Origin of the sequence: Rhizobium sp. NLR16a (genome assembly GCF_017948245.1) — a bacterium.
Lineage (GTDB): Bacteria > Pseudomonadota > Alphaproteobacteria > Rhizobiales > Rhizobiaceae > Rhizobium.
Window position 1 is genome coordinate 1,861,896 of the sequence record NZ_CP072865.1, and the last position, 53,345, is coordinate 1,915,240.

Genomic DNA, 53,345 nt, shown 5'->3' on the forward strand with positions numbered 1-53,345 from the left:
CGAGAATTTCGATCCCGTTCTTTCCCGGCATGACCGGCTCAGCTATCACGACTATCCCTCCAATACCGAGCTGGTGAAATCCTATGTCGAGCGGCTGAAGCGGGCCGAAGGGCTGGTGCTGGTCACGCCGGTCTGGAATTTCGGCTTCCCGGCGATATTGAAGGGATATTTCGATCGCGTCTGGCTTCCCGGTGTCTCCTTTGAACTGGTCGACGGCAAGGTGGAATCGCGGCTGCGCCATATCAGGAAGCTTGCCGCCGTGCTGACTTATGGCGCGACGCCGTTCCGCGCCTTCGTGGCTGGCAACCCGCCGAGGAAGATCGTCAAGCGCGTGCTGCGAGCGCAGATCAACCCGCTGCGGCCGGTCACCTTTCTTGCCCATTACGACATGAATAATTGTACCGAGGAAACGCGGACACGGTTTCTGCAGAAGGTGAAGAGCGCGATGGAGCGCTTCTGAGCATGCGGAAGGACTGTCCGCCGAAACACCTGGTTCAGGCAGGGATATCCGATGAAGAAGGTTTTTAACCCGATCTCCGTCCGCCGCCCATTCGGGCATTACAATCACGGGCTGCTGGTGCCGCCGGGCGCCTCCCTGCTCGTGACCTCGGGCCAGCTCGGCATCGGCCCCGACGAGGCGGTACCGGAGGATATCGGCGCACAGGCGGAACTCTGCTTTGAAGCCATCAAGGCAATTCTCGCCGAGGCCGAGATGAGTTTTGCCGACGTTATCCGCATCTCCGCCTTCGTGACGAAGCGAGAGGATTTCCCAGCCTACATGGCCGTGCGGGATCGTTACACGCTCGATCCGAAGCCGGCCTCAACACTGATCATCGTCGGCGGCTTCACCCGCCCGGAATTCCTCGTGGAAGTCGAAGTCACGGCCGCCAAGGTGTTTTGCTGAAGCGAGCCGAACGCCTGCGTCCCCGTCAGTCGCTGCTTCAGTTGCCTGCGCCCGATTGCTAAAGCGCGTCGCGCTCGTAACGCGGCGTCCAGCCGCGCGCCATGCCGCGGCTCATCACCCGTTCGGCCAGCGCCAGTTGCCGGCGCAGATGCTTGCAGTCATCGAGCAGCGAGCGGATCGCCGCCTTGGCATCATCGTCATGCCAGGCGAGCACAGCTTCCACTTCCCAAGCATCATCGGATTCCAACTGATCAAGCTTGGCCTGACGGGATTTCAAGCTCGGCTGCATCAGTTTAGCGCCAGCGGCAATTGGACCGGACGCGGCAAGGGCGGCAGCGGTCGGCTGAGTTCCACCTTTTTCTGCCAAGCGGCGCGGCGCTGCTGGTCCCGCTCGCGGGCCGCCCGGGAGGCTTCGACGAGGGCAAGGGCGTTGGCGATCACCTGTTCGGTATGTGTCATGACCATCTCCAATGTTCATGTTCTGTTCTAATTTAGACCTTCGCTCGAGGAAGTCAAGCGCGACGACGAGCTTGTCATGAAAACGGAAGGAGAAACGGGAGCTAGGATGCGGCCGCTGGTCAGTCGGCGGCTTCTATGACGGCGATGCCCGCCTCCTGCGCCGCCCTGATGAAGACGGCGCGCACATGATCCGGCGGGAGATCGCCGGTAATCGCATCCAGGCAGGCTTTGACCGCTTCGAAATATTCTTCGCCGTCATCCACCGGCCAGTCACGGAGCAGCGTGCGCGCGGCATCCCACACAGAGTTGATAACGGCATAATGCCCAAGCCCCATTGAGGCCAAGCCGACCGGTCGAAAATTTGCCGTCTGTCTCACTTTGCTACAGCTTTTCCTAATTTCGGCGAGCTAACCGATAATATGCAATTAGCATGCCGTTGGCAGCGGCCTTCGATCCTTGGCACCATGACCGTGACAGACATATCTCTCACGGCGGGATCCGGCAGGCGACGCTTGAAACAGGAAACGTCTGAAGCTTCTCGAGGGGGTTCCGGAAATCTGGCTATCAGCATTAAACGACCGATTATGGTAAATATCAGACAGAACCCACCACGCCTACTCATTAAAACCGCCGACATCCATGCATATTCTACTGAATGTGCAGCAACACGTTGCCTTTCCGGAAGCAACGCCTTGCAACGATCTGCCATTGCTTGTCCCGAAGGTGGACGGGAATGCTTCCTGATCGTACAATGCCACTACCTGCACGCGGCGGATCTGGGAGAACACGCGATGCCTATCTTCATGGACCGGCACTACCTCAAAGGAACCTCGGCCGCCGAGGTTGCCCAGGCGCATCGCATGGATATCGACATTCAGGATCAATACGGCGTCAAGTTTCTGACGTATTGGTTCGACGAGCGGCGCGGGACGGCCTTCTGTCTGGTGGATGCGCCCGATGTCGAAACCGTCCACTGCGTACATCGCGAGGCGCACGGTTTCGTCGCCAATGAGGTCGTCGAGGTGGCTCTGTCGGCCGTCGAGGCCTTTCTCGGTCGCATTAATGACCCCGATCCGGCGCCCGGCCAATCCGCGCCGCAGATGGATCCTGGCCACCGGGCGATCCTCTTTACCGATATTGTCGGCTCGACCGAGATGACGGCGCGCCTCGGCGACCGCATGGGGACAGAGTTGGTCAGGGCTCATGACGCGATCGTGCGCCGGTGCCTCGGCAAAAATTCCGGCCGCGAGGTGAAGCACACCGGCGACGGCATCATGGCGGCCTTCGCGGCGACGACCGCGGCCGTCGACTGCGCCATGGCGATCCAGCAGGAATTCCAGCATTACAACGGCAGCAAGGCCGAGCCGATCCATGTTCGCATCGGGCTCGATTGCGGTGAGCCGGTCGAGGACAGCAACGATCTCTTCGGCTCCACGGTGCAGCTCGCAGCCCGCCTCTGCGCGGCCGCAGCCAGCGACCAGATCCTCGTGTCCGAGAATGTATTCCGGGAATATGGCGCTGGCGACCTCTTTGCCCACGCGACGCGCCGGCGCATCAAGGGATTTTCGAAGCCCATGCTGGTCTTCCGCTGCGATTGGGCGGCTGCCGGCCCTGGCTGACCGGAGATTCGCGACCGGACGCGCCGCTTATGACGTAGCGGCACGCCGGCTCAGATCGTTACGAACAGACTTGGCTCTTCAAGCATTGCCGACGTTTCGATCGCCCATCCCCTCGAATTTGGGACCGCTGTCGAGCATGCCCGACATCTTCAGAAAACGGCGAAAATTCTCGCGCGCAGCGCTGAGCGGAAAATGCCCCTTGGCGGTATCCCTGCACGCCTTCAGCAGCGTGTCATATGCCAGACCTCGCTTGTCCTGCGGCCACTCATCCAGAAGTTCGAAGATTTCGTCGAGACACGTGATCTCGGCGACGAAATGCTGACGATGAAGAAAAACCGGCTCGAACCGAGCTTCCGACATAGTAACCTCCCATTTATATTACTTTTTTATGCGATAATACTACTGAAAATCGTCGATTTGTTCAAGACAAAATCGGGAATCATTCGCTTGCCAACACTGCGGACTTACTTCCATAATCGCAGAATAGTCCGAGAAAATTACCCCTGAATTTCCCATGGAGCGAAGAGCGGTCCCTTCATCATCGAAGCCATTTCCTATCAGATGAGCGTGATTGCCCTCTCCGGTTCTCGCATCTGTTTGTGCCGGCATGATAGATTGCCGAGACCAACCTCAGGAGAAGCTCAGATGACCCGATTCCTCACCTTGTTCGCGACCAGCGCGATGATCGGCGCGTCCACGCTCGCGGCTTCCTGTACCTCGCCCGCGAGGCTGGATCGGGAGGATTATCAATATCAGCTGGATACTTCGAGGAATCCGGCCTGTGCGGGCGGTTTCAGACCCGGCAATGCTCGCTCGTGCAGCTACTGAAAAGTCCGCTTATGGCAATGGGAGGTTTGGCGCATCAGGAGCCGCGATAACCGTTGCAGAGCGGTCGATCGGCTGCATAGCCAAGAGAAACATTGGAAACACCGTGGATCCTACGCTGAACAGAGATTTCCTTGAACTCCACTCACTGCCGCTGGACACTGTCGCTGCGATTATCGACCGAGCCGGCCAGCTTGCGAAGCATTGGGCGGGCCGCACCATGCCGCAATCCCTGCATGGCAAACGGGTGAGCCTTATCGTCGATGACACGGGATGGCGCAATACGGCCGCCTTTGACCTCGGTGTGAAGGCCATGGGCGGCGTCTGCGTGCAACCGCAAATCAGCTTCAACGCCCGCGAGACCACCGCCGACCTTGCGGACTATCTCGACAATTGGTTTGACCTTCTCGTCGTCAGGACGAAGGAACTTGCTACCCTGCAAGAGCTCGCGGCGGTCATGGATGCGCCTGTCATCAATGCCCGGACAAGACTAAATCATCCGTGTGAGACGCTCGGCGATCTCGCCTACATCAAGAGCGTCAGGGGATCGCTGCAAGGCCTGAAGGTTGTCGGGATCGCGCCAGATGCCAACATTCTTCGTTCCTGGGTCGAGGCAGCGAAATCCATGCCCATCCGCGTCGTCCAAGTCTATCCGGAGCGCTGGCACGTAGCCGATCCCCATCTCCTGAATCCGAATTTCGAAATCAGCCGAGATATCAGTCATGCCCTCGATGCGGACGTCGTCATCACGGACTCGTGGCCGAAAGACGCGGCGGAAAGCGAGCTGACGGAATATCAGGTGACGGCAACGCTCCTCGACAAAGGACGGCGTGACACGATCTTCTTGCCCTGCCCGCCCGTCGCAAGGGGACAGGAAGTAACGGCCGACGCGATGTTGCACCCTGCCTGCCAAAGCCGTCCCGCAAAAGCATTCCTGCTTCACGCCCAGAATGCGCTGATGGAGTGGGTTTTGTCTTGACCGTTGGTCCCAGCCACTGGCAGGCCGTGGCTACGAAACAAAGACTAACAATCATCCGACAGCCCAAACAGACCTGCGCAAAGGCCTCGGCGGCGCCACGAGTTTTCGCAGCCCATAAATTGTGTCGTTTTCGCATCACTTTCCGTACGGTTGTAGATTCCCTCTTGGCAACGGCGAATTGCTTCGCTACAAAACGCTACCGCTTCAGATCGAACAAAAGGGAGGCGTTGAATGACATCAGCAATCATCGAAGCCTTCCCGTGTGGTATGTCCCGACGATAGGTCATATCCATTCGCGCCCCGCCTCAAGCGCGCGCGACATGCGGTTTTCTCTTCCCTCAGCCCGATTGATCTGACGGCATTACTTCGTCTTCCGCGCGGGCTGTGCCTTTCAACTCTCGATTTTGAGGACCGGTTTCCGATACGGGCCGGGCTGGTAAAAATGACTCGCAAGAAGCTCGATTTCCGCGCCGATGCCTATCGTCACGTGCTCGGCTTTGTTCTTCATCATTGGAGCCACCGTGCTGTTTTGGTGGGCGTTATCATCGTGTTGGTTGCCGCCAGCACGCTGGCCGAGGTCATGGTGCCGGTATTTTCCGGCCGCATCGTCGACGCCATTGCCGGCGGCAACGCGGCCGACGGCGCACTCAGCGCCTTTGCCGTCGTCGTCGTTCTCGGCTTTATCAGCGTGGCACTGCGCTGGTTCATCTTCAATGGCATCATCCGGCTGACGTTGCGCATCATGGCGGATGTGGTCAATAACGGTTTCCACAAGGTGCAGCGGTTCTCGACCGACTGGCACGCCAACAGCTTCGCCGGTTCGACGGTGCGCAAGATCACCCGCGGCATGTGGGCGCTCGACTCGCTCAATGATCTGCTGCTTGTCGCGCTGCTGCCGTCCATCGTCATGCTGGTGGGCGCCAGTATCGTGCTCGGCAGCTACTGGCCGGTCATGGGCCTGATCGTGGCTCTCGGATCGCTGGTCTATATCGGCGTCACCGTGGCGCTTTCCATGGGCTTCGTATCGCCGGCGGCTAGGCTTGCCAATGCCTGGGACACCAGGCTCGGCGGCGCGCTGGCGGATGCGATCAGCTGCAATTCGGTGGTCAAGGCCTTCGGCGCTGAAGCCCGCGAAGAAGCCCGCTTGCGCCATGTGCTGGGCAAATGGGACAGCCGCACGCGGCGGACATGGAAGCGCGGCACCTTGAGCGGCACGATCCAGGGCTTCATGATGGTATCCATGCAGGCCGGCATTCTGGGAACGGGGCTGATCATGTGGCGGCAGGGGCTGGCGAGCCCCGGCGACGTCACCTTCGTGCTGGCCATGTTCTTCGTTCTGCAGGGCTATCTGCGCAATGTCGGCCAGGATATCCGCAATCTGCAGCGTGCCGTCAACGACATGGAGGAACTGGTGCTGCTCGACAGGATGCCGCTCGGCATCGAGGACAAGCCGCACGCCAAGCCGATTGCGATCGGCGCGGGCGAGATCGTATTCGATTACGTCACCTTCCAGTATGGCGCGCATCCCGACCCGCTCTACGAGGACTTCTCGGTCACCATTCGGCCGGGCGAGCGTGTGGGGCTGGTGGGGCATTCGGGCTCGGGCAAAACCACCTTCGTCAAGCTCATCCAGCGCCTCTATGACGTGAACTCGGGCGCCATCCGGATCGACGGGCAGGACATCGCCGAGGTCACACAATCGAGCCTGCGCGGCCAGATCGCGATCGTGCAGCAGGAGCCGATCCTGTTCCACCGGACGCTGGCGGAAAATATCGCCTATTCCAGGCCGAACGCCTCGCGGCGGGAGATCGAGCAGGCGGCGAAACAGGCCAATGCCCACGGCTTCATCATGGACCTTCCGAAGGGCTATGAGACGATGGTGGGCGAACGCGGGGTCAAGCTGTCGGGCGGCGAGCGGCAGCGTGTCGCCATCGCCCGCGCCTTCCTGGCCGATGCCCCGATCCTGATCCTCGACGAGGCGACGTCGAGTCTCGACAGCGAAAGCGAAGTGCAGATCCAGCAAGCCATGGAACGCCTGATGGACGGCCGCACCACGCTTGTGATCGCGCATCGGCTCTCCACGGTGCGGGCGCTGGACCGGCTGCTGGTGTTCGACAAGGGCAGAATCGTCGAGGAAGGTGATCACCAGGCGCTGATCCGGCTCAATGGTGGCATCTATCGCCGGCTGTTCGAGCGGCAGGCGCTGGAACTGACCAAGGGGTTGGTGGCGTAAACTGCCTTCTCCTTCGTCATGTGCCTCAGTTGTCGGCTTGGCGCCGATGGCTGCCCCTCTCCCCGTTCCAACGGGGAGAGGGAACGTGCCAAACGCGGCGTCGAGGTCGTGAGATGCCGATGCAGAAGGCTCGATGCTCCGCAGTGAAGCCTGGTCGGTGGATGAGGCTCACGACAGGGCGAAGATCCTGACCTCCCTGCCGATGCCCTGAAGCTCCGCCATTCGTGAGGCCGATGTGACGCCGCTGTCGCGCAGGATCTCCGAGACATTGGCATCTTCGACGATCGCCTCGGTCGTCATGATCACATTCGGGTCGGCAAGGCCCTGGACGCGGGAGGCGATATTAACCGTCTGACCGAAATAGTCCTGCCTGTCGTTGAGGTTGACGGCGAGGCATGGCCCCTCATGGATGCCGATCTTCAGCAGGAGGTCTTCGCTGCCGTGTTCGGCATTCAGCCGCCGCATCGCCTCGCGCATCCTCAGCGCCGCCGCCACCGCCCGGTCCGGGCTCGGAAAGGTCGCCATCACGGCATCACCGATCGTCTTGACAACCGCTCCGGCCTCGGTGGCGACGATCTCGTGAAGAACCCTGAAGTGCGCCCGCACCAGATCGAAAGCGGCAAGATCGCCGACGCGCTCATAGAGAGCGGTCGAGCCCCTGAGATCGGTGAACAGGAACGTCAGGCTGGTGATCTTCAGGCGCTGGTCGACATCGAGCGTATCGGTCCGGTAGATGTCACGAAAACTCTGGTTCGTCAGCAGGCGCTTGGCCGTCAGAAACTCCCGCCTGCGGCCCAGGAGGTCGTGCAGGTCATCGCCGGCAATACAGACATTCGGGACCACCCGGCGATCGGTGTGATTTTCGAGCGTGAGCCGCAGCGAGCCGGGACGCAGCGTCACGGTTTCGTTCAGCGCATGCCCGCGACTGATGACCATCGAGAGGTTCTGGCGCTCGTCGGTCGGCTCCCCCTGCACATCGACGAACTGCGCCGAATGGGTCACCGCATCGAAGATGATCACGAATTGCGCCGGCAGCTGAAGCGACACGAAGGCCTTCTCGCCCGGGGCCAGCTCGATCAGTTCCAGCAGGATGCGGTCGAACCTGGCTTCCAGATCCTCCGGCAGGTCTACGCCGGAGCTGAAGAAAATCTGGCGGTAATATTCGAGCGGCGGCAGCCGGTCGGGTTCGTGCGCGGCAATCCGGCGCACCCGCGGACTGACCGTGAAGGTGACCTCGACCATCTCGTCAAGGGTCGGCTCGTATCCGGCGGCGCAAAGGGCGCAATGATAGCTGTCCTGGTTGACCCCTTTGAGGGTTGCGCCGCTGTCGAGGACGCCGCCGCAGCCCGGGCATAGCACATTCCAGGTCATCTCGAATGCGCCGATGCGGGCCGCATGCAGAAAGGCGGCGATGGTCTTCTCTTCGTCAAGATGGTGCTTGGCGGCGAAAGCGAGCGCATTGACGCGGTTGAGATCCCGATCGGCGCCGTGCTTGACGACATTTTCGATGCACTCGACCGTCTGCGGGTCAGCGGCCTGTCGCAGGCTGGCAAAAAGCACGTCCATTTCACTCATCGGACAAGTCTCTGTACTGACAATACGGCTGATGACGTCAGGCCAGGGATGATAACACGGGACGTTCCCAATAGAAATCAACGGGGCCCGGGATCCCGCGCAGGACCAACCGCGGGCGCCCGGGAACCCCCGATCACATCCTATTTCTGCAGCGTCGAGATCTGCGTCGTGTCGTACCGCTCCCTCAGTTCAGCGATGGCGCCCGCATCCGGAGGGCTGATTTGTTCGACAAGTTTTGCGAGCTCCTCGAAATAGTGTTCGTGTCCGGGCGGCGAGACCGTCATGATCATCCTTGCCGCCTTGCCGCTGGCATTGCCGATATTGTGGGGAACGCCTGGCGGGATGAAGACATAGGTGCCGGGTTTCGCCGTGATCTTCCGGCCGCCGACCTCCCATTCGCATTCGCCTTCAAGAACAAAGAAGGTTTCCTCCTGGACGCGGTGAACATGAAGCCCGGTGAAGAAACCCGGCGGCAACGTCCAGTCGAACATAGAAGTATGCCTGGTGTCTTCCCCCGCCACAAGGAACCTCAACGGCTTGCCGGCCAGGCTCAGTTCCTTGCCCTCACCCGGCATTCGAACAACGGCTTTCGCATTCATTTCACTCTCCTCCACTTTCCGAAAACATGCGGCCTTTTCAGCCGCTTCAACGATGCCGCCTTCCCGCCTCGAAGTCGCAAAGGTCTTGCGAAATTGTTGCAAAATTTCTGCGAATGATATTTCCTCGACACATGGCTGCGATGCACAAGTTCGGCTCGTTTTGCCTCGACGCGGATGCCGAAATCCTGTTTTGCCGAGCAGAGCCGCTGGGGTTGGGGCGACGCGCCGTGGCGCTCTTGCGGGCGCTTCTGGAACGGGCGGGAACGCCCGTCGGCAAGGAGGCGCTGATCGAAGCCGCATGGCCCGGTCTCGCCATCGAGGACAGCAATCTTACCGTTCAGATGGCGGCCATACGCCGGGCTCTTTCTACGGGCGGAGGGCCGGACTGGATCGAAACCCTGCCGCGGCGGGGCTACCGCTATATCGGGCCGGCGGTCACCAGCGAAAGTTTGCCCGCCATCGCGGCCCAGCCGACACTGCCCGTGTCTGCCCTTCCATCCAGACCGTCCGTTGCCGTGCTTCGCTTCTCGAATTCGAATGGCGACGAGGAAGACGAATATTTCGCGGACGGTGTCGTTGAGGACATAGCGGCGGGGCTCTCCCGGGTGAACTGGCTGTTCGTGGTCGCGCCGAAATCGAGCTTCACCTACGACCCCCAAGCTCTCGGCGTGAAACAGATCGGCCAGGAGCTCGGCGCGCGTTATCTTCTGCAAGGCAGCGTGCGCAGGTCCGGCGGTCGTGTGCGGCTATCGGCGCAGATGATCGAGGCCGAAACGGGAAACCTGCTGTGGACGGAACGCTTCGACCGCCCGCTCGCCGACATTTTCGATCTGCAGGACGAAATCGCCCTCAACGTCGTCAGCGCCATCGAGCCGCGCCTGCGCCGGGCGGAACTGGAGCGCGTCAAGCGCAAGCGGCCCGAAAACCTCGACGCCTACGACCTCGTTTTGCAGGCCCAGCCCGACGTCTATTGCGGCATGCCGACCGAGGCAGCAGGGGCATTGGCGCTGTTGGAGCGGGCGCTTGCACTCGAACCCCGCTATGCGCTGGCCCATGCCTTCGCGGCCATGTGCCATCACTGCCTCTTCCTGCGCGCCGGCTTGCTTGAAGACCATCGTCTGGCATCGGTCCGGCATGCGCGGGCGGCCATTCTCTACGGCCAGGACGATGCGCTTGCCCTGACATTTGCAGGTTTTTCCATCGGCATGGACGAACATGATCGTGACGCCGCCTTCGCCGCGGCCGAGGCGGCGCTCGCCGTCAGCCCATCTTCGGCGATCACCTATATCGTCGGCGGCGTGATGTTCGGCTGGGCTGGAAAGGCTGATCGCGCCATCGAATGGGGCGAGCGGGCTCTGCGTCTCAGCCCTTTCGATCCCTGGGCGTGGTCGGCTTTCCATGCGCTGGTGCTCGGTCACTTCCAACTGGGACAATATGAAGAGGCCGTCACAGCTGCCTACAGGGCGGTTCAACACAATCCGCGCCACAGCATTTCGCACATGCTCCTGACGGCCTCGCTTGCAAAACTCGGACGTCTCAGCGACGCCAGAAGTGCGGCGGCTCGCGTTCTGGAACTGCAGCCTGCTTTTCGCTACGGCATGCAATTTTCCGGCGTCGACTGCGACCCGGCCTTGGCGGCGTCTCTCGGCGCTGCGCTTGATATCGCGGGGCTGCCGGGATAGCGGGAGCTTCGCTTAAAATAACTGAGAGAATAACGCAGAAAAAGCGAGCTTCACCGCCCCCACTTCCGCTACGATCACGCGTTTCGGCCTCTCGGGCCTGGTCGCAAAGGAGAAACGATGGATCGTCTCGTCGGCGCGGATGAAGGGGCTCGCTCGGCAGATCCGGCTGACGAGGCCGGGCGTGCGGAGGGTCTTGCGCGGGACGTTACCGCGATCAAAATCGGCGACTGCCTGCTCGGTTACAAGGCCGTGCAGCGCCGCATGCGAGGCGGCCGCTGGAACCATTTCCGCGGAAGGATGCGCGAGATCGAAAAATTGATCCGCCATCGTCATGGCGACATCGTACCCGAGGCGGATGACGCCTTCATTTATGTCGAGGTGATCGCCGGTCTCGCCTTTGTCGAGTTCGGGGAAGACTTTGTCGAGGTGGTTCTCGGCTGGGCGGCGCGATGGCTGCCCTGGGCTGAGAAAGCCGCGATCGAGGTGATCATCTATGAGCGCACGAAACTGCGCTTTTCTCCCCTGACCGCCGACGCGCTCGGTCACGCCCTGCATCAGAGCTTTGCCGAACGCAGCGCGCTCGACATTCGCACCATCGGCGCCTTCGACGTGCCGAAGGCGAAAAGAGCGAGGCTGCAAAAGGAAAAGCGGCGCCAGCGCGACCGAAACCGAAAGGAAGAGCGGCGGCGGGCCGCCGGCGCCGTGTCGAGGGCCGATTATCTCGACAATTCGCTCAGCGCAGCTCGCCCCTGGGAGGCCTTCGGCATCAGCCGCCGCACCTGGGAGCGCCGCGGCAAACCGATGCCGGAGCCAATGCCGGACGTCGCGCCGATTTCGCTGGCTGCCTAGCTCAGCGGCTTTTTAGTCTGTCAGCGGGGCGGCCCGAACCAGGTGTTCATCGCGGCGTCGAGGCCATCCTGAGACCCCTCGCCCACCCAGGCCACATAACCGTCCGGCCGGATCAGCACCGCGGTCGGGGCTGCGACCGCCCCCACCGCCGGCAACTCCCATGGCCCGTCATAGCGCGCATCGACCAAAGGCACGCGGCCTGACCATGGCCCGCTGTCGAGGCTGCCGCGCGGTCCGAGGTTCAACAACACCGGCCTCGCGTTTTTCAACAGGGTAAAGAGACGCAATGGGCCGTCCGGCGTGACCAGGTCGAGGTCGGGCATGCGGCGGCCGAGCAGCGGATGCCCCTCGCCGAGGTCGTAGCGGATGCCGAGCCCGGACATTTCGGCGGCGATCTTCTTGCGCGCCTCCTCCAGGCCAAGCAGTTCCAGCACGACCTCTCTGAGAGCCTCGGTGCGATCATCGGTCCGCTGCAATGCGACCTGCGCCATCGTCGTGCGCAGCACGCGGGCGGCAACCGGATGACGCTCGGCGTGATAGGTGTCGAGCAAGGCCCCAGGCGATACGCCCTTCACCACCGGGGCGAGCTTCCAGCCGAGGTTCACGGCATCCTGCACACCGGTATTGAGCCCCTGCCCGCCGACCGGCGAATGCACATGGGCGGCATCACCTGCCAGCAGCACCCTGCCCCTGCGGTAGACCTCCGCCTGGCGCGACATGTCGGTGAACCTGGAAATCCACCTCAGGCCGTGGATGCCATAATCGGTTCCGCAGGCGGCGATGAGCGCTTGCCTGAGATCGTCAAGCGTCGGCTCGCCTGCGCCGCCGGCCGTCTGTTCCGTCACCATGATGTTGATCGGACCTTCGCCGGCAAACACCACCTTGCCATCGCGGATTTGATATTCCTCGCGGCCGAAGGCATGCATGCCGAGCGCCGTGCGGTGGACACCGAGCGGCGGCTCCTCCTCCATCTCAGCCTCGGCGAGAATATTGCTGGTCGTCGCATCCCATCCCGGAAAGGCAATGCCGGCCAGCTTGCGAACCAGGCTGCGGCCGCCATCGCAGCCGACGAGATAGCCCGCTCGCAGCGACGACCCATCGGAGAGGTCGAGGGTGACGCCGGCCTCATCCTCCCGGAAAGTGGCCAGTTCGCGGCCGCGATAGATCGTCACCGGCAACTCGCCGACCCAGTCGGCCAGAATGCGCTCGATATGCTTCTGCCGCAGCGCCAGCCCGTAATTGTGCCGCGTCGGGAAATCACTGATATCGAGCCGGCTAACCGCAAATCCTGTGACCTGGGCGATCTGCCCTTCCTTGAGGAACCGGTCGACGATGCCACGCTGGTCGAGGACCTCGAGCGTGCGCGAACTCAGACCGCCGGCCCGCGAACCGACGATCTCCTGATTCTCGCGCCGTTCGACGACGGCGACGTCGACGCCCGCGAGGGCCAATTCGCCCGCCAGCATCAGCCCGGTCGGCCCTCCGCCTGATATCACGACCGCATATTCTCTCATCGGCGAACTCCTCGGTTTCGAAGTGGGCGCAGCATCTCGGAGGGCCAGACCGATTCGGCCCGACCGCATCCGGGCACCAATTCGATGGCGTGCGCGATCCCGGCCCGCCCTGCGCCGTTGGCGGTCGTGCGTTCTTCCATTTGGCAGAAAGGTCAAATTGCGGGATCAAACATCCCGACGCAGTTAGGACAGAGTTTCCCCCGATCAAGCGTGTTCCTGCGCCCGCTGCCGAAGCCACGCACAGAGCCGCCTGGGTGCGAGGCGGGTGTCATCCACGCGCATCAAGGCGAAATGCCATGCCGGCCCCGTCAGCACGTGTGAGAAAGGTGCGACGAGAAGTCCCTTGTCCAAAAGCGGCCGAAACAGAGACGGTGACAACAGCGCCACGCCAGCACCTGCCACCGCCGCGTTGGCGTCCAGCTCAAGCGTGGGATAATCGACCGGAGCAAACCGCAGAGACCGCGGCGCCGTGCCTTGGGCGCCGTTGAACCAGGCATCCCAATCCGGATGCGGCAAAAGCTCGAAATCGGCCAGAGCATCCGGAGTGTCCAGGACCCTCGTTCCAAGCAGGAACGGCGCCAGCATCGGCGTTGCTTCTACGGGCGTGAGCCGATATTCCTCCAGCCCGTCCCACCCGCCGCGCCCCGTCCGTATGGCGACATCAAAGGCGGCTGGATCGCGAATATCGGCAGAGACGTCGACTTCGATGGGGGAAATTGCTGCCGATGGATAACGCGACAGCCGCGGGGCGAGCCAGCGCGACGCGAATGTCGGAGGTGCGGTCACTCGCAGCGGCGGCGTGGCAGCCTGAAACTCATCGAGTGCCCCGGCAATGCCATCCAGAGCCTGGCGAACGCGACCCGCCAGCACAACGGCCTCACGTGTCGGGACAATGCGGCGCCCGGCTCGATGAAAGAGCGGCTTGCCGAGTTCTGCCTCCATTGTGCGTATGCGGAGACTGACGGCAGCAGGTGTGAGGCACAGGCGCTCGGCCGCGCGGGCGAAGCTGCCAGCGGACACGCATGCTTCCAATATTCGCAAGGACTGCAAAGGCGGCCGCATGGTCTCTTCGTTCAGTTCTTCTTGTGATGCTCACAAGCAAAGCGCGTTTTGAAGGCAGCGCGCCCGCAGATAGGATTTCGCGTCAACCATAGGTGAAGCCAAATGTCCCTGCAATCTCGCCACTTGTTCACACTCTTCATGACCCTTCATCCGGCGGTGGAGCTCGGGCAGACGCCTGCCGGAAGCCGCCGCATATTTGCCGTCTCGGGCGGAACGTTTCAGGGTGAGCGCCTGAAAGGGCAAGTATCGCCGCTGATCGGCTCCGACCTCCTGCTCGGGCGAGCAGACGGCACATTCCAGCAGGATGTGAGACTTCTGCTCCTGGCCGACGACGGCGCGCCGATCTTGATGACCTATCGCGGCGTCAGACGCTCCTCGCCTGAAGTCGACATGCGTCTCGCCCGCGGCGAAGCGGTCGACACCTCAGAATACTATCTGCGGACAACGCCCTATTTCGAGACGGCGGCGCCGCAATACGCCTGGCTCAACCAGATCGTTGCCGTCGCCAAAGGCGGGCGGTGTCCAGGTGGCGTTGAGTATGAAGTGTTCGAAATTCTCTAGTGCGCCTGATCGAGGACGCAAGCCAGAGAGATGATCGCCAGATCCGTCAGTCGGTTCAGCCGCGCTCCAGCCCGACCTGCTCCTACCGGTTCCTCCCCTGTTTTGTGCATGCTGCTTGCAGAACTTCTCCCCTGTCGCAGGTTGTTCCCCCTATAACTATAGGCTCTCTACTGGTGGGAAGGACTTGCGACAGAATTTCCGCCTTGCCTTCCAAAGCCATGTTCGTTGCCGCTTGCTGGCCTTTGCGGTGCAACGAATTCTTTTCAACACGACCTGACCGGGTGCGCGCCGGATCGGCAGAAGCTTTGCCGGTCATCATTTGTTCTCGCAAGGGGCCAGTCGATTTACCCCAGCTGCCTTACTGCGGAGCCACACCTTTTTGCTGAATCGTCGCGGCGGCAGGTGGTTCGGAGGGATCTCCGGGATGGCCATAGATTGTGTACAGGGCGCCCGCCAAAATGCCCAACACGAGGAGAGCCAGTACGTACAGCATCATTCCGCGGATCGCCGTTTTCGGTGTTTTGTCCATCAGGGGACCTCCAAGATAACTCCGGGGTCAAAGTCGATGCGGACGCGTTTGGTTCCGAGAATGAAAGTCTGCGGCCGCCCGTCGGCGTCTGCGCCGAAGGCGTTGCAGATCACAAATCCTAGTTCTGACCTTCAGCCCTTGGAAATCCCTCCAATTCAAGGGAAGATCACCCGCTCTAACCCCGGGGGTTCTCATGGACAATCACGAGCCGTTTCTGCGCGAGGCAATTGCGCTCTCGAAATCCGCGATGGCAAACGGCGACGAACCGTTTGGCTCGGTCCTGGTCAAGGATGGCGAAATCATCTTGCGCGCCGAAAACAGCGTCTTCACCGGCCACGATATGACAAACCACGCCGAGATGAACCTGGTCAAACTGGCGGCGCAGCACTACGACCCCGCTTTTCTCGCCGACTGCACGGTCTACACCAGCACTGAGCCCTGCGCGATGTGCTCCGGGGCGATCTACTGGTCGGGTATCGGACGCATGGTGTTTGCGTGCTCCGAAACGCGGCTTGGCGAGATTGCCGGGATCGGGTTGAACGTGCCCAGCCGGGCGGTGTTGCAGACCGGCGCGCGTGCCGTCACGGTGGTCGGCCCGACGAACCTCGAAGACGAAGCCGCCGAAGTCCACCAGGAATTCTGGCCGAAGCATCTGGGCAAGGTTTAGGCTCAGGACGCATTGATCAGAGCCATAGGATGACGGCGACTGCGATGCAGATGGCCGAAGAGAAGGTGTGGGCGCATCTAACGCAGCGGTGAGCGATGCGCAGCCAGTCCTTGAGCCTCACGAATGCTCTCAGCAAAGATATCACTCGTCGCAGCCTCCTTTTGAGGGTGTTCGTGGGCGAGATGCGTGAACTCGGCGGAGAACGAGCGACCGGCAAATCGAGACCCGCGCCGCCATAGTGCCGCCATAGAATTCAACCCAATCATGATCGGACAACAAGCGGATACGAAGAATGAGATTGTTGGTTCTCCTTGCTGCGGCCCTATTTCTGATAGCGGTGCAGGCCCAAGCCCAAGTTTACGCGCCGTATGATGGATACGATGAATACGACGGCTACGGTTATGATGACCCTTACAGCCCCTATCCCCCTCCTCCATACTACGAGCCAGAACCTGGCTATCGGGAGCCCTTTCCAGAACCTCGGGAGCCCTCGACGCGCGTCGGAAGAGGAACCATCGTCATCGCCACGCGTGAGCACACCCTAATCTACACGACGTCAGGGGGTGAGCAGTTTGCCTACCCCATCGCCGTCGGCCGCGAAGGCAAACAATGGTACGGGACAACGCGTGTCGTGTCGAAACGACTGCATCCCGAATGGCGGCCAACAGCCGGCATGCGCCAGAAGAACCCCAGGCTCCCGGCGGTGGTCAAACCCGGGCCCGCAAACCCGCTTGGAACCCGGGCGATCTACCTTGCCGACGGACTGCTCCGCATCCACGGTACCAACGACCCCTCCTCCATCGGCACCAATGCATCAAGCGGATGCTTCCGGATGTATCGCGAGGATGTCGAGGAGCTTTATGATATGGTCCAGCCGGGGACCCGCGTGATCGTTCAGCGGTGATCGCGTCGCGGCCCTGGGCGTTCCTCGCCAGAGGAGAGCGAACATTTCACAGCTAGGCGTTCGGACTGTGGCGGCCGCCAAAGTTTGATGAAGGCTATCAGCGGAGATGAGCTACATGAGCGTGCAATCTCATCTGGAGCTCATGCTGACGAGACTTGGGAGGGACATAGCGACTGCCACCATCTCGGTCATTTATCGTGCTGCAACGGCGATGTGACTTGGATTTGCGACGCCCGCTGCATCTTTGCCTCGTGGCGATTCCAGAGCGCCAGAAACAAAGTCGTCACGATGAAGAAGGCGAGCGCTGCCAGATGGATTTTGCCTGTGCGGCGCACGAAATAGGACCTGGCCTTGGCCTCGACAGCCTGGGTCACGGCCCTATTCCGCCTGTCGCCTTCGAGGAGATGCCGGACTATGCGTCCATGTGACCGAGCCTGCGCGCGGGACCGATCATCGTCCTTTGGTTCTGCATTCAACCCGTGACGCACGCCGCTAAAGATCAGGATCGCCGGCAACACCCAGAGCATCAGGAAGGACAGGCCAAAAAGGCGTTCGCTGAGGGTGGTCGCATCCATCGCAATCTCCGCTACTGAGCAACGATCGCCCTGCCATCAAAGAGGAACTGACGCATGATTTCAATCTCGGGGCGCAACCGTCACTTCGGGGATGATGTTCAGCCGCTCACCTCGCTGATGGCAGTTGCTACTCACTTGGGCATATTTCCCGTCCATGCATGAAGCGCCCGAAAATCACCCCGGTCGCCCTCCGCACCACCCTACGGACAGGCAGCGCCGTCTTGTCCAAGTGCTTGCCGCCGAGGGCATTCCGCAACGCGAAATCTGCCGCGCGCTAGAGATCGATCCGACAACGCTGAGGAAGCGCTATCGCCGCGAGCTGGACATCGGCGCCGCGAAGCTCGAATGCACCCTCACTTTCCACCTCCTCCGTATCGCCGGAGGTAGAGGCGCCGTAGCGTTGAAGCCGGTCCGGTTCGCGTTGCAGGTTTCGGTTGGTCGGAATTCGCGCCACGGCCGCCTTGCTGAAGCTGAAGCCAAACCAAGTCCTTGCGCCAGCCGTTGTATTCGACCGGTGGCCTACCGGCCTCGCTGTCTCTGGAAGCACTTAAGAGGCACGCAGCTTCTTTTGTGCGTTCAGCGCCGATACAAAGTGGAAAACAGACACCGGCACGGCAGCGAATGCAAACTGCCGCAACGTCGAAAGAAAGCTGGACTGCAGCTCGGCTTGCATAAAGTCGCCGAACATCGATATAAATGCTGCAAAAACCAAGCCTTGGAGGGTAGCGTATTCAGCTATTCGGGCAACGGATCGGTCCCGCAGGTTCTCGGGCGGAAAGAAACCAGCCAGTCCCTTCATCGCAAGCAAAAAGAGCGGAAACAGCAAGCCAAGCTTGAACAGTGTGGTCGGCGAAGTGGTCTCATCAGTGAGGTACAAGCCTAGGGGGATGACAAACGCGGGCACGAGAAAGATAAGGTAGTCCTTGAGCACCTGATTTTTCACGGTGAGCCTCCATACCTCGTCAATCAAAGATTGTAGTTTTCAGGAGTTGATGTCAACGAGCTCTGTGCTCGATTCGCAGATTGTGCAGCGCCGGCCCCATGCCCGTGCGCAACACCATCTCGATCGCTCGCGACGAATATATCGAAGAGGCCCTACGGAATGTCTTTCGCGAGTTGGTGCTGACGCGCGCAGACGCTATCAGGTATATCGTCCGGGAGTGGATGGAAAAGAACACCTATCTGCCGGTGCGCGAATTGGACGAAGATGGCGACGTTGATGGGAGTGCTTAAGCCGCGCGATTTCCTATGAAGTGCAGCGCTCGACGGAATTGAGGATTCGCTGAACAAGATGCGAATGAGCGCAAGAGTTTACATTCTGAATGCGGTCCTTTTTTCATTCTGAATGTCTGTTTCCAGAACGTTCTTTCACGTCGTCTGATTCTCGTTGTTGATGGAGCCGAATCTCATAGACTGCCTGCCCAAAAACATTGGCGAAGCTTCCAGCAGTAGAGTGGTTGAATGACCGAATATGAATTTATCCCTTGGATCGGATCCCGGCTTACCAAGGATGGAGGACAGATAACGATCCGCGGCATGGCCACGTTCAATGAGGGACTGACGGATGAGGAACTTGTTTCCCTAGGCGCGACATTGAAGGAGTACCTCTTATCAATTGAGGAGGAAAACGATGGGCTGCCGGAAGTTTCAGAAGAAGAGCACGATCGGCGGTACGAGGGTTGGATCAGTCGCTCGAAGATCATGGACGTGCCGCAGTCATACACTGCTGGCGCGGTCTACAAGTTCATGTCCGACGGCGCGCTCTCGCACTGGTTGGCGGGGCGAGCGCAGATATCGCCGGTGTCTGATTATCGAAAGACAGAGAATGCGTTTGCACGAGATGAACAAGAGGGCTTTGGAGCCTTTTATCTCCACGACGGACGGACAGCGGCATACTTCGAGGGCGCAGCAGCTTCGAACTGCGGCGTGATGTGCTTCACAGCGTCGACCGAGAATCGAACCGAAATGAAGGGGAAATTTGGAGAGCGGCTTGTTCGTTTTCCGGATGCTAACGCACTTTTACAAGTCATCGCTGCCCACCTGGATGTGGTCGATTACGAACTTAAGGATGTTCAGTACTCGGATGTCAAAGTCTACTCTCATGAGACCGCCCTCGCGTCCGAAATCTGTGAGCTTATCGGCGACAGTGGCAAAATAGATCCACAAAACTTGGTTACTCTTTTTGAGAGGCACTCCGACGAGTTGTTGAGATTGGCGGAGCTTCCTTCTGTTTTTTGTAAGCCCAAAACTTTCGAGAGTGAGTCAGAGCGACGGGCTGTCTTCCGTTTTCGCCATGCCATTGGCAGTCCTATCGTCGTAACCGATAAGCGAATAGCCGACCTAGTTGAGGTGGTCGAATGAATTCTCTTCGCTCCTATAGATCATAAACCACAGCGTCGTCTTCTTTTTCGCGCAGCCCCTTATACGACGCATGCCGCAGCTTCCCATCATGCGTCCAGGCCCGGTATTCGATCTCAGCGACGAGTTTGGGCTTGATCCAGACCAGATTCTTGCGATGGCCGGTATACCTCACCGCTGGCGCTGACACCTTCATCTTGTCCATGGTTGCACGCAGCTTCATAGCCTGGTCTGCCTTAAAGCCTGTTCCGACCGATCCGACAGAGACCAGCTGGCCTTCCTTTCGCGCCGCTAGGAGCAACGCTCCGATATTCCCGAACGCCGAGCTGGACCTCTGATATCCCACGATCGCGAAGCCGTCGCTCTGGATGCATTTGATCTTCAGCCATTCGCCACCGCGCCCGCCGCGATATGTGCTGTTCCGGTCTTTGGCGATGATGCCCTCGAGCCCATGCTCGCAGGCGATGCGAAAGAGCGCGTCACCATCCGCTTCGATCTCCTCGGAGAGACGGATGGCCTCCTCAGTTTCCCCCGAGAGAAACATCGCGGGATTGATATCTTTGAATGTCTCGATGCAGCGGTATGCCGCCGTTTTTTACAGGTGCAGAATTCGAAAGATCAGCGAATTCGGTAAAGAAGTTTCCTTAAGGGAAAAAGCTCCTGGGCACCGGCAACGCGCGATGTTCGGTATGGAGCATATTCCCCCGGCCCAGCCGACGAAGCGCGCTGGCGGCCCCGTGAGAGGCAAGGCGGAGCATCAACGCCGGGTGGACGGGTTCCCAGAATTCACAGAGCAGATCGAGCAATTCGCGGACGTCATGGGGGGCTTTGACGATCGCTTTTGGCCTGATCCCACCTAAACCCGCTCCATGTATATTCTGCCATCAGGAGAAAAAACAAAAACCTGTAGAATGCATACTTCTCGCTCTCAGCCTCTTTGCCGCGAAACAAGCCGTACCTGACGGACAAGCCGAGGACGCAAAGGATGCCCCAGCCAAAAAAATGAGCACACTCTGTGAGATGCAGGAGCCTATAACGATAAATGCGACCAAAATCGCCCGGTATATCGTCAGATCTTCATTGAAATTATTTCACCTAAAACTTCCTTGAAAGCTAGCCGCTATAGAGAGCAGGTCAGCTTCTTACAGTACAGACTTAATTTGCGGATGGATAAGCAAGCCGAAGCCGCAGGGAACGATGCGGATCGGAGGACGGCGTTCTTTTCGACGGCGCGGGCATGGGGAAGGATGCCACAACTTCGGGGAAAATCGGAAGCCAATTTTCCCCCAATCCGATTCACCGGAGCGATCGTTCCGCATTCGAAACTTTAGGCATTTGTTTTTCTTGGAGTTTTTTGGTGAGAGCGTCGGGGTTCGAACCCGAGACCTACTGATTAAAAGTCAGGCTTGTTGTGTTTCATCGAATTTCCTTCTGTTTCCTATTGCATTGTTTTTTCGTCATTTTGTTCCTATATTCCCGTTGAATGCATCATCGAGTTTCACCGTGTTTCTGTCGCCGGTGGCGACTCGGTGGCGACTAAATGAAGTGAGGGGAAATTGCCGACAATCAAAATCAGCCGTAAGGCGCTTGCGGACATCGTGCCCAGCGCAAAGCCTACCATCTATTACGACGCCACCCTCAAGGGTTTCGGTCTTAAGGTAATGCCGACCGGCGCCAAGTCGTGGATTATCGAGTACCGGCCTGGCGCCGGCGGCCGCGGCGTTTCGAAGAAGCGCATCAAGATCGGCACACTAGCCACTCACTCGCCGGAGGCGGCCCGGGACGAAGCATCGCGCACCCTCGCCCGCGTGACGCTCGGCTCGGATCCCGCCGCGTCAAGGTCTGACGAGCGCAAAGGCCAAACGGTCGCTGAAGTCGCCGACTCATGGCTTGAAGAGCACGTGCGGATTAAGCGTAAGCCCAGGACATACGGCGAATACAAATTGGCCGTAGAACGCTACATCAGGCCCGTGCTTGGAAGCATGAAATTCTCTCTCGTGGAGCCATCTGACGTGCTCCGCATGCAGGCAAAGATCATCCGTGGCAAAACAAACAAGGCCAACGGTGGGCGCACAATGGCCAATCGCGCGCTGGCCGCTCTGTCAGCCATATACGGCTGGGCGCAAGACTTGAGGATCGTCCCCGTCGGCTTCAATCCGGTCACGTCTATCGAGCGCTTCAAGGAAAACCAGATCGAGCGCTTTCTGACGTCCGAAGAAATCGGAGCACTGGCCGCGGCCCTTACTGAGGCCGAAACGATCGGCCTTCCCTATGAAATTGACGAGACGAAAGCCAAGGCTAAGCACGCGAACAAGGCTGAGAACCGTCGAACTGTCTACGGCGAGCACGCAATAGCCGCCATAAGGCTATATCTCTTTACCGGCTGCCGGCGCAGTGAAATCTTGAAGCTCATGTGGTCAGACGTCGACCTCGAGCGAGGTATCTTGTTTCTGCCGGACTCCAAGACGGGCAAGAAGCCGGTGATTTTGTCACCCCAGGCGCAGGCAATCCTTACGAATCTGACCCGAATTGGAAAATATGTGATAGCTGGTGCGGATGCCGGCACGGAGAACGAAGCGCCGCGCGCAGACCTTGACCGGCCATGGAAGGCAGTGACGCGCCGCGCCGGCCTGGATAAGCTTAGACTTCACGACCTCCGACACACCTATGCAAGCATCGGCGCAGGCGGCGGCCAGGGATTGCCGATTATTGGAAAGCTCCTCGGCCACAAGAACATGGCCACAACGCAGCGCTATGCGCACCTAGACACGGATCCGATGCGACGTGTAACGGACTTCATCGGCGACCATATCGACCGGGCGATCGGAGGCGGAAATGGCCAAGCTGCCTGAGGGGTTTAGTGTGCAAGCCATCCCCATCCGCTCGGCTTTGGCGGAGGGAAGAACGGAAGACGCCAAGACCGAGGTCGTCCGACTCCTGCTCACCGGCAAGGCGGACAAGATCGTCCAGCGTCTCGCGGCGGAAATGATCCGGCCGCCAAAGCGCGGACGCGGTCGTCGCTCTGCCCTTACGCGGCACTGGCATGAGATTGGCGAGGAATACCATCAACTGCGTGAGGCTGGCGTGAAGTACGAAGACGCCCTCCGCATCGCTTCGGAAAAGTTCGGCTATTCGGAGACGCACGTCCGTAATGCGATTGCTGATTATGATCAGGGTCGATCTGTTTAGATGGCAAAGAAACTTCACTCTGCATTCTTGTTGCCCTGTGGATAACATATCCTCGAGCCGCTAGCGCTCTCTCAACGCGATCCCTATAGTTCGTTGCGTGCAATGGCGGGAACTTCATGAAGCCGGACAAACTTCGCAACCTGCTGCAGGAAATGGATACTCGCGTCGCGCGGATGCAACGTGAAAGGACGGACCACTTCACTGCGAACCTGTCAGGGATCCGGACCGATGTTCAACGACTTCTCAGCAAAGTCGATTCCATACGAACGTCGGACATCTCCGCACTGGAGCTAACGCTTTCTGCCATTCCGATTAATGACACGGACCGATCGAGTTTGCGTAATCTGCTGCTCGGCATGAAGTTCGGCCTTAATCGCCTCGGCCCTGAGGATGTGCTTGAGGCCGTGCCTGGTCAGAAGCCCGCAGCTTTTCAGTTTGGCTTCGACGGCGAACGCGTCGTCGTGGTTGATCAGCCTCTTAGAACTCGAGAGCGCGACAGGGACATCGCCGCTGCAGCATTAGAAGCGGCCATCGAGAAGGGCGTCTATGTTGGTGAACAGCTGGCTCAGTCGAATTGTTCGCCGCGATTGAGGGAAGCCTTCAAGTCACTCCAGGACAAGCTCGAGGCGCGCTCTAACATCATTCAGGTAGGCATGTACAACCAGGCATGTGGACGTGTCTTGAGAGGGGATGTCGAGGAACTTTCGCCCACGCTTTTCGAGCTATTGCGATCACACGTCGAGCTCGTCTTTGCTGCGGCGTCGCAGTTTGAAGATTGGCGGGTATTCCGTGAGAATGCGGTGGACATAGATCGAGACTCCGTCGCCGCACTTTCCCAAAGCACGCTTGCCTTGGTACGAGGTCTTAAAGCACAACCGGACACGGATCCCGATGTAGCGGCCGCTCTCGATACTGTGGTGGGCTGGACACAAGACAAAGCGGCTGACAAACGCGACGTGCTTGCTCTGACCGGCACTCTGCAAAACCTATGGTCTCTCGCTGCCAAATCTGCGCTTGCCAAGGAAGTTGCCAGCGAAGGTCGCAAGCTCGTAGCCAAAGCTATAATCGCAACTCTTCTGGCCGCCACCACGGCCGGCGCGCTCGCTGCCTTCGGCAAGGTGCCTGGAGCGGAGTGGATCGAAACGACCGTCGCATATTTCAAATCTGCGACAGAAAGCCCTGCTGCCGCGCCCGACAATAATCGGTAGCCCCGCCCGAAGGCGAGGCCACGTCATTAAAACCCTGGCACGCCTACTGCCTGTACGGCCTATCCCTTTCCGATACTTTGATCCCCTCGCAGCGAAGCTGATCAGAGCCAGACAAGTAGCGGCGCAGGTTGCCGATCTGCATGTTTTTATGTCGAGGGCAGTAGCCGTTTGTTTTATGTGGCTTGCACAGCCCGCAGGCTGCAATGCGTGGACGTTTCCTCTTGTGATGCATTTCGATCTCCGAGCGAAGTCGGTGCGCCCCGATGGCGCACGCGTTTCTGTCGGAGATGGATGGTCGTGCTGTTCATCTGCACTCTTTACTACAGCGGCGAGAAACGGAAAAGCCGCCGGCAGGTGACGCCGACGGCGCGCTTGTTGGCCACCCTGGCATTGGCGACTAGAAATCGAAATATACGCTCACGCCTGACCGACGATGATACGGGTAATTGCGATAGCCGTAGTCGCGATAAGGGTAGTAATCGCGATAACCATAATAGTCGCGGTGGCCGTAATACCGCGGTCGATAGCACGAGCCATAATACCGGCAGTCACGGTAAGCGTACCGGTGTTTCTTCCAGTGGCCATACGCATGTCCATGACCGTGGCGACGGTAATGGATCAGATCGACGTCGGCGGCGGACATCGCTATTGATTTCGGCACGACCATCGGCGTGGCGCTTAGCGGCAGGGCGAAAGATGCAGACAAGACCATTGCTGCAAGTGTGGAAAAAAGCATCTTCATCGGCGCATCCTTTCAGGCTGCGATTTTGGGTTAATGAGCATTAACCTCCGATGAACGGCTACGCGCTTGGAGGAAGACCGGCCGGCGCGCCGCTGGTGTGGTCGCGGGTGGTGATCGCGCCGGCCATTGGTGTTCGGTTAGCGCTCGGTCGCGTCATGCGGCGACTGCGACCGAGCGCTTGTCGGCCAGGGCGGGCCGAGCTTAGAATTTGCAGCCGGCGATGAATTCCCAAAATTCGCCCCGCCGGTACGTCTTGAAGGTGAGCCAGTCCATTGCAGACCCGCGCATGTCATTGCACTCGCGGCAGGCTGCGGCCATGTTATCAACCTTGGTCCAGCCCTTGCGGCGCTGAGTGATCAGGTGCTCCAGCGTAGCTGCGCTCTGCGGGATGTGACGGGCGCCGCGAGGTATCAGGATCATCGCGCGATCGCAGTAGCAACACTTGCCGCCCTGCTTCTCGAAAAGATCACGAACAAGAGCTCGCTTCACTCCGGTCTTCATTTGGGTTCCTGCATGCGGTGAGATGGCTTCCTTCGACCGTGCGGAACGGGCGGCCAGCCATGTCACCGGTGATCAGTTGGATTTCGTAAATCTCTCTTCCCATCGCCGACCGAGAGCGCCTCATCACGGTTGCGACGTTTTGGCCGAAAGCCACGGTATCGCCTGCAGCGAAACGAAACTCCTTGGCGTGGTAAACTCGAGTTGGTCGTCTGCCAAGCAGCGCCCTCGGCAACAAGCTTCTGTCGGCGTGGCTTATCGGTGCATGAATGGTCATCGTGGTGCTCCTCGTTGTGTACGTAATTGTTAGTATTTGTATATCGAATGATTTCATGGCGGTCAACAGCAAAATGCGATAAATGTTAGCATGCTGCGAACGTGCGGCTTGTTATGGAGTGAACTGCAATGGCGAAGACGGCCGCGATCGGCATTCGCATAGAGCCTGAGTTGAAGGATGCCATCGAAATGGCCGCCAAGGCCGAGCGCCGTTCCGTGGCGTCGTACATCGAAAAATTGATCGCCGATGATCTTGAGAAGCGTGGGCTTCTGCCGATAGCGGAGCGCCACTCCTGAAACTTCTTACAATTAAGCAAGCCGCCGAAGCACTCGCCGTTTCTGTCTCGACAATCCGCACTCTAGTCACCGCCGGCGAGCTGGCCTTCATCCAGAAGGGAACCGGCGCCGAGCGCCGCCACATGGCGTTTGATCCCGCTGACATCGAAGACTACGTGCGTCGCAAGAAAACCCGCATGGTGCCTGCACAAGCCGACTCAGTTTCGCACCCGGGACGCCCCAGTAGCTTCCTGGCACAACGCGCAGCTAGGCTGGCCGCGAAGGCCGCTAAGAAGGCAGGTCGGTGAAAAGTCAACGACGCTCTCCTGACGCTGGCGTGCCTTGACCGACTCGGCGCGATTCAATAGCGCATAGAACTGCGGCCCACCAATCCGCACACCACCATGTGAGGAGACCAACAACAAGCTTTCGGCATTCGTGCCGGCGGCAATTTGTTTGTTCTTTTTTGGAGGTGCGCTCGTGGAGCCAACCATCCCACTCGATACCATCTACACAGTTGACGAAGCTGCCAACCGGTTGCGGTTGACCAACAGAGCGCTCATCAAGATCGCCAGAGAATATGGCTACTGCTCAAGGTCTGGCCGCGACTACCTGTTCTCGGAAGCTGATCTCTTGGCGATATGGCAGGCTCTACGAGAGCCGGCGAAATCGCCCAAGCCCGCGCCGGTGAAGCCATACATTTCTGATCATAGGCTTTACGAAAGCCTTCAGAAGCTAACCAGAAAGAAGCTTCCAGCGTCCAAGCGGGCGGTGCGCGCATGATCACAGAACCCCGTCTCATGGGACGAAAGGATGCCGCAGCTTACTGCGGCATCGCCGAATCGACGTTCTCGCTCTGGGTGGCCACGCACAAGATGCCGCCGTGCATCCCTGGAACCAGGAAGTGGGACAGAAGAGCGATCGACGCCAAGCTTGACGAGATCAGCGGTCTCGACGTGATTCCGGCGGAGGATCGATATACCAAGTGGATGCGTGAGAACTCAGGCGAGACCGATCTGCAGAAGTGGCGGCGCGAACGGGATGCCTGACGCGGTCCGCGATAGAGACATCAGACCGTTGGCCGGCTGACGATTGGCGCCCGGCATTCTATGAATAAACATGTGGATTAAATGCCGGTCGTGCGCACGGCCTCGGCGATTTCAGCCATAATGCTCTCGCCGCCAAGGGAACGACTGTGCCTGGAAACACAATGATGTCGTCCCTTAGCGACTGGAGCTGTACCCGCAAAGGAGGGGGATGGTCAGGGCCATTCCCCTCCGGATTAGGCTCAACTAACCTGCTACAAGTCACCTAGTTGCGCAACATGCAACGTGTCAAACGTTTCAGTCATCAACAGGCTGGTGAGTTGCCCTCACTGTGTTGAGCAGCCGCCAACCGGAGTCCAGTTAACGTGGCCACCGATACCGCCGCTCTCCTCGAAGACGCCGCCGATCGAATTGCGGATGTTTCCCGGGCCGATCTTCAGATCATGCTTCGTCGGGCCGCGCTGCTGTTGCGCAACTCGGGATCGATCGCCTTTGATAACGATGTGGAAGAAGCCTTGCGGGATCTGTCCGGCGAATTTGGCAAGACGCGCAACGATACTGTCAGGTATATCGTCCGGGAGTGGATGGAGCAGAACACCTACCTGCCGGTGCACGAGCTGGACGAAGATGGCGATGTTGATGGGAGTGCATGACGCGTCAGGGAGACAACAATGACTATCCGCATAGACCTCATCGATAAGGCCAACCTTCTGCGGGACCAGCTCCGCCTGTTAGAGATGGCGGCGCATGCGGTGGATGACCGCGACCAAAGAAGCGCGCTTATAGGAGGCTGTGAGCAGGCCAAGGAATTTATGGAAGAATTGCTCGACATGATGCGAAGCATGCCAAAGAGCGAGCCAATCGCGGCAACGAACGAATAGCTGCGAGCCGGCCGAACAAGAGACTAAATGATGATCGCCGGGCTGATCCTCTGCGCTTCGCTCACGGCAGTCGACGGCGACACCGTGAAATGCGACGGGCAGAACATGCGACTGCTGGGAGAAGGTGTTCCGCTCGTCAGCGGCATCGATACGCCGGAGATCGGGAGCCATGCCAAGTGCATTAAGGAACGGAAACTCGCCCTGATCGCCAAGGTAAGGCTGAAAGAGCTTTTGGCTGAAAAGGGATTGAGGGTCGTCTTCATCGGCGCGGTGGATCGTACGCCATCGCACCGACCGCTCGTTAACATCTACAGAACGAACGGCGAAGAAATCGGCAAGAAGCTGCTCAGGGAAGGTTTCGCGCGGACCTGGAGCCCGAAGCAGCGGAACGATTGGTGTGATTGAACAGTCCAGGCAGAAGCGTTGCGCTAAGACGACGTCGCGATTCGACTTCATGGCAAAACAGTAAAAACTCTAATAACTCCGATGAAGTCTTCCAGTGGGCAACTGCCCGCGACGACGTCCTCGATCTTGCTAGCCCAGAACTCATCATCAGGCATAATTAGGGTGGCTCCATTTTTCGCTAGAAACTCTGCACTGGCGTGAAACGCTGTTCTTTTGTTGCCTTGTTCGAAGGCGTGCGCCTTCGCGATCCCGAAGAGCATAATGCCAAACGCTCGCACGAGATCTTGGCTCTCGTAGAGCCAATGGTTCCTTGGCGACATCACGGCGCTTTCCAACGCGCCAAGGTCTCGCAAAAAGTGCGTCTCGCCAGTCCTAAAAACCTGCTGGGCGTTGATCGTAATCACGCTCTCGACATCTACCCAGATTGGCGTGGTCATCTAGCCAAGTATGCCGTGACTATTGGATATCGTTTATTTAGGTCTTCCCGAATAGCCGCTTCATCACCGGCAATGGCTCGGGCTTGTTCCCGAATCTTACTATCGATCTTCGGCTGAATCTCCTGCTGAAGATAAGAGATAAAGGCCTCTTCTATTCCCACCGCCTGCTCGTGCGCTTTGATAGATTCAGCGCTTTTTGCGCGAAAGTATCTCCGCTTGCTCGGGTCGCTAATGCGAGCGGCACGCTGATCGATAAGTTGCTGCATTTGTTGGAGGACCTGACGCGAGCGCAAGACGTTTTTATACGCGCTCGTGCCGTAATCCAGGCAAGCAAGTCTCAAGCCTATCAGGGCCGCTCTATTGTTGTCTTGAATCGCACTTTCAACCTCCCGAGCGAGGCCTGCTCGATCGAGTGCATCAGCAGAGCGAAGTTTAAGGACAAATTTTGCGAAACCCCGCGCGTAAGCGGCTGCCACCTCTCCCGGGTCGGCATCCAGCGACGGCCAATCCGGATTGAGGAAGTCCTCGAACCTTTTCACCCGCTCTTTTAAGAGTGCTGCAGACATCGCCATCAATACCTTTTCATCAATAGATACGGCATCATTAGCTCATGTTCAATCGCCGCCAGTGCAGAGTGGCGTCTCTTAGACATGCTTGCTGTAAAACAAAGCAGCCGCCTCCCCGGCTAAGGAGAGGCGGCTGGCGGTTGCGGCTAGACTAATCTCCGCCCTCCTGCTCAGATGGCGCATCTTGGCGGGAGCAATAACAATGCATGAGAATTCACCGTGCTACTGCGGTAGCAGACGCAAATTTAAGAAATGCTGCGGCGCTCGCGGCGGGGGAATATCAAACCAGTTTTTTGTCGCGGCCGGTGAGGCTAACCCTTCATTGGGAGAACTCATTTCAAAGGTCAGAGCATTTTTCGATCGCTCGTTTTCAGGAACAATCCAGCAAGGGCTCACGTCAGATTACGTGATAGGAGGAGATAAGTTTATTGACCGCGCCAGCGTGTCAATCGTTACGCGCGATCCTGATCGCGCGTTTGTTTATTTAGCCCATGAGTTGTTACATCTAGATTTGCATGCCCGCGGCTACGGCATATATCGGGGTTGGCCTGGTTTAGCGCCTAAAGTCGCCAACGCAGCCCAGGCTTTCAAGCGAGACCTAGAAGACCTTGTTAATCAAATGCACCATCTGATTTTCTTCGAGCAATTCGTCGAAATGGGTTTTCCGCCGGCTCTTTTTGTGCTGCCAGTCGCGCCACCTCAAGATTATTCTGAGTTCTCAAAGATCCACAAGGCCATGGGATTCCCGGAGCTTCATGGGTTTCTTCGGCTTTGGTGGGCACATGAGGCCATTCGGCACTATCTCGCTCCTATGCAGGGACAACCCGATGAATCACGAAAAGTCGACATTATAATCGGCCAGGCGATGTCAGTTTTCCATGATTTTGACTGCACATGGTCAGATATCGTTCGTTGGGTCGATAACGGTGGTTTTAAAAAACCCGAGGGATACATTCCCGCATTCAATAATCTCGCTACTATACTTGCCATGCCCCGTCCGACATTCGCGTCAATAGATCCCCGCACATTGGCTATACAAACTCTGCCACTGTAGGTGTTTTCATCAAAGGATTGCATCTGCCTCAGTTGATCGAACAAGGCGCGGTGTTGCTCAAGGGTGGAGCCCTTATTGCTGCCGCTCGTATAGAAATCACGCATAAGCAAGCCTCGGATTGTCGACGAAGAAATAGCCGAGCCGCTTGACCTTTGCCCGCATCAAAGCGGTTCCTCCGACCCCAAGCGCGCGATCAGCGTTCGGATAAAGACGGATTGACAGATTGGCGGTGTCGGAGCTGACTTGAACGGCGTCAGTCATAAGCCAATAGGTCTGCTGCTGCGCGTCGCCGATAAGGCCGCTCCATCCGCCTTCGTACAGAGCGCGACGGCCGTTCGCCCAAAGTTGCGGGACAAGCAGGGCGTCATTGCCCATGACCTCGATCTCGGCGATAGACCGTACCCACTGGCCGGTTTGCCCCACCACCGTGAAATCGCCCGTGGTACCGATACCAAGCTGGTAATAAGCAGTCGCGCCCGTACCTACAGCGGTAATGTCGAAAATGCGCGTCTTGCCGCCAGTGTCTGGGTTATCTTCCGACGAGAGAGCGAGCGTAGAGCTTCCGGTCCCGCCCTTCTGCGTCCTCATACCGGTCGGCGTTGAGCCCGTACCGTTGGCCGTCACGCCGCCGTTGCCCAGGAGCGTAGGATAGGGATACTTGTTGAGACCGGTATTCCACAGCTCCAGCGCATAGTTGCGCGCCGGGATAAGCAGATCCAGGATCTGATTGATCAGCCGGGCGCACTTGAGCGCGCCTTGCGTTCCAAGATGGATATAGTCCGACATGTTGGAACGATCGGTCCATCCGGTATTCGTCGGGTCGAGCGCGATGTCATAGTCAACCAGGATGGCTTTTGATTTCGGCAGGGTTGGCACCCATGCGCGGATAGCAGCATTGATGTAGGCGCGATTGATATTGTTGTCGGCACCGTTGAAGGCGTTGGCCGGATCATTCACCCAAGGAGGCATGGTGCCGATAACGCAGAACACACCTGCGTCCATCGCCATTTGCAGGGTCTCTTGGAAGTAGGCGAACGTTGCTGGCCCTGTTCCAGTACCAACGGAGTTATTCACCGATGGCCGGTAGAACATCATATCGGGATGCATCGGCAGAAGGTAATTAACCATCATTGCGCGATGGCTGGCCGCATTCGATCCGGAAATGGCCTGATTGGCGCCTGTCGTGTATCGGTCGCTCGACGGGCTGAAAGCCCCTGTATCGGCCGGCCAGTTGTCGTGTCGAAACCGCTGATGCATCATCAGAGCTAGGTTCAACTCGCCGGCGTTGGTCTGCCAGCAGTTCACCGTGCCTGGGTTTGCGCCCTCGATGCCGTGAGCGATCAGGCTGTCTCCGATCGTGCCAATCTTCGGATTGACGAACGTAGGGTAAGCATCTCCCCCGCCCTGACGGCGGGCAGCAACGCTATATCGCCCGATCGGCGAGAACAGCGGAGTAAAAGGAGAACTAAGCACCAAAGACCCCGCACGTTTCGCCTGCGACGCGGCTGAAGCGGTATGTGCCTGGCGCGGTGATGGCGATGGCGGGGCGGAAAGGCGTCAGCTCTCCAACGTCGGTATAGCCGCCGGCGTCGTCCTTCAGCGTGACGCGCACCCGGGCCTGAGACCCCAGAGCGCCCTTGATGCCGACGGTGACGGTGGAGCCGGACGCTACAACGAGATCAGCAGAATTGGCCGCGGTGGAGCCCACCGCGAGAAGTTCGGTTGCCATGATGATATCCAGGAGATTGGGAGAGGAATTAGCCGCGCGTGGTGTGCCGCTGTGGTGAGTTCTCATAAAGGCGATCGAGGCGCTCATGCACGCCGTCGATTCGGTTGCCCACGCCCTCAATAGCGCGCAGCAATTGTGCGGTCTGCTCGGCCTGGCTGGTCTTGGTCGCGAATGTTTCTGCAGCGTGTAGCTTGTGCGCGGCGAGGTCGGCGCCGACCTTGTCGGCCTTGTCCTCGGCGACCTTCACCTTGGCCTCGACGCGAGCCCATACGCGCCAGCCGGCGCCGGCTAGCATGACGAAGAAGCCGACAACGGCCATTATCTCTGGTCCGGTCATGGCTTCGCCTCCAGACCGCCGTCGCGGTCAGCATAGAAATCGCGCAGCGCCAGATGCCGCCGGATGCATGTCAGAAGCCGCTCGCGATCGGTGATCCAGAGCTTTTCTAGTTGGGCCTGCGTCAACGCCTTGTCGCCAAGGTCGACCGGGCCGAGGCAGCGCGCCGTTAATGTGCTGTCCGGCCGCACCAGTTTCGGTGGCGCGGGCGGCACGATCAGTCTATCGGACCTTGTTAATGCGGCGCACGCCGGGAGCACCGAGAGCAGTGCGGCCAGCATCAGGATCTTCGCCAGCTTCACGCTCGAGCTCCTTAATCTTCAATTCCAGGGATTCGTTTTCGGCTTGCATCTGGGCGATGCGTTCCGCCTCGCGGGCCTTGGCTGCGTTGTTCGCCGCGGCCTGCCGCTCGGTCTCAGCGTTGGCTGCCTCGGCGGCTGCGGCATGTTCCGCAGCAATGACGCCCTTATAGTGCGCCTCGGCCCGGGCGTAGCCGCGGTGGTCGACGTAGGCATAAGCGGCCAGCAGAAGCGCGAGCGCGGCCAGCGCGCCGACTACGCGGCGGCCGATGGGTCTCAAGAAGAACGCGATCATTGCGACAGCCCCGACACGCAGATTTCAGCCTCGCCGGCCCGCTGGGCATCACCCATCTCGCGGCGCTTCACCAGGCCCTGCACGACATGGCCACCGGCCTTGTTCCACGCGGTCTGGGCTTCGCATGCCTCGCGATAGCGGCCCTGCACCGCCAGGCGCGCCGCGGTCGAGTTGACCATGCCGGACACGCCGAAGTTATAAGCGCCGGAGATCATCGCTGCCTGCACGCCGATCGGGAAGCGGGTGAAACCCTTGATCTGCTTCGTCAGCGGCCCGTAATAGTCGCGCTTGACGCGGGCCTCGAGGATGGCCTCGCACTCGGCGGACGTGAAGCTCATGCCGGGCTTGACCGGCTTGCCGTCGATCTGCGTTTCGCCGTGGCAGATGTCCCAGATCTTGGCGTAAGGATCCCAGTGCGATTTGAGCACCAGGCCCTCCCACGGCTTGATCAGCGTTTCCGTGGCGAGGATGACGGCGGCCGGGCGCTCCGGTTCGGCGAAATATGACTGGCCGCCAGCCAGCACGGCCGCGAACATGGCGCCGGCAATGGCAGCCTTGCCGCGCTTCGTCGCGACAATCTTATTTATCGGCAACTGGTGCCTCCTTGTTCTGGATGAGCAGGCGCGCGACATACGCGCCGACGAGCAGCGCGAGCGTCAGCCACCACGGCAGGTAGTCGGAGACGACCGGCACGACGTTGAGGATGATGTCGGCAAGCATCGCCAGCTCGATGAGACGAAGCGACCAGGCGCGCTTGAGTGTGCTGGCCGCATCGGGTATGAGCACGCGCGCGACAACGTCACGCGCGCCTGAGTAAAGCGTGCGAAGCAATGGTGGGCTCCGATTTTGGGAGTGGGTTAGACCCGCTTGAGGCCGATCTGGAAACTGTAGTGGTGGTTCCGACCGTCGTAGGCCCGGTTAACCCAGCCGAACCACAGCTTGACGTAGAAGCTGGCGGCGAGCGGCTGGTCACGCTTGAAGCAGAAGAACGGAACGCCAGCCGCCGTCTTCATCAGATAAAGCTGCTGGTTTGGATCCAGGCTGAGCCGCGCTTGGACAATGGCAGACCCGGCCGCAGGCATGCCGAGCACTGTCGACTGCCAGCCGTGGGCCGGGTTTCGACAGATCCAACATGTGCGTTGCCACCAGAGGCGCCAGCCGCGGAGACCGGCTCTGTATCCCCTCACCCGCTGCGTTACGCCACCGTCGAGATCGGCATCGAGCGTTGAAAACCACTGCAGCACACCAGGCAGGCGTGGGCCGGTCAGAAGCGACAACCCAGCAAGTGCCGGCGCCAAAAGATAGGACAGCAGCACGAACGCGAGATTGATCGGGAAATAGGCCAGGTAGCGAAGGATCATAGTTGGGCCGCCGCAACGAAGAAACCGTCGATCTGCTGCGGAGTGAATCCCATGGCGGCAAAGCCTGCCGCCATCATCGGCTCCGTCCGAACGAAAGTGCCGGAATACTCATAGGCGATCTGTACATCACGCGGCTGCTGCGCCACCCATGCATCCACGCTATCGAGCAACCCTGCCGCCAGGAGTTGAAGCTTGAACTGGCGTGCCGACACCGATACCGCCGGCAGGGGCTTGTAGTGATGGGCAAGCACCGCAGGATCATCGTTCGCCAGAAATTCCTCAGCGAAGCCTTCCTGAGGTTGCTCAAACAGTCCAGCGATCTCGCCATCGGCACTTCGTGTAACATAAGGCATTATGCGACCCTCTTGCATGGGAAATAGAACCCGTCATTCCAGACCCAAATGGTGCCGGAAGCGCCAGCGACATATCTGACCTGCTTGCTCGTGTTCGTGAAGACGTCTCCTCCCCCGACTGCAAAGCCGCTGGCAACCTGAATAGTGCCAACGCTACCGCCTGAGTCGTTGCCGCCGGCGACAAGGACGCCCTTGGCGGGGTCGTGGACCAGAGCCGAGTTGGTGGTCGCCGCGGAGGAAAACATGAGTCGGAGCTTAGCTTTGACCCTAGCGCCATTTGGCACCGTGATGGCCAAGAGCGCTGATGTAGTCGAGATAGCAATGTTCGTTGCTTCTCTGATGGGCGTCGTAAACGTATACTCGCCGCTGGGCTCCATCGTGAACTCTCGAATATTCGAGCTGGCGTCAGTCAGCGCAACGCCGATCGGCGTAAGGACATCATAGCCGGTCAGCAGCGACAAGCTTACGCCGCCCACAGTGGCAGAAGTCGAAAGCACCACCTCACCCGTCCCGTCCGACTGCTTGCGCAGCGCGTAGACGAAATAAGTGGCATTGGCAGCTTTGGTGCCAGTGTCCAGGCCGCCGCCATTGCCGGCCACCCAAGTGCCGTTGATATTTTTTGTCAGAGTGCCAGCCGAAATCGCCACCTTGCTCAGCGCCTTGACTTTGAAGGCAGCGATATCGAGATGCGTCAGCGGCGTCGAGCCGTTTGGCAAGACAATGCCGCCTTCGACAAAGTCCGGACCGAGCAGCGGCGCGAGAAAGGTGCTCAAGGCGGTGAGGGTCAGGCTCTTCGTGCCGCCCGCCGCGCTATCCCAAATGCCCAGTTTGTCGGCGCCGACGGGAGTTGTCTTTGCCGTCGCTGCATTGATCGATGCGCCGAGACCACTGAAGGTAACGACATTCGTTGCGGTATCGACAGCCAGCAGCAGAATGTCGTCAGCTCCATCGTAGAAATATAGCTGCAACTGCCCTGCTATGGCCGTGGAAACCCATGACGTCCCGGCGACCGCATAAGACGGCCGGGTAGCGCCGGAGTTGCCGCTGAGAAGGGCCTGAAGGCTATCATCCATGCGCGTCGCCATGAGTGTCGGCGAGGCTGGGCCGGTCGTCGGCACACTAAAATCTGTTGGCTGGCTCATTGAACGTATCCATATCCTTTCGCCACGTAGTCAAAGGTTCGCACAACCGGCGCCCCAGATGAATTGCGGAAGATGATCGTGAAACCAGCTGCGGTCTTGCTGGTGATTTGGTAGTAGTCGCCGGTCTGCATGTCTTGCGCGACGATCGCGATGCCGCTCAGCACGTAATAGGCGGGCGAGAAGTTTATCGTGCGCCCAGAGGTTGGCACCAACAAATCGTTTTCGGCGATGACGCGGTCAGGCATATCGACCGTCACACCCAACGAGTGGACAATCGGCGTGACGTCAAACTGGAATGACTGCAGCTTCGCCCTGAAGCGATAAGCTCGCGCAGACACATCGGACGTCACCAATTCAGCCCAGTCCGACCATGCCGGCGCCCCAGTCGGATCGTCATTGGTCAATGAGACCTCAACGCGAACGTTCCACAACGAATCCGATGCTAGGCCGAAGAATTCGGGCACATCAAACCAATCCGGCCGATCGAAGAGATTGAGACTGGAAACCACGCCGGACGCGCCAACTGCGGCCGTTAGGCGAGATGTGTAAACCTCGCCGAGATCGATGATGTCGGCGAAATCGTAAATGCCATCCGCCTCATATCCTGTCGTAGACAGGAAGTAGTCGGTGACTGAAAACCAGTCGACGAGATCGAAGACGTTCGACGCGGTATCGAGCATCAACCCGCCGCCAGCGGCGATAACACCGGACTTGTTGCCCAGGAAATCAGGATCTTCCTGCAGCACCTCTGCCGCGTTGAAAGCGGTCAGCGGATTGACAGTGCTGACAACAATGGCCGCATTCAGTGACATCAGGCCGGCATAGTTGACGGCCTTGATCAGATAGGTGCCCACCATGGCGGGAACCTGCGTCTGCGATCCGATGACATTCGTGCGCAATTGCGCTGCCGTTTGCCAGGTGACACCGGTGACGGCCGGAGAGAACCGTATTTCACTATGCGAGAGCGCCTGATCTGCCTGCAGCGTCCACTGCAGCATTGCGATGTCGCCGTTGATGGCGACGCGGAAGTCTTCAATGTCCGCCGGGTTGTTGGCGAAGATCGCGCAAATGAACGACGAAGTGAGAAAGTCCGACAACTCGCCATTGGCAAAAACCGCCCTTATGCGGACGTCATAGACACCCGTCGCGAGATCGACGAGGCGGATTGCCGGCGCGCTAACGCTCGATGTCGTGATCCACTGCGTATCGCCGTTGGCTCGATATTGCACGATGTAAGATGCAGCAGCTCCCGCGTCCGGCGCCTGCCACGCCATATCGATCGCTGACGTAGCCGGCGCAGTCGTCCAGACCGTCTCGACATAAGAGAATCCGCTCGGCGCCGAGGCCCGATAATCCGGAACCGGGGCAATGCCCGTTTCGAACTCAGGGATGTCCCCTTTATCTGCGTCCATGATGGCCGGCGCGTCATCGACGAGTTCCAGACGCGCAGAAAGATCTTGCCTCGCCGTGATGCTCTTGACGCGCAGAACGACGCTTTCAAATCCATTCTCGCCAAACATCGCGAGATCGCCTGGCGCCGGCAAATCACCGGCATCTGAAAACTGGAACGAGTTGAACTCGCCGTCGACGCCTGTAATCGTTCTGATGATAGACGAGCCATCAGCGCCGCGAAAGCGCATCGAATAGGTCTTGCCGGCCTGCATCGTCAGCAGATCGTCAATCACAACGCCATCGGGCGAGGATGTGACTGACCGCACCCGCGCCGCACCCGCGCCCCAGAGCACGACATCATGGTTTACGCGGACACGGTCGCCCCTGGTGCAGACCAGATGTTCAAAGTCTGTGTCGAGCGAATAGGTCTCCCGTTGCAGCCGAAGCTGCGCCAGGTGATAGCGCCCGTGTTTCCAGATCAAATCCTTGTCCGTAACGCCGGAGAAATCGATCCCTTCGAACTTGGTGGCGTTGTCCTCGTCATATCCGTCGTCATAGACAACCCGCTCATCGTTCAGGTAGCTGTTGTCGCGGTTGATGAACTTGACGCGGAAGCCGTGCGGCAGATCCGTGTAGGCCCGCACCGAAGAGAAGTTGGCGGAGTTCCGTGGCGTGAAATGCTGCACGATCGGCGAGTCGGCTATATCCCAGACAACTCCCCACCGCCCGTCGCGGAAAGTGACCGCAGCTCGGCCGGCGGCCGCGATTTCCGTCAATCGTTCGTAGACAGATTTCTGGTCGGTCGCCACAAGATCGAAGGTGAAGCCGTTCGTCTCGCAGTACGCATGCCAGTCTTGCAGGCTGACGATGTCTATCGAGCTCCCGTCGACGGGTCGCGCGTTCGCATTGCCCTGCAACACCTGCCGGAAGTGATCGGCTGGGTTGCGAGTTACCTGCCCGGATGACCAGGTAACACCATTCCATGACCGGATTTTCGGGCTGGCGATGCAGTTCAGTGTGTTGACAGTGCCGTTGAGCTGACCGGTCGCCTTGATCCGCATCGCGATCAACGTCAGAGGCTTCGAGAAGCTGACCACCGGCTCATTGCGCCGGCCCCGCACGGCAGTCCAATAGACGGTCTCGGAAACGGTGTCCTTGCCGCTGTAATCGGAAGACGATTTGCTCAGCCGGACATCATACTTGCCGCGGGTGACCGTCTTCTTCAGCGTCCGGCGCAATGCCTGGGGCGAGTTCGACGTCAGGTCGAAGGTGCCGAAGGAGAGCCATGTGCTACTGGTCGAAAGCTTGTATTGAACTTCGATGGTAACGGTATAGTTGACGCGATTGCCGTTGGATGACTTGTACCGATAGATGCCGCTCGGCGCGCTAACATCCACAGAGATCTCATCAATGTTGTCTGCTGTCGTGCGCTGCACCCAACCCGCCTCGGCATCCAGAACGACAGAGACGTCCTCCTGATAAACCGGCTTCGTGTAAAGCGTTGGCGGCGTAACCGTATGGTCCTCGAGGATCTGGTATTGGACATCCTCGAATTTCGAGATCGCGGTCTCGCCGATCTTCAGGTCTGACACGGCGATCGGACCATAGCCGACCACAAACAGCATACGCAGATACTGATCGTCTCCGACCAGTTCCGTATACGCGCCGGCAGCGTATGGCGGCGAGATCCGGTGCGTGCCGAAGATCTCCGGGATCGCGCCATATTGCGCCGCCTGGTTCTGCGCCCCGCCGATCGAATAAAGCGTGGTCGTGTTCGGGAGGGAATCTGGCTTGGCGACCGGAAACAAAGCATTGATGATCAGGCTGCCGGCCAGCGATATGCCGGCGCCTATAAGGCCGGTTGCCACACTGGCTGCCGTAGAGCCAGCAGCAAGGCCAAGAACGCTCGTCGCGAGCCATGGTGCAACAACTGCGGCGAAGATGGCAACGACGAGCCCGGCAATCGCGCGGAGGGCGCCCTTCCCAGGAACCTTCACTATCGTAACCGAAGCGCCCGGCTTGACGCGGACGCGGCGCCAGTTCTTTTGCTCGATGGAGTTCCCATTGATCGCAATGTAGAGCCTGCTCGGCTCAATATCACAGCGCTCGATGATCTCTTCAATCGAGAGGCCGGCCGGAAGGCTGATGTGCTCTCGTCCCGAGCGCAGCGGAGATCGACGCAGATAAACGTCTACGCTTTCGCCAGGCGCAATGATTTCAACAGGCGCCGTTGTCGGTACAAGCTGCATGGATCTGCCTTATTGGTTGAGGCGGTAGAATCCGGAAATCCGGTTTCGCCAGCGCATGTCGCCGATTCGGTCGATGACTGAGGGATGCGGCCCCTCGCTGTGGAGCACGAGGCCATGCCCAAGGAACACGCCGACGTGGCTGTCGTGGCGCCCTGCCCGCATCAGCACGCAATCGCCAATCTTCGGGACATCAACTGGATGCCAGTGTTTCTCACGCTCCTCGGCGACCAGTGGGCTGATGGCGCTGCGGTGAAACTCGCGAGCGTCCATTTCCGCCGAGTAGGACGGAACTGATGTCCCGAGCACGTCCCGATAATAAAGAAAAAGGACACCCCAGCAGTCCGCGCCGGTGTAGTCGCGCCCATGGGGCACGTAAGGAATTCCGATGAAGCGTTCCATCAGAACAGCCCCGGGAACGATCCTGGCGTAAATTGGCCGGCAGGATGCGGCTCGTTGACCAGCGCATCCGCCACCAACGTGACCGATATCGCGTGGTCATCCATCGTCGCGTCAGACATCTGCAGCACCGGCATCGTGATCTCGACCATGTCAGGATCCGACGCGAGGATGATCTCCAACTTGACTGCTGGCGGCGTGGTGAAGGTGCGAAGAATAGAGACCAGAGTGCGGTCGATGTTGTCCATCGTCAGTTGGACGCGCGGCGGAGCATCGCTGCGATCATCCGGCAGCGTGAAGTCGAAAGGCAAAAAGATGAACTGCTCGCCCCGGCTTTCCGTGCCATAGACCAGCGGGTCGTCTGACAGGCGCGTCGTCGGGTCGCTGGAGATATAGATCGGCTCGTCGAGATCGTCGTGAGTCACGGTCAAGAGGCAGATCGGAACCTCGTCTGTCTCCTGTGAGAAAATCCCAGCAAGAAACCCAGGCGAAAGAATACGGCTCATCTGATATCCAGGCTGTTAAGGCAAAACCTCAAGGGAGAATGAAACGACCCAGGAATTGCCGTCGAGTGTTGCCTTGTGGGGTTCTTTCAATCGAACCAGGAGATCCGACCCGCCGAGGCGGTCGGGGAACGTAAAGGCCTTCGCGCCGTCCGAAATGGAATCCCGCACGAATGTAAGGAAGTCTCCATACTCGGCATAAGACATGACCATCTGTCCGCTTTGGCCCCAGACATTCGCCGAGGTGCGCCGCCTAGTCTTCGCTGGACCGATAGATGTTTCGGAGCGCAGAACATTGTCTGCGCCCCCTTCGTCGTATGATGTTGCTGTGAAAAACTTCGGCAGGGTCACCGGCCAAACTGGAACAGTCATCGCCTTGCCAATCCTCCGCGCAGCCCGAACTGCGATTGCATTGCGCCGCGCGACCTCGATCCCGGCGTTGAGACCTTGTCAGCCACCATTTCATCTATCAGCACGTCGATTTGCGTACCGCTCGACGTCTGTCGCGATTTTTGCGTGACCTGCGCGTTTGCGTTGTTCGTGATGTTCACCACGACGCCAGAAGCGCCAGATGACGCCCTGCCGGCAACACGAGAACCGCCGGCGGCCCCGACCAATCCACCGCTCGCAAATCTTGCGATGGAGCCGGAATTGATCGCGTCCAGCAACCTTCGATGCCGGCGCGCAGATGCGGCATTCACGACAAACTCGCCGTTGGAAAGCATCGCTGGGATGCTATCGCTGGTCGGGCCGCCAGGGCCTGAGACATGGCCGCCATCAGCATAAGTGCGGGTATTGAACGCCGAGGAGGCTGCTCCACCCGAACTCACGCCACCGAACAGGCTAGCGAGCCAGCCAAACAAGCCGCCGCCACCACCGGAAGAACCGCCGGCGGTTGCGCCAGATTGAAGGGTATTGCCTAGCTGGCCAAGGCCGTTGCCGAACTGGCCGAGGTTCTGGGTCGCAGAGCCAACAGCTGGGTTGAAGTTCCGAAGTCCGCCGGTTGCGGAGTCGGTCGTGCCGGAAAGCCGCGTCAACGCACTATTGAATTTCTCGACGTATTGCGTGCCGGTCGTGCCAAGCATATCGGCCGCATTGCCGCCGCTGCCCACCGATCCTGGGCCGCCAAACCAAGCCTGCGCAGCGCCCGAGGCACCGTAACGCCCTGCATAGCCGCCGAAGATCTTTTGAAAGACAGCATCCTGCGCCGACGAGGATGCAAGGTACTGTGACGGCGACAGCGAATAGCCAAGCGCCTGCCGCGTCCAGGGGCCGACATTGGCACCCATCACCTGGTAGGCGCCATATGCGCGGTCGCCAGAAGCAGTCACAGGCCCCATGGCCGAATAGTTGCCGCCGCTTTCGATGGACTTGATTGCGGCCGCGTAGGCCGCGATGTTGCCAAGCGGCGCCCGCGTGACCGGGATAACTGGCGCCCGGCCGAGATTGTCGTTGGCTCCGATCAGCTGGCCGAGCGTCGTGTTCGCCACGAAATTGGCATTGGCGGCGCCAGAGCGGGCTCCGACGTTACCGAGGATCCCGCCACCAGATCCAGCGCCGAGAATGCCATTGATCAACTGATCGATAAGCCGGTCGGCAATCTTCGAGATCTGGTTTAGCGCGGCGTTTTGGATGGCGTCAGCAAATGCCTTGCCGATGTCGCCCCCGTTATTCAGCAGAGCATTTTTGAAGTCGCCGAAGAACGACCTGAGATCGGATCGCGCGTCCTCGATATTCAGAAACTTGCGGATTTGGCCGGCTTCTGGGCTGTTCAAATCCTCCGGCAAGCCGTACTGGCGAAGCGTCGTTGTGATCTGCTGGTCTTGCTTGGACAGCGAGTTGTATCGCGCGTCCATGAGCAAATCCTGCTGCAGCTTTGCCTTCGACAGCGTTTCAGAGTACTGCTTGTAGAGCGCAACCTTCTTTTCGATTTCCTTGCGCTGCTGCTCACTTAGCGACCTGCCCTTATCCTCTGACCGCTGGAATAGGTCCAGCGCGAAGCGGGCAGCATCAGCGTCGACGCCGTACTTACCGAGGAGGTCGATCTCCTGCTGCAGTTGGCCGATACGGTCATCGGCAATCTTCACCAGGTCGCGATACGCATTCGCCGCTTTGGTCGCAGCCGTTTCCGCCTGCTTGTTTGGCTCTTCACCAAGCTGGATCGGCTTTGCCGTCGGTGTCGGAACTGGAACGGGGAGCCCGCGACCAGTGTCGATCGTCGGGTTTCGGTTTTCCTCCTGCTGCTTCCTATAACGCTCGATCTCGTTTGGATCGGTCAGCAGCTTTCCATTGTCCGAATATATGGGGCCGAGAGTGCCGAGCGTCGGAAGGCGGCTCTTATCAACGTTCTCGTTGAACAGCGGCGCGCTTTTTAGCTTGTCCGCCTCGCTTCGTGCGCCAGCAATCGAAGTCGCGAGAACATCAAATGTCTTCGCGAAATCACCAACAGCCTTAATGCCCGTTTCCTGCATGAGAGCAAGAAGGGCGGCCTGCACTGCCTTGGCCTGCTCAGTTGTGGCTGTGCCGTTGGCGATTCCATCGCTGAGTTCTTTATATGCCTTTTGGAGCGCGCCGACCTTCGCAGTGTCGGCCGCTTGATCATTGAAGGTCTGGAGGAACTCGGCGTATTTTGCCTGTGTCAGGCCGATATTCTTGCGGAGTTCAGTCCATTGCTTGTCTGCCTCCGCAAGGGAAGCATCTTTTTGTTCTTTGACGTCGAGAAGTCTCTGACGCTCGTCCGCGTATTTCTTGAGCTCTGGAAGGACACTGCCCCATTTGTCGGCGACGCGCTGGATCAGCTCGTCTTCCTTTTTGAGGGCCTCTTCTGATTTTTTGCCGCCTTCGCCCACCGATGTGAAATACTGGTAGGCAGCGCCACCGGCCGCGATAAGCCCGATAGTGACCAACGAGACCGGGCTAACTAGGCTAGCGAACGCCGCGCCGAGTCCAGCAATAATCTGCTTGCCAGAACCCATTGTCTGGAAAACAGACGCGAGCTGGGTGCCCTGCTGCAATGCAATCGTCAGCGGCTTGCTGCCGCCCTGAAGCTGAACCGCAATGTCCTGGAACTGAGCGGCGATGTTTGCTGTCTGGAATGCGCCGGCGCCACCAGCAGCTCGCTGCGCAGGAGTCGCCTCAAGGGCGGCATTGCGACCTTTTATGGCTGCTGTAGATGCAAGCGCAGCCTGGCGCTCCTTGCTGATCGCGAGCGCCATTTCATTCGCGGAGATTGCACCGACGGCGTGCGCCTGCTTGATTTCGGCTACGGCCGCCTTGTATTGCGTGATCGTCGCAAACAGCGGATTGTACTTGGCGCGGAGCCGTTCCAATTCCTTGCCCTGGTCGGCGAGCGCTCCAGTCCACTCCTTCGATGCTTTCGTTCCAATGCCGACCATGGCATTGATGCGGTTCTGCATTGTGGAAGAAATGGAGTTGTCGATCGACTTGCCGACAGCCGTGAACTGCTTCTGCACCGATCCCGACAAGCCCGCCAGATCGCGCTCGATGCGCTGGATGCTGCGACGGAGCGTGGCCTGATCAGTGCTGATTGAAATAATCAGGTCATCGGTATTGTCAGCCATGCGTTGCGCATCCTAAAATGAAAAAGCCCGCGGTGGTTGTGGGCCTTTGGGGGAAATGATGGATGGGTGGCTGAAAGGACTGATTGCCTGCGCCTGCGTCGTCGTGATTGCCGGGGGCGCATACATGGCATACGACATCAATCAGCGGCGATTACAGCGCCTCGCCGCGGCCGAGGAAGAAACGATCCGTGGAGGATGCCGTCAAGCTCTGCTTGACAAAGGCATGCGAGAAATGCGTCTGGTTTGTCGCGACGAAGGCTATATCACCGATGACGAATTTTATCGCGCAGGTCTTTAGCCATACTTCGCCACGAGCGCTTCCAACTCGCGATCGCTTGGCGCATCGGTATTCTGCTCGTCAACGCCCTGCGCTTCATTGTGACCTTCGATCCCATCGAAGAATTCGGTGAGCGTGGCATCCCAAAAATCCGCAGGCCGCCATTTGAGGCCGCCGATGCCGATTCTCATCCATTGGCGCCAAGGAAACGGCGTGTCATCCAGGACGCCGCGCCCTTTCTTGTCTACGCCGCCTCGTCGACGGCTTCCACGTTTCCCTCGTCACCGTCAAAGTGATGGGCCAAGATCGCAGAAAAGGCCACGGCGCAGGCCGGAAAGTGTTTCAGTTTCAGCTTAGTGATCGCCTCAATAGCGTTGCCCTTGACGGTCAGAAGCTCGATGGCTGCGACAGTGGCGGCCGCCTCGACGCCAGACAGCCGCAGGAACAGATCATTCAGAGACTTGCACTGCAGGCGGCTCGACAAGGCAGACAGGCCGCCCATTGTTGCCGCAACTACGAGCTCGACGCCGTCAATGACGAGACGCGCTTCGCCGCGCGCCCCGTTGACCGGATGCTTGTATTCTTGATCAGTCACAGAATTCTCCTCTTTCTGATCGCTTAGACTTCAGGCGCGAAGGTGAGCGTGTCACCGGCGGTGAAGGTCGCGGAGAATTCCATGTTCGGCTCGACGTCACCAGACGCGGTGAAATCGGTCACAAACCACGAGCCCGAGAAGGTTCCGAGACCGGGCACGATCACCTTCGCGTTGAATGCGGTCGCGTTGATGACATGCGTCATGAACGCCGACATGTTGGCGCCGGCGACGTAAGCCCCAGATCCCGTGAACGTGCGATTTGCAATTCCCGGGCGGCTCGTCTTCTGAACGACGTTGCCAGGATTGGCGCAATCCGGAATGGTCGTGTCGACTTCGCCCGCCGAGAGGTTGAAGCTGCGGGTTTTGAGGCCGCAAAGGTTGGTGAATACTTCCGTCGGGGAGCCGCCGTCACCGATTTGAATGAGCAGGGTACGTCCAAGTACCTGACCGACTGATGCCATAATAGTCTCCTGATGTGGTGATTAGCGCGGTTGGCGCGATGGTTATTATGCCGCCCGCGCTACGCAGTTGGCTTCTCGACGCGGGCAACGAATTCGATGACTGCGTGCGAAGTGAGGCCGTCGGCGTCGCGGAAAACGCGCGTCTGACGGTGATTGATCGAAATCAGATGATTGGTGGCCAGCGTCAGTGGTGCGAGGTGCAGGCTTTCGGCAACTGCATCAGCGATCCGCTTGACCTCTGGGAAGCCGACGGCACGCGACCACGCGTGCATCGTCAGATAGACTTGGCCGCCGCTGACGCAAGTTGCATCATCACGAAGGAATTGCGCCTCGCCGATCGTGAAATATGGGAAAATCGCGCCTTCCGGCGGCTGGTCATAGACACGCGAGCCTATAAGCGCCGAAAGGGTGGCGTCAGCCTTCAATCGCGCCACTATAGAGCCCTGCAGTTCCAGATCTGGGCTTGCCATGAGATATCCTGCCTTCTGGCTATTTGCCCATGGCCTCGCGCACAGCTTTGTTGACGGCCGCGCGAATTCGCTTGCGAATTGCCGGCTTCATGGCGCGATAAGTCGGAAAGATGTGAGGCTGGGCCGCGGTGCCTGGATGCATACCGGCGCCCGATGCTGCGGCAAGCTTCTTACCGAGCACTGTGCCGCCGCCCTTTGCTGTGCTGTGCGGAGCCGTTCCGAACTCGAGGAAACGCCAGATGTATTCCGCAAAGATGCCGGCCGCCGACGGATCTTTGGTGGCGGTTGTGCCGACGGTTTCTTGCTGAGGCCGGCTCGACAGACGATCGCCTTCTATGCTTTCCGCATATTCCAGCGTATCGCCGCGAGGAGCCCGCGCCTGAATGGCATCAGCAACTTCCTTGGCCGCCTCAAGCTTTGCGCTTGCGGCATATTTCTCAACGTTCGGCGCCAGTTGGTTCAGGCGCCGCATGAGTGCCTCGCGCCCCTTTAGCTCCGCTGTGATAGCCACTACGTCGCAACTCCTTGCACCGCCATCAAGTCTAGATAGGCGTTCCTCTCGTCGAAGTTCGCCACAGACGTGATGTTGAAAATGCGCGATTGGTTGCGCGCGTCAACGGCTCGCCACGCTGTGGTGACGCTCCTCGCCTCGATGCAGCTGCGGATCTGTATGACGAACGGCTGCACACCAGACAGACGAGAGGCTATGACTGGCTCGCTTCCCTTCAAAGGCCTCAGTTCGGCCGCAGTCGTGAAGACTATGATCCAATCACCGGCCTGCTCGTTGCCAAACCCGTCGTCGACGAGTTGGCGCCTTTGGAAGTGCAGCCTCTCTCGAAGCCTACCAGCGCCTTTGGTCTCTGTCATCGTCCACCCGCTTTTGGTGACTTCCGACCAGCTGGCCGGTCAACGACTTCGGCCCGCTCGCCAGCCTCTTCGGCGCAAGCCCGCGTCACAAACTCGATGGTGCCCGCTTTGTACGCGATGGTCACGGCGGGCGTCGCGCGCCAGTCGAAATCAGCGACAAAGCGAACCCACATTAGAGTGTAACCCCTGGATCGATCGGCGAGATTGCAAGGACGGCCGTCGTCTTTGCGATACCGACGAGAACCGGATCCATGCCGGTCGTCAGGTCTGCGCGAGGGCAGATGCCGCCAGGAGTGCCGCTAAGCCAATAGTCCTGGCCGGCAACGAGCGTCGCGCCGATAGTGATGTCGCCAGACTTCTGGATAGCAACCGGCTGACCGGCCGATGCAGCGTTGAGCGCGATGCCGTGAACCTGGCGGGTGCCAGTGCCGTTGTTGTCGGAAAGCATCCAGCGATTGGTTGTGGCGTTAAGATATATCGTCTTGCCGGCTGCGATGGCCTCGCCAGCGATGCCGGAATCGATGCCTGCATTGGTGCCAGGAAGCACGTTTGCTGGCGTAACCGTAATGTCTGCCATGGGAAGGTCTCCTGCGGCTTACGCGCCGCGTCTATGGTTGCAAAGCAGCGCGTCGAACGCAGTCCAGACTGGCAGCTCTTTGCTTTCGCGCTGCTCGTAGGCATCGGCGATCCAGAGCAGCATCGCGTGTTTGATGGATGGCGGCAGAGCGGTATAGCCAACGACAGCGGTCATCGTGATGCGCGACCCGTTGCGCGTGACCGGCCACTGCTTGCCGTATGCTGGCAGGATCGACGACTCGAGGCCGTCGAAGCGCGTCTCTGTGTCGGCGGCGTCAACGGTCGCATTCGTGCCGTCGGTGGCGATATAGGCGATCGAGGTGACCGACTGCACAGGTGCCACCGGCAAGCGATCGAAATCGCAGAAGGTGTCGCATTTCACTTCGATCGTCTGCGTTGCCAAGGGCGTATTGCAGTATCGCTCGACATAATCACGTGCCGCGGTGATGAGGGCATCGAATAGCGCGTCATCATCGTTGTGCAAAACCACGCAATGGCGTTTCGCATCCGCGACTGAGATAGGCTCACTCGGAGCCTGCGTCACCTTCGGCGGATACCACATTGGCCTTGCCCTTCTTGCGAGCCGGTGCTGCGGCCGGCACTTCGTCAGCTTCCGCCTTCACGGCAAAGCCAGCTTCGATCAAGCGCTCCGCCTCGGCATCTACAAATTCACGCTCGTCGCCAGGCGCCAAGTTGAATTCAGGGCCGGACAGGCCGGCTATCATTTTCAAAAGCATGTCGCCTCCTGAAAAGAATGGCGGGCCAGCCTAAGCCAGCCCGCCAATCGATTAAGCCTGCTGCAGATACTTGACGGATGCCGTATCGAGCAGCTCACCGTCGAAGCGGATGAGGCCAGCGATACCGAGATCCGGCCAGAAGCGCTCGCGCAGGACGCCGATCACCGGCGAACCAACCTTACGGACCCAGTACTTGCCGAGGTCGCCGAAGATGATGGTCTTGTTGCCGGTTGCGATGTTCGCCATCGCCTGGTTGATGCTGTAGTTGTAGCCCAGCAGCGTGCCCGGTACGCCTTCCTTGACGTTGCCCATCTGCCAGAGGTAGTTGCCTTGGCCGTCCTTCAGCTTGCGGATAGCCGCCAGCGTCAGGTCGTTGAACATGAAGCGAACCTTCGGCGACATACGATATGCCGGGTCGACGGAATGCGTCAGGTCGATGATTTCATCAGAGGCAATCGCAGCAGCAGCAGCGGCCGTCTTGCCGAGGGTTGCAGCGGTCACGATGCCGTTCGGCGCGCTGGTGCCGGTGCCGGTCGTCAGCTGTGCGTTGGCGAGGCGGCCGAGGCGTTCGCCGAGCAGGTCAGCGAGCAGGGCTTCCATGTTGAAGATGGAGTCCTGCGCGAGCTGCCAAGAGAACTTCACGAACTTCGTGTTGAAGTCGTAGGCTTCAAGCTGCTTCTGACCGAATACTGCATCGGCAGAACCGTCGTCAGTGAGCGCCGTCCCTTCGGTGCCCTGGACGCCGGTCTTGCCGGTATCGTCGGTCGTCGGGATCGGCAGCTGGTTGCCCGCGGTCGTGACGAGCTCGCTGACAACATCAGCATCGTACATCGGACCAAACGCCTTCATGGAGCGAACCAGCAGGTTCTGCATCTCGACGGGCACGGTATAGCCGCCAGCCGCGTTCGTTCCGCCGGTCTGGATTCGCTTTTCGATGTTCTCGACGCCGGCGCGCAAGACCTTGCGTTCTTCGGGATCGAGGGCGTCGATTGACGCGCCATTGGCGATGAACTTCAGGAAAACTTCGCGGTATTCGATCTGTTCGCCAGTTTCGGAACCGAATGCGCGCTCTTCAGAGCCGGCGCCGGGACGCTTCTTGGCGCGCTCTTCTTCCTGGCGAGCAGCGAAGCGGGCTTCGATAGCGGCCTGATCTTCTTCGCGCTTGATGTTGCGTTCGACGCGGTCGAACTCGGACATGATCGTGTCGTGGCGAGCTTCAAGCTCAGCCGCGCGGGCCTCGTCGGTGTTCTTTTTGATTTCTTCCAGGGCAGCGCGTGCTTCCGTGACGAGACGGCCGCGCTTTTCCTGCAGCTCGGTGAGAGTCATGCAAGTCTCCAAAATGTGGTGCTGTGGGGGTGAATGGCAGGACGTCGTGTCCGGCCCTCCGGCTGGTGGCCGGGTGACTACGGGTCAGTCCTGCCGGATGCCCCGAATTTTCTGTTCCTGGCGAGCTTCGCGCTCGGCAATGCGTCGGCGCGCTGCCGCGGCGTTCCGGGCGCCGCCCTCAGCCCTGGCCGCTGTAAGCGACCGCAGGCCAATGGTGGTGTCATCATAGGCCGGCCAGGCAACTGCGGAGACCTCAAGCAGGTTGAGCTTCTCGATGGTCCTCACCGGGACGGCGCCGGTTTCGTCCCAGGTTTCCTTGGTCACGCGGAATCCGAAGCTCATGCCGCTGATATCGCCGCGCTCGACCAGAACCCAGAGATCGTTTCCGTCGGTCGTGTCCGGCACGTCGATTTCCACGAGAAGGCCTTTGCCGTCTTCCTGCAGTCGCAGCGTGCCGCTCTTGGTGCGGCCGATCACTCGGCCCATGTCGTGGTCGACGAGGGCGCGGATGTCGCCTTTGACGGCATCTGTGAAGGCGCCAGGAGCGATCTTCTCCTGGAAGTAGCCGCCGATATCGGCCAGCCGCTCGAATACGGCGGCGTAGCCGACCAGCGTGCGCTTGTCGTCCGCCGCGCGGTGCTCGACGTCAGCGATGAGGCTGCGCTTTTCAATTTCTGTCGTCATGCGGCCTGCGCCCCATCATCATCGGTGTTGTTGTCGTTGGCCGGCGGTTCTGTGGCGGGCTTCGGCTGCGAGCCGAGTGCCACGGTCGCTCCTTGGATATGCAATTTCGCCGCCTCGCCGCCCTTGGACGGCAGGTTCTCCAGCTCGCGAACCTCATCCGGCGTTCGGATTGAGTTTTGGATCGCGATTCCATAGCCTTCCATGCGAGTCTTAAAGTCGCCCCGCAGAAGACCGTCGAGATTGTGCTCAATATAGCGGTTGCCGGCGGACCGACCGAAGAACTTCAGATTAATCTCGTCCTCAAGCGCCTTGGCCCACTGGCCTATCAGGTGCTTGGTTAGGTGCAGATCCTGCTGCTCTACATTGTTAAACGTGGCCCGGGTGAGATCCTGTAGAAACACCGGCGGCAGCTGGTATGTCCTCGCCACCTCCTCCACTTGGAATCGGCGGGCCTCGATCATCTGCCCTTTGGCAGGATCAAGGCCGACTGCGGTAAGGTCGTAGCCAGGCGGAATGGGGAATACCGATTCCCCGGCGCCCTTCGCTGCGTCGACGGCTCGCTTAATGTCAGCCTGGGCGCGCTTGAGCGCTTCCCCACTTGCCGGCAGCGGCCCTTTCAGCGCGAGCGGCGGGACGCCGCCACCGGCAAAGAAATTCGAGCCGTAGTCGTTCATGGCGATCGCGAGCTGGATCGCCTTGGATGCCTGCGCGATCGGGCCGTAATGCCTCAATCCGCAGCTGCGGCGCATGAACGGAACGTCGATGACGTCAGCCGCGTCGTACGTCTTGCCGTCGTACTCGTAGGAAATCTTGAGGCCGACGCGCTTCACGGTCGTCTTCGTCGGATCCATCGGCCAAAGCGAATCCACGCCCTGCGGCGTGCGCTCGATGTAGGCGAGCCCGCGGCCGTGGGTGAAAACCTGCTGCCAGAACCACTGCCAGAACGCGAAGGAGCCAATGCCGTCGTTCGGCGCCACATTGACGACCGTTTCCAGCCGCCCTGTGATGCGCGTGGCGCCGGCCTTCGTATTGCGGTAAGCATGCCGCGGCAGCGCAGCGAGCGTGCGCGACATGAATGCCACCGCGGCCCAAACTGCCGGCACCGTGAGGGCGCTATCAACCGTGACGGCCGGCAGATTCGCCGAATTGATCCCGAAGAACGCAAGAAAGTTGTCTGCGCTCACCGGGATCGTCGGATTTTCGATGGTTGCTCGGGTTTCTGGCGATTTTTCCGCATTTGGGCGGCTAAACCAGTCTTTCAAAGCCATTTATGCCGCCTTGTTGATGGAGAATTCTGGGTCATCCCATGGGCTCGCCATGTCGGCTGCACCCTCGTAGGTGCCGGCCATTGCCGTTGCCATGGTGAGCGCCACGGCGCCGTCGATGCGGCCGCGTGACTTCTGCTTGTCGAGCTTACGGTTTCCACTTGGATCCTGCTTCACCGTGGCATTCATCATGCACATCGTCAGAACGGGATGGCCGCCGTGGGCAATCTTCTTGTTGAGGATCAAGCTTTCGAGCTCCCGCAGAGCCGGCGACATTGATGCGAAGCCTTGGCCGAACTGCTCGAATACGGCTTGATCGCCGTCCAGTTGCTCGTCGGTAAAGCCGGCATTTTGAAGCCAGGGCTTCAAGTGCCGCCAGTTCCAGCGGTCAAAAGCGATCTTGCGAATGTCCAGACGATCGAACAGGCCGCGCAAGTGATGTGCGACGAACTCGTAATCGACCGTTGGCCCAGGTGTCGTCTCCAGCAGTTGCTGGCCGTGCCAGACGTCATAAGGAACTCGGTCGGCCTTTGCCTTCTCTCGAAGGCTATCACCGGGCAGCCAGAACGTCGGCTTGACGTGCCAGATGCCGTCGCGAGGCGCCATGAGCACCAGCGACGTCAAGTCTGAAACTTCTGACAGGTCGAGGCCGCCGAATACTGGCAGGCCTTCAAAATCTTCGATCGACGCATCGCAGGCGCGCCACACCGCTGGAGCTACGAACGGCGCCGACGCGTCAATCCGCTGGTTTAGGAACAGCCAGCGAAAGCTCGCTTCCTTGCTGGGCATGCGGCTCGCTAGGAGCGAGAAGTCCTCAACATCCTTGATAGACCGGAACACGCCAAGCGCCGGGTTAGCTGCGGCCCATGCGTCACGGTCATCAAGGTCGCATTCCGCCGGCGCGGAATAGATATGGCTAACGATGCGAGGATCCTTCGACGTCTCGGCGTCGTCTATCCAGCGCGAAAAGAGATCGTTGTCTGTGGCGGCCTGCGTCGAGATGGCGAACAGCATCGCGCGCCCTTCGTAGGCGCCCTGCGACGTTTCGATCGCCTCGACAAAATCGTCAGTCGGGCCTTTGATCTGGCCGACCTCATCGAGGATGGCCAGGATCGGCGAGCCGCCGTGCGCGCTCTTGGCCTCCGCCGAGCTAGCCTGATATTCGACGTTCTTTGCCAGGCCGACAATCATCTTGGCCGACGGCACAATGCGCGCGAGCTTCGAAAGCTCCGGCGACATCATCACCATCTTGGCGGCGTAATTGAAGACCTCGGCGGCCTGTTTGCGCGAGCGGGCGCCAGACACAATGCGACCGTTGGTATAAGCCTCGGGGCCAACGATATGCGCCAGCAGCAGGCAGGCAATCAGACCGGTCTTCCCGTTCTTACGGGCGATCGACAGGTATGCGCGCGACGTTCCTTTCGGATTGTCATAGACCGCCAGAATGAATCTGCGCTGGAAAGGGAGAAGCTTCACCGGCTTGCCGAGCAGCGTGCCTTCCGGCACCAGGCAGTAACGCTCGATGAACGCGATCACGCGCTCGCCGCGGGTGAGCGGCTTTGGCTTCTTTGCCATTCACTTCGCTAGTCCGGTCGCGCCAGCAGATCATCCTCTAGTGGGTTGTCACCCTCGATTGCCTTGGCCGCACCGCGGCGCTTCGCTACATCCCTCGCCTCGCCCGCTTGCGCACGCGCGTGGAGCGACAACGACCGACGGAACGACAGTATCGAGCTGGCGTGCATCTGCACGATTGATTTTCGCGGGTTAGCTACCGGCGTGCCCTTTTCGGAGTAGGCAACGCCGCCTTCGTCGCGCAAAAGCTTTTGCTCTCGCGTCAGGTCGGCCATGTTGCGGGCTAGCATTGCGGCGAGTTCGAGCTGGTGGGCCGACCAGTCTGACCGCGCATATTCTGAGATGACGTTGCGGAAGAACGGAAGGTCTTCCTCGTCGAGCGGCACGTTGTCCGGCGGCAGAATATCCG

Annotated in this window: 68 protein-coding genes and 2 pseudogenes (2 of these 70 cut by a window edge); 24 read left to right on the forward strand and 46 right to left on the reverse strand. The window is 59.5% G+C overall.

Features of this window, described 5'->3' with window-relative positions:
- Positions 1–460 carry the 3' portion of an NAD(P)H-dependent oxidoreductase gene (locus tag J7U39_RS08990; RefSeq protein WP_210631430.1) on the forward strand. It extends 122 nt beyond the left edge of the window, so the window shows 460 of its 582 coding nt (coding positions 123–582); its start codon lies beyond the left edge, outside the window; it ends in the stop codon at positions 458–460.
- 51 nt (positions 461–511) lie between these two features.
- Positions 512–904, forward strand: a complete 393-nt coding sequence (locus J7U39_RS08995) for a RidA family protein (RefSeq protein ID WP_210631431.1) — start codon at positions 512–514, stop codon at positions 902–904.
- A 58-nt stretch (positions 905–962) separates the two neighbouring features.
- Here the strand turns inward: J7U39_RS08995 and J7U39_RS09000 are convergent, their stop codons facing one another.
- The 3 genes from J7U39_RS09000 to J7U39_RS09010 all read right to left on the reverse strand — a co-directional run bounded on the left by J7U39_RS09000 (position 963) and on the right by J7U39_RS09010 (position 1,740).
- Positions 963–1,193, reverse strand: a complete 231-nt coding sequence (locus J7U39_RS09000; RefSeq protein ID WP_210631432.1) for a hypothetical protein — start codon at positions 1,191–1,193, stop codon at positions 963–965.
- On the reverse strand, positions 1,193–1,363 hold the full coding sequence (locus J7U39_RS09005; protein ID WP_164517744.1) for a hypothetical protein: 171 nt from the start codon (positions 1,361–1,363) through the stop codon (positions 1,193–1,195). The genes J7U39_RS09000 and J7U39_RS09005 overlap by 1 nt, the downstream gene beginning before the upstream one ends.
- 119 nt (positions 1,364–1,482) lie before the next feature.
- Entirely contained in the window at positions 1,483–1,740 is a 258-nt protein-coding gene (locus J7U39_RS09010) for a DUF982 domain-containing protein (RefSeq protein WP_011425300.1), read from the reverse strand.
- A gap of 414 nt (positions 1,741–2,154) precedes the next feature.
- On the opposite strand from J7U39_RS09010, the gene J7U39_RS09015 reads away from it, so the two are divergent.
- Positions 2,155–2,982, forward strand: coding sequence for a nickel-binding protein (locus tag J7U39_RS09015; RefSeq protein WP_210631433.1), 828 nt, complete (start codon positions 2,155–2,157; stop codon positions 2,980–2,982).
- A 78-nt stretch (positions 2,983–3,060) separates the two neighbouring features.
- Here J7U39_RS09015 and J7U39_RS09020 read toward each other — a convergent pair whose 3' ends face one another.
- Positions 3,061–3,342 (reverse strand): DUF982 domain-containing protein, encoded by a 282-nt coding sequence (locus J7U39_RS09020; RefSeq protein WP_210631434.1) that lies wholly within the window; start codon positions 3,340–3,342, stop codon positions 3,061–3,063.
- A gap of 421 nt (positions 3,343–3,763) precedes the next feature.
- Between J7U39_RS09020 and J7U39_RS09025 the strand changes: the two genes are divergently transcribed.
- A complete protein-coding gene (locus J7U39_RS09025) occupies positions 3,764–4,786 on the forward strand; it encodes an ornithine carbamoyltransferase (protein WP_247241739.1) in 1,023 nt (340 codons plus the stop codon).
- Between the two features lie 442 nt (positions 4,787–5,228).
- A complete protein-coding gene (locus J7U39_RS09030) occupies positions 5,229–7,019 on the forward strand; it encodes an ABC transporter ATP-binding protein (protein WP_210631435.1) in 1,791 nt (596 codons plus the stop codon).
- A 168-nt stretch (positions 7,020–7,187) separates the two neighbouring features.
- On the opposite strand, the gene J7U39_RS09035 is transcribed toward J7U39_RS09030, so the two are convergent.
- Both J7U39_RS09035 and J7U39_RS09040 read right to left on the reverse strand, forming a co-directional pair.
- The gene (locus tag J7U39_RS09035; RefSeq protein ID WP_210631436.1) at positions 7,188–8,594 is read right to left on the reverse strand and encodes an adenylate/guanylate cyclase domain-containing protein; all 1,407 of its coding nucleotides are present in this window, start codon (positions 8,592–8,594) and stop codon (positions 7,188–7,190) included.
- 140 nt (positions 8,595–8,734) lie between these two features.
- Complete coding sequence (locus J7U39_RS09040; protein WP_210631437.1) at positions 8,735–9,193, reverse strand: cupin domain-containing protein; 459 nt, start codon at positions 9,191–9,193, stop codon at positions 8,735–8,737.
- A gap of 131 nt (positions 9,194–9,324) precedes the next feature.
- On the opposite strand from J7U39_RS09040, the gene J7U39_RS09045 reads away from it, so the two are divergent.
- Together J7U39_RS09045 and J7U39_RS09050 are read left to right on the forward strand one after the other, a co-directional pair.
- Positions 9,325–10,875 (forward strand): winged helix-turn-helix domain-containing protein, encoded by a 1,551-nt coding sequence (locus J7U39_RS09045; RefSeq protein WP_210631438.1) that lies wholly within the window; start codon positions 9,325–9,327, stop codon positions 10,873–10,875.
- 117 nt (positions 10,876–10,992) lie between these two features.
- Entirely contained in the window at positions 10,993–11,724 is a 732-nt protein-coding gene (locus J7U39_RS09050) for a hypothetical protein (RefSeq protein WP_210631439.1), read from the forward strand.
- Between the two features lie 20 nt (positions 11,725–11,744).
- Here J7U39_RS09050 and J7U39_RS09055 read toward each other — a convergent pair whose 3' ends face one another.
- Both J7U39_RS09055 and J7U39_RS09060 read right to left on the reverse strand, forming a co-directional pair.
- Entirely contained in the window at positions 11,745–13,238 is a 1,494-nt protein-coding gene (locus J7U39_RS09055) for an FAD-dependent monooxygenase (protein ID WP_210631440.1), read from the reverse strand.
- Between the two features lie 204 nt (positions 13,239–13,442).
- Positions 13,443–14,300 carry a LysR family transcriptional regulator gene (locus J7U39_RS09060; RefSeq protein WP_210631441.1) on the reverse strand — a complete coding sequence of 286 codons (858 nt, stop codon included), beginning with the start codon at positions 14,298–14,300 and terminating at the stop codon, positions 13,443–13,445.
- 102 nt (positions 14,301–14,402) lie between these two features.
- Between J7U39_RS09060 and J7U39_RS09065 the strand changes: the two genes are divergently transcribed.
- The gene (locus J7U39_RS09065) at positions 14,403–14,861 is read left to right on the forward strand and encodes a DUF3237 domain-containing protein (RefSeq protein WP_210631442.1); all 459 of its coding nucleotides are present in this window, start codon (positions 14,403–14,405) and stop codon (positions 14,859–14,861) included.
- Between the two features lie 358 nt (positions 14,862–15,219).
- Here J7U39_RS09065 and J7U39_RS09070 read toward each other — a convergent pair whose 3' ends face one another.
- The gene (locus tag J7U39_RS09070; protein WP_210631443.1) at positions 15,220–15,390 is read right to left on the reverse strand and encodes a hypothetical protein; all 171 of its coding nucleotides are present in this window, start codon (positions 15,388–15,390) and stop codon (positions 15,220–15,222) included.
- Between the two features lie 193 nt (positions 15,391–15,583).
- On the opposite strand from J7U39_RS09070, the gene J7U39_RS09075 reads away from it, so the two are divergent.
- A complete protein-coding gene (locus J7U39_RS09075) occupies positions 15,584–16,057 on the forward strand; it encodes a nucleoside deaminase (protein ID WP_210631444.1) in 474 nt (157 codons plus the stop codon).
- A 16-nt stretch (positions 16,058–16,073) separates the two neighbouring features.
- On the opposite strand, the pseudogene J7U39_RS31770 reads toward J7U39_RS09075, so the two are convergent.
- Positions 16,074–16,184: pseudogene (locus J7U39_RS31770) on the reverse strand (IS5/IS1182 family transposase); the annotation flags it as partial.
- Between the two features lie 165 nt (positions 16,185–16,349).
- On the opposite strand from J7U39_RS31770, the gene J7U39_RS09080 reads away from it, so the two are divergent.
- Entirely contained in the window at positions 16,350–16,961 is a 612-nt protein-coding gene (locus tag J7U39_RS09080; RefSeq protein WP_210631445.1) for a L,D-transpeptidase, read from the forward strand.
- A gap of 188 nt (positions 16,962–17,149) precedes the next feature.
- On the opposite strand, the gene J7U39_RS09085 is transcribed toward J7U39_RS09080, so the two are convergent.
- Together J7U39_RS09085 and J7U39_RS09090 are read right to left on the reverse strand one after the other, a co-directional pair.
- Complete coding sequence (locus tag J7U39_RS09085; RefSeq protein ID WP_210631446.1) at positions 17,150–17,536, reverse strand: hypothetical protein; 387 nt, start codon at positions 17,534–17,536, stop codon at positions 17,150–17,152.
- A gap of 547 nt (positions 17,537–18,083) precedes the next feature.
- The gene (locus J7U39_RS09090) at positions 18,084–18,479 is read right to left on the reverse strand and encodes a hypothetical protein (RefSeq protein WP_210631447.1); all 396 of its coding nucleotides are present in this window, start codon (positions 18,477–18,479) and stop codon (positions 18,084–18,086) included.
- Positions 18,480–18,577: 98 nt separating this feature from the next.
- On the opposite strand from J7U39_RS09090, the gene J7U39_RS09095 reads away from it, so the two are divergent.
- Positions 18,578–18,769 (forward strand): hypothetical protein, encoded by a 192-nt coding sequence (locus J7U39_RS09095; protein WP_210631448.1) that lies wholly within the window; start codon positions 18,578–18,580, stop codon positions 18,767–18,769.
- A gap of 228 nt (positions 18,770–18,997) precedes the next feature.
- Positions 18,998–19,897 carry a hypothetical protein gene (locus J7U39_RS09100; protein ID WP_210631449.1) on the forward strand — a complete coding sequence of 300 codons (900 nt, stop codon included), beginning with the start codon at positions 18,998–19,000 and terminating at the stop codon, positions 19,895–19,897.
- A gap of 13 nt (positions 19,898–19,910) precedes the next feature.
- On the opposite strand, the pseudogene J7U39_RS09105 reads toward J7U39_RS09100, so the two are convergent.
- Positions 19,911–20,417: pseudogene (locus tag J7U39_RS09105) on the reverse strand (ATP-dependent DNA ligase); the annotation flags it as partial.
- Between J7U39_RS09105 and J7U39_RS09110 the strand changes: the two are divergent.
- The 4 genes from J7U39_RS09110 (at position 20,407) to J7U39_RS09125 (ending at position 24,291) form a co-directional block, all read left to right on the forward strand.
- Positions 20,407–20,754, forward strand: coding sequence for a hypothetical protein (locus J7U39_RS09110; RefSeq protein ID WP_210631450.1), 348 nt, complete (start codon positions 20,407–20,409; stop codon positions 20,752–20,754). The pseudogene J7U39_RS09105 and the gene J7U39_RS09110 sit on opposite strands and share 11 nt — an antisense overlap.
- Before the next feature lie 696 nt (positions 20,755–21,450).
- Entirely contained in the window at positions 21,451–22,746 is a 1,296-nt protein-coding gene (locus J7U39_RS09115; protein ID WP_207242013.1) for a tyrosine-type recombinase/integrase, read from the forward strand.
- Positions 22,730–23,083: a hypothetical protein gene (locus J7U39_RS09120; RefSeq protein WP_207242012.1), complete on the forward strand. Its 354-nt coding sequence runs from the start codon at positions 22,730–22,732 to the stop codon at positions 23,081–23,083. Before J7U39_RS09115 ends, J7U39_RS09120 begins: the two co-directional genes overlap by 17 nt.
- Positions 23,084–23,199: 116 nt before the next feature.
- A complete protein-coding gene (locus J7U39_RS09125) occupies positions 23,200–24,291 on the forward strand; it encodes a hypothetical protein (protein ID WP_207242011.1) in 1,092 nt (363 codons plus the stop codon).
- A 397-nt stretch (positions 24,292–24,688) separates the two neighbouring features.
- On the opposite strand, the gene J7U39_RS09130 is transcribed toward J7U39_RS09125, so the two are convergent.
- Both J7U39_RS09130 and J7U39_RS09135 read right to left on the reverse strand, forming a co-directional pair.
- On the reverse strand, positions 24,689–25,033 hold the full coding sequence (locus tag J7U39_RS09130; RefSeq protein WP_210631451.1) for a hypothetical protein: 345 nt from the start codon (positions 25,031–25,033) through the stop codon (positions 24,689–24,691).
- Positions 25,034–25,234: 201 nt separating this feature from the next.
- Positions 25,235–25,534 carry an HNH endonuclease gene (locus J7U39_RS09135; RefSeq protein WP_210631452.1) on the reverse strand — a complete coding sequence of 100 codons (300 nt, stop codon included), beginning with the start codon at positions 25,532–25,534 and terminating at the stop codon, positions 25,235–25,237.
- A 402-nt stretch (positions 25,535–25,936) separates the two neighbouring features.
- Here J7U39_RS09135 and J7U39_RS09140 point away from each other — a divergent pair, with 402 nt between their 5' ends.
- From J7U39_RS09140 to J7U39_RS09170, 6 genes are all read left to right on the forward strand, one after another.
- Positions 25,937–26,104 (forward strand): hypothetical protein, encoded by a 168-nt coding sequence (locus J7U39_RS09140; RefSeq protein WP_210631453.1) that lies wholly within the window; start codon positions 25,937–25,939, stop codon positions 26,102–26,104.
- 459 nt (positions 26,105–26,563) lie between these two features.
- Positions 26,564–26,866, forward strand: a complete 303-nt coding sequence (locus tag J7U39_RS09150; protein WP_210631454.1) for a hypothetical protein — start codon at positions 26,564–26,566, stop codon at positions 26,864–26,866.
- On the forward strand, positions 26,863–27,132 hold the full coding sequence (locus J7U39_RS09155) for a hypothetical protein (protein ID WP_210631455.1): 270 nt from the start codon (positions 26,863–26,865) through the stop codon (positions 27,130–27,132). The genes J7U39_RS09150 and J7U39_RS09155 overlap by 4 nt, the downstream gene beginning before the upstream one ends.
- 362 nt (positions 27,133–27,494) lie before the next feature.
- A complete protein-coding gene (locus tag J7U39_RS09160) occupies positions 27,495–27,782 on the forward strand; it encodes a CopG family transcriptional regulator (protein ID WP_210631456.1) in 288 nt (95 codons plus the stop codon).
- An 18-nt stretch (positions 27,783–27,800) separates the two neighbouring features.
- Complete coding sequence (locus J7U39_RS09165) at positions 27,801–28,010, forward strand: hypothetical protein (protein WP_207242002.1); 210 nt, start codon at positions 27,801–27,803, stop codon at positions 28,008–28,010.
- A gap of 30 nt (positions 28,011–28,040) precedes the next feature.
- Complete coding sequence (locus J7U39_RS09170) at positions 28,041–28,415, forward strand: thermonuclease family protein (RefSeq protein WP_210631634.1); 375 nt, start codon at positions 28,041–28,043, stop codon at positions 28,413–28,415.
- A 47-nt stretch (positions 28,416–28,462) separates the two neighbouring features.
- Here the strand turns inward: J7U39_RS09170 and J7U39_RS09175 are convergent, their stop codons facing one another.
- On the reverse strand, positions 28,463–28,852 hold the full coding sequence (locus J7U39_RS09175; RefSeq protein WP_210631457.1) for a type II toxin-antitoxin system death-on-curing family toxin: 390 nt from the start codon (positions 28,850–28,852) through the stop codon (positions 28,463–28,465).
- The gene (locus J7U39_RS09180) at positions 28,849–29,424 is read right to left on the reverse strand and encodes a hypothetical protein (protein ID WP_210631458.1); all 576 of its coding nucleotides are present in this window, start codon (positions 29,422–29,424) and stop codon (positions 28,849–28,851) included. Before J7U39_RS09180 ends, J7U39_RS09175 begins: the two co-directional genes overlap by 4 nt.
- 196 nt (positions 29,425–29,620) lie before the next feature.
- Between J7U39_RS09180 and J7U39_RS09185 the strand changes: the two genes are divergently transcribed.
- A complete protein-coding gene (locus J7U39_RS09185; RefSeq protein WP_210631459.1) occupies positions 29,621–30,472 on the forward strand; it encodes an SEC-C domain-containing protein in 852 nt (283 codons plus the stop codon).
- A gap of 96 nt (positions 30,473–30,568) precedes the next feature.
- On the opposite strand, the gene J7U39_RS09190 is transcribed toward J7U39_RS09185, so the two are convergent.
- From J7U39_RS09190 to J7U39_RS09260, 15 genes are all read right to left on the reverse strand, one after another.
- Positions 30,569–31,945 carry an SGNH/GDSL hydrolase family protein gene (locus J7U39_RS09190; protein ID WP_207241998.1) on the reverse strand — a complete coding sequence of 459 codons (1,377 nt, stop codon included), beginning with the start codon at positions 31,943–31,945 and terminating at the stop codon, positions 30,569–30,571.
- Positions 31,938–32,201: a hypothetical protein gene (locus J7U39_RS09195; protein WP_207241997.1), complete on the reverse strand. Its 264-nt coding sequence runs from the start codon at positions 32,199–32,201 to the stop codon at positions 31,938–31,940. The genes J7U39_RS09190 and J7U39_RS09195 overlap by 8 nt, the downstream gene beginning before the upstream one ends.
- Before the next feature lie 28 nt (positions 32,202–32,229).
- Complete coding sequence (locus J7U39_RS09200; RefSeq protein ID WP_210631460.1) at positions 32,230–32,538, reverse strand: hypothetical protein; 309 nt, start codon at positions 32,536–32,538, stop codon at positions 32,230–32,232.
- Positions 32,535–32,750, reverse strand: coding sequence for an anaerobic dehydrogenase (locus J7U39_RS09205; protein ID WP_247241740.1), 216 nt, complete (start codon positions 32,748–32,750; stop codon positions 32,535–32,537). Before J7U39_RS09205 ends, J7U39_RS09200 begins: the two co-directional genes overlap by 4 nt.
- A gap of 7 nt (positions 32,751–32,757) precedes the next feature.
- Positions 32,758–33,129 carry a hypothetical protein gene (locus tag J7U39_RS09210; protein ID WP_210631462.1) on the reverse strand — a complete coding sequence of 124 codons (372 nt, stop codon included), beginning with the start codon at positions 33,127–33,129 and terminating at the stop codon, positions 32,758–32,760.
- The gene (locus J7U39_RS09215; RefSeq protein WP_210631463.1) at positions 33,126–33,722 is read right to left on the reverse strand and encodes a lysozyme; all 597 of its coding nucleotides are present in this window, start codon (positions 33,720–33,722) and stop codon (positions 33,126–33,128) included. Before J7U39_RS09215 ends, J7U39_RS09210 begins: the two co-directional genes overlap by 4 nt.
- Positions 33,709–33,960: a hypothetical protein gene (locus tag J7U39_RS09220; protein WP_210631464.1), complete on the reverse strand. Its 252-nt coding sequence runs from the start codon at positions 33,958–33,960 to the stop codon at positions 33,709–33,711. The genes J7U39_RS09215 and J7U39_RS09220 overlap by 14 nt, the downstream gene beginning before the upstream one ends.
- 26 nt (positions 33,961–33,986) lie before the next feature.
- A complete protein-coding gene (locus J7U39_RS09225) occupies positions 33,987–34,490 on the reverse strand; it encodes a hypothetical protein (RefSeq protein WP_210631465.1) in 504 nt (167 codons plus the stop codon).
- The gene (locus J7U39_RS09230) at positions 34,487–34,843 is read right to left on the reverse strand and encodes a hypothetical protein (RefSeq protein WP_210631635.1); all 357 of its coding nucleotides are present in this window, start codon (positions 34,841–34,843) and stop codon (positions 34,487–34,489) included. The genes J7U39_RS09225 and J7U39_RS09230 overlap by 4 nt, the downstream gene beginning before the upstream one ends.
- A complete protein-coding gene (locus J7U39_RS09235) occupies positions 34,843–35,985 on the reverse strand; it encodes a hypothetical protein (protein WP_210631466.1) in 1,143 nt (380 codons plus the stop codon). Before J7U39_RS09235 ends, J7U39_RS09230 begins: the two co-directional genes overlap by 1 nt.
- On the reverse strand, positions 35,982–39,185 hold the full coding sequence (locus tag J7U39_RS09240) for a host specificity factor TipJ family phage tail protein (RefSeq protein ID WP_247241741.1): 3,204 nt from the start codon (positions 39,183–39,185) through the stop codon (positions 35,982–35,984). Before J7U39_RS09240 ends, J7U39_RS09235 begins: the two co-directional genes overlap by 4 nt.
- A 450-nt stretch (positions 39,186–39,635) precedes the next feature.
- Positions 39,636–40,025, reverse strand: a complete 390-nt coding sequence (locus tag J7U39_RS09245; protein ID WP_207241989.1) for an NlpC/P60 family protein — start codon at positions 40,023–40,025, stop codon at positions 39,636–39,638.
- A complete protein-coding gene (locus J7U39_RS09250; RefSeq protein WP_207241988.1) occupies positions 40,025–40,528 on the reverse strand; it encodes a DUF1833 family protein in 504 nt (167 codons plus the stop codon). Before J7U39_RS09250 ends, J7U39_RS09245 begins: the two co-directional genes overlap by 1 nt.
- A gap of 15 nt (positions 40,529–40,543) precedes the next feature.
- Positions 40,544–40,897, reverse strand: coding sequence for a hypothetical protein (locus J7U39_RS09255; protein WP_207241987.1), 354 nt, complete (start codon positions 40,895–40,897; stop codon positions 40,544–40,546).
- Positions 40,894–44,106: a phage tail length tape measure family protein gene (locus J7U39_RS09260; protein WP_207241986.1), complete on the reverse strand. Its 3,213-nt coding sequence runs from the start codon at positions 44,104–44,106 to the stop codon at positions 40,894–40,896. The genes J7U39_RS09255 and J7U39_RS09260 overlap by 4 nt, the downstream gene beginning before the upstream one ends.
- 58 nt (positions 44,107–44,164) lie before the next feature.
- Here J7U39_RS09260 and J7U39_RS09265 point away from each other — a divergent pair, with 58 nt between their 5' ends.
- Positions 44,165–44,404: a hypothetical protein gene (locus tag J7U39_RS09265; RefSeq protein WP_207241985.1), complete on the forward strand. Its 240-nt coding sequence runs from the start codon at positions 44,165–44,167 to the stop codon at positions 44,402–44,404.
- Here the strand turns inward: J7U39_RS09265 and J7U39_RS09270 are convergent.
- The 14 genes from J7U39_RS09270 to J7U39_RS09335 form a co-directional block, all read right to left on the reverse strand.
- The gene (locus J7U39_RS09270) at positions 44,401–44,607 is read right to left on the reverse strand and encodes a phage tail assembly chaperone (RefSeq protein WP_207244546.1); all 207 of its coding nucleotides are present in this window, start codon (positions 44,605–44,607) and stop codon (positions 44,401–44,403) included. The genes J7U39_RS09265 and J7U39_RS09270 overlap by 4 nt on opposite strands.
- Positions 44,608–44,627: 20 nt before the next feature.
- Entirely contained in the window at positions 44,628–44,978 is a 351-nt protein-coding gene (locus J7U39_RS09275; RefSeq protein WP_210631468.1) for a hypothetical protein, read from the reverse strand.
- A 23-nt stretch (positions 44,979–45,001) separates the two neighbouring features.
- The gene (locus tag J7U39_RS09280; RefSeq protein ID WP_210631469.1) at positions 45,002–45,439 is read right to left on the reverse strand and encodes a phage tail tube protein; all 438 of its coding nucleotides are present in this window, start codon (positions 45,437–45,439) and stop codon (positions 45,002–45,004) included.
- Positions 45,440–45,498: 59 nt separating this feature from the next.
- Positions 45,499–45,909, reverse strand: a complete 411-nt coding sequence (locus tag J7U39_RS09285) for a DUF3168 domain-containing protein (protein WP_207241982.1) — start codon at positions 45,907–45,909, stop codon at positions 45,499–45,501.
- Positions 45,910–45,928: 19 nt separating this feature from the next.
- Positions 45,929–46,420: an HK97-gp10 family putative phage morphogenesis protein gene (locus J7U39_RS09290; protein WP_207241981.1), complete on the reverse strand. Its 492-nt coding sequence runs from the start codon at positions 46,418–46,420 to the stop codon at positions 45,929–45,931.
- Complete coding sequence (locus J7U39_RS09295; protein WP_207241980.1) at positions 46,420–46,776, reverse strand: head-tail adaptor protein; 357 nt, start codon at positions 46,774–46,776, stop codon at positions 46,420–46,422. Before J7U39_RS09295 ends, J7U39_RS09290 begins: the two co-directional genes overlap by 1 nt.
- A 172-nt stretch (positions 46,777–46,948) precedes the next feature.
- Positions 46,949–47,353: a hypothetical protein gene (locus tag J7U39_RS09300; RefSeq protein WP_097541833.1), complete on the reverse strand. Its 405-nt coding sequence runs from the start codon at positions 47,351–47,353 to the stop codon at positions 46,949–46,951.
- A gap of 18 nt (positions 47,354–47,371) precedes the next feature.
- On the reverse strand, positions 47,372–47,914 hold the full coding sequence (locus J7U39_RS09305; protein ID WP_210631470.1) for a head-tail connector protein: 543 nt from the start codon (positions 47,912–47,914) through the stop codon (positions 47,372–47,374).
- Positions 47,877–48,089 carry a hypothetical protein gene (locus tag J7U39_RS09310; RefSeq protein ID WP_207241978.1) on the reverse strand — a complete coding sequence of 71 codons (213 nt, stop codon included), beginning with the start codon at positions 48,087–48,089 and terminating at the stop codon, positions 47,877–47,879. The genes J7U39_RS09305 and J7U39_RS09310 overlap by 38 nt, the downstream gene beginning before the upstream one ends.
- A 51-nt stretch (positions 48,090–48,140) precedes the next feature.
- Positions 48,141–49,415: a phage major capsid protein gene (locus J7U39_RS09315; protein WP_207241977.1), complete on the reverse strand. Its 1,275-nt coding sequence runs from the start codon at positions 49,413–49,415 to the stop codon at positions 48,141–48,143.
- Between the two features lie 84 nt (positions 49,416–49,499).
- Positions 49,500–50,099 carry an HK97 family phage prohead protease gene (locus tag J7U39_RS09320; protein WP_207241976.1) on the reverse strand — a complete coding sequence of 200 codons (600 nt, stop codon included), beginning with the start codon at positions 50,097–50,099 and terminating at the stop codon, positions 49,500–49,502.
- Positions 50,096–51,367 carry a phage portal protein gene (locus J7U39_RS09325; RefSeq protein ID WP_207241975.1) on the reverse strand — a complete coding sequence of 424 codons (1,272 nt, stop codon included), beginning with the start codon at positions 51,365–51,367 and terminating at the stop codon, positions 50,096–50,098. Before J7U39_RS09325 ends, J7U39_RS09320 begins: the two co-directional genes overlap by 4 nt.
- Entirely contained in the window at positions 51,368–52,870 is a 1,503-nt protein-coding gene (locus J7U39_RS09330) for a terminase TerL endonuclease subunit (protein WP_247241743.1), read from the reverse strand. It lies immediately after the preceding gene.
- Positions 52,871–52,947: 77 nt separating this feature from the next.
- Positions 52,948–53,345 carry the 3' portion of a terminase small subunit gene (locus J7U39_RS09335; RefSeq protein WP_210631471.1) on the reverse strand. 67 nt of this gene lie beyond the right edge of the window, so the window shows 398 of its 465 coding nt (coding positions 68–465); the start codon falls outside the window, past its right edge; it ends in the stop codon at positions 52,948–52,950.

Bases quoted from the DNA above. Each gene is read 5' to 3' on its own strand.
- J7U39_RS09255 (WP_207241987.1), bottom strand. From the start codon at position 40,897: ATGACTGTTCCAGTTTGGCCGGTGACCCTGCCGAAGTTTTTCACAGCA.
- J7U39_RS09210 (WP_210631462.1), bottom strand. From the start codon at position 33,129: ATGATCGCGTTCTTCTTGAGACCCATCGGCCGCCGCGTAGTCGGCGCG.
- J7U39_RS09325 (WP_207241975.1), bottom strand. From the start codon at position 51,367: ATGGCTTTGAAAGACTGGTTTAGCCGCCCAAATGCGGAAAAATCGCCA.
- J7U39_RS09065 (WP_210631442.1), top strand. From the start codon at position 14,403: ATGTCCCTGCAATCTCGCCACTTGTTCACACTCTTCATGACCCTTCAT.
- J7U39_RS09015 (WP_210631433.1), top strand. From the start codon at position 2,155: ATGCCTATCTTCATGGACCGGCACTACCTCAAAGGAACCTCGGCCGCC.
- J7U39_RS09305 (WP_210631470.1), bottom strand. From the start codon at position 47,914: ATGTGGTATCCGCCGAAGGTGACGCAGGCTCCGAGTGAGCCTATCTCA.
- J7U39_RS09045 (WP_210631438.1), top strand. From the start codon at position 9,325: ATGGCTGCGATGCACAAGTTCGGCTCGTTTTGCCTCGACGCGGATGCC.
- J7U39_RS09030 (WP_210631435.1), top strand. From the start codon at position 5,229: ATGACTCGCAAGAAGCTCGATTTCCGCGCCGATGCCTATCGTCACGTG.
- J7U39_RS09100 (WP_210631449.1), top strand. From the start codon at position 18,998: ATGACCGAATATGAATTTATCCCTTGGATCGGATCCCGGCTTACCAAG.
- J7U39_RS09260 (WP_207241986.1), bottom strand. From the start codon at position 44,106: ATGGCTGACAATACCGATGACCTGATTATTTCAATCAGCACTGATCAG.
- J7U39_RS09295 (WP_207241980.1), bottom strand. From the start codon at position 46,776: ATGACAGAGACCAAAGGCGCTGGTAGGCTTCGAGAGAGGCTGCACTTC.
- J7U39_RS09125 (WP_207242011.1), top strand. From the start codon at position 23,200: ATGAAGCCGGACAAACTTCGCAACCTGCTGCAGGAAATGGATACTCGC.
- J7U39_RS09280 (WP_210631469.1), bottom strand. From the start codon at position 45,439: ATGGCATCAGTCGGTCAGGTACTTGGACGTACCCTGCTCATTCAAATC.
- J7U39_RS09320 (WP_207241976.1), bottom strand. From the start codon at position 50,099: ATGACGACAGAAATTGAAAAGCGCAGCCTCATCGCTGACGTCGAGCAC.
- J7U39_RS09155 (WP_210631455.1), top strand. From the start codon at position 26,863: ATGATCACAGAACCCCGTCTCATGGGACGAAAGGATGCCGCAGCTTAC.
- J7U39_RS09165 (WP_207242002.1), top strand. From the start codon at position 27,801: ATGACTATCCGCATAGACCTCATCGATAAGGCCAACCTTCTGCGGGAC.
- J7U39_RS09315 (WP_207241977.1), bottom strand. From the start codon at position 49,415: ATGACTCTCACCGAGCTGCAGGAAAAGCGCGGCCGTCTCGTCACGGAA.
- J7U39_RS09005 (WP_164517744.1), bottom strand. From the start codon at position 1,363: ATGACACATACCGAACAGGTGATCGCCAACGCCCTTGCCCTCGTCGAA.
- J7U39_RS09250 (WP_207241988.1), bottom strand. From the start codon at position 40,528: ATGAGCCGTATTCTTTCGCCTGGGTTTCTTGCTGGGATTTTCTCACAG.
- J7U39_RS09120 (WP_207242012.1), top strand. From the start codon at position 22,730: ATGGCCAAGCTGCCTGAGGGGTTTAGTGTGCAAGCCATCCCCATCCGC.
- J7U39_RS09055 (WP_210631440.1), bottom strand. From the start codon at position 13,238: ATGAGAGAATATGCGGTCGTGATATCAGGCGGAGGGCCGACCGGGCTG.
- J7U39_RS09265 (WP_207241985.1), top strand. From the start codon at position 44,165: ATGGATGGGTGGCTGAAAGGACTGATTGCCTGCGCCTGCGTCGTCGTG.
- J7U39_RS09080 (WP_210631445.1), top strand. From the start codon at position 16,350: ATGAGATTGTTGGTTCTCCTTGCTGCGGCCCTATTTCTGATAGCGGTG.
- J7U39_RS09095 (WP_210631448.1), top strand. From the start codon at position 18,578: ATGCCCGTGCGCAACACCATCTCGATCGCTCGCGACGAATATATCGAA.
- J7U39_RS09195 (WP_207241997.1), bottom strand. From the start codon at position 32,201: ATGGCAACCGAACTTCTCGCGGTGGGCTCCACCGCGGCCAATTCTGCT.
- J7U39_RS09300 (WP_097541833.1), bottom strand. From the start codon at position 47,353: ATGGCAGACATTACGGTTACGCCAGCAAACGTGCTTCCTGGCACCAAT.
- J7U39_RS09185 (WP_210631459.1), top strand. From the start codon at position 29,621: ATGCATGAGAATTCACCGTGCTACTGCGGTAGCAGACGCAAATTTAAG.
- J7U39_RS09020 (WP_210631434.1), bottom strand. From the start codon at position 3,342: ATGTCGGAAGCTCGGTTCGAGCCGGTTTTTCTTCATCGTCAGCATTTC.
- J7U39_RS09140 (WP_210631453.1), top strand. From the start codon at position 25,937: ATGGCGAAGACGGCCGCGATCGGCATTCGCATAGAGCCTGAGTTGAAG.
- J7U39_RS09075 (WP_210631444.1), top strand. From the start codon at position 15,584: ATGGACAATCACGAGCCGTTTCTGCGCGAGGCAATTGCGCTCTCGAAA.
- J7U39_RS09230 (WP_210631635.1), bottom strand. From the start codon at position 34,843: ATGCCTTATGTTACACGAAGTGCCGATGGCGAGATCGCTGGACTGTTT.
- J7U39_RS09035 (WP_210631436.1), bottom strand. From the start codon at position 8,594: ATGAGTGAAATGGACGTGCTTTTTGCCAGCCTGCGACAGGCCGCTGAC.
- J7U39_RS09085 (WP_210631446.1), bottom strand. From the start codon at position 17,536: ATGGATGCGACCACCCTCAGCGAACGCCTTTTTGGCCTGTCCTTCCTG.
- J7U39_RS09040 (WP_210631437.1), bottom strand. From the start codon at position 9,193: ATGAATGCGAAAGCCGTTGTTCGAATGCCGGGTGAGGGCAAGGAACTG.
- J7U39_RS09135 (WP_210631452.1), bottom strand. From the start codon at position 25,534: ATGAAGACCGGAGTGAAGCGAGCTCTTGTTCGTGATCTTTTCGAGAAG.
- J7U39_RS09050 (WP_210631439.1), top strand. From the start codon at position 10,993: ATGGATCGTCTCGTCGGCGCGGATGAAGGGGCTCGCTCGGCAGATCCG.
- J7U39_RS09310 (WP_207241978.1), bottom strand. From the start codon at position 48,089: ATGCTTTTGAAAATGATAGCCGGCCTGTCCGGCCCTGAATTCAACTTG.
- J7U39_RS09070 (WP_210631443.1), bottom strand. From the start codon at position 15,390: ATGGACAAAACACCGAAAACGGCGATCCGCGGAATGATGCTGTACGTA.
- J7U39_RS09180 (WP_210631458.1), bottom strand. From the start codon at position 29,424: ATGGCGATGTCTGCAGCACTCTTAAAAGAGCGGGTGAAAAGGTTCGAG.
- J7U39_RS09060 (WP_210631441.1), bottom strand. From the start codon at position 14,300: ATGCGGCCGCCTTTGCAGTCCTTGCGAATATTGGAAGCATGCGTGTCC.
- J7U39_RS09110 (WP_210631450.1), top strand. From the start codon at position 20,407: ATGGCCTCCTCAGTTTCCCCCGAGAGAAACATCGCGGGATTGATATCT.
- J7U39_RS09170 (WP_210631634.1), top strand. From the start codon at position 28,041: ATGATCGCCGGGCTGATCCTCTGCGCTTCGCTCACGGCAGTCGACGGC.
- J7U39_RS09245 (WP_207241989.1), bottom strand. From the start codon at position 40,025: ATGGAACGCTTCATCGGAATTCCTTACGTGCCCCATGGGCGCGACTAC.
- J7U39_RS09285 (WP_207241982.1), bottom strand. From the start codon at position 45,909: ATGGCAAGCCCAGATCTGGAACTGCAGGGCTCTATAGTGGCGCGATTG.
- J7U39_RS08995 (WP_210631431.1), top strand. From the start codon at position 512: ATGAAGAAGGTTTTTAACCCGATCTCCGTCCGCCGCCCATTCGGGCAT.
- J7U39_RS09000 (WP_210631432.1), bottom strand. From the start codon at position 1,193: ATGCAGCCGAGCTTGAAATCCCGTCAGGCCAAGCTTGATCAGTTGGAA.
- J7U39_RS09225 (WP_210631465.1), bottom strand. From the start codon at position 34,490: ATGATCCTTCGCTACCTGGCCTATTTCCCGATCAATCTCGCGTTCGTG.
- J7U39_RS09130 (WP_210631451.1), bottom strand. From the start codon at position 25,033: ATGAAGATGCTTTTTTCCACACTTGCAGCAATGGTCTTGTCTGCATCT.
- J7U39_RS09175 (WP_210631457.1), bottom strand. From the start codon at position 28,852: ATGACCACGCCAATCTGGGTAGATGTCGAGAGCGTGATTACGATCAAC.
- J7U39_RS09235 (WP_210631466.1), bottom strand. From the start codon at position 35,985: ATGAGCCAGCCAACAGATTTTAGTGTGCCGACGACCGGCCCAGCCTCG.
- J7U39_RS09200 (WP_210631460.1), bottom strand. From the start codon at position 32,538: ATGACCGGACCAGAGATAATGGCCGTTGTCGGCTTCTTCGTCATGCTA.